Here is a 57,671-nt window from a genome sequence, read left to right on the forward strand (position 1 = left end):
CGGGGTTGGCTGCGCGCTCGTCTCCGCGCTCGTCTCCGCGTCAGTTGGTCGGTCGGTCACGGGAGGCAGCGTAGGCGGTTCGCTTTTCGTCACGCCTCGCGCCGCCTCACGCCTCGCGCCGCCTCATACCCTCCGCCACCGGGCCATCGCGAAAGAGAAGAGGCCGAACAGCGCCAGCCCCACCGCGACCGCCACCAGCAGCCACGGCCCCGCCGCCGTCCGCGAGAACGTACGCAGCGTGTCGTCGATCCCCTTCGCTTTGTCGGGGTCGTAGCGCACCGCGGCCGCCACCGCGAAGCCACCCGCCACCGCGAACACCGCGCCGCGGGCCACTCCACCGCCCACTCCCAGCACATCCACGGCCTTCCTGATGCGCGGGGACATCTCCGAGAGCTTCAGATGCTTGTGGTACTTGCGCTGGATGGCCCGGAACGCGATCCACACACCTGCGCAGGCGATGACGATGCCACCGATCCCGACCAGCCACCGGCCGGCGGGCAGATCCATGACGCGCGACGTCACGTCCTGCGACTGCTTGTCGCTGGAACCGCTGCCCTTCTCACCCGCCGCGAAGGACAGCACCGAATAGGCGACCACGGTGTAGAAGACGAAGCGTCCGGCCGACGCCAGCCGCTTGGAGGTCTTGCGCCCGTCCGGACCGGCGGCCCCGAAGACCGCCTCGGACAGCCGCCACAGCGCCATCCCGGCAAGCCCGACGCCGACCGCCCAGACCAGCGCCGAGCCGAACGGCTGCTTGGCCAGCGCGTGGAGCGCTCCACCGCGGTCGGCCTGTTCCCCGTTGTCGCCGAAGGCGATCCTCAGGGCCAGGACACCGACGAGCAGGTAGATCACACCGCGTGCGGCCAGCCCCCAACGAGCGGCCACCTCAAGGCCTCGGCTGCCCGCCTTCCCCCGGCCCGTCCGGCGAGCCGAATGCATTCCCCGTGCGATCGACGATGCGTTCACCGTTGCCTCCCCTTGCGTCAGGCTGCGCTTGCCCCGGGAAGGGAGAGGGAAACGGGGCGCGCGATCAGCTGTCGCGCGCGACCTCCTTCACCGCCTTGCGTGCCGCCACCAGCACGGGGTCCCACACGGGGGAGAACGGCGGGGCGTAACCGAGGTCGAGAGCGGTCATCTGCTCCACCGTCATCCGGTTGGTCAGCGCCACCGCTCCCACGTCCACGCGCTTGCCCGCCCCCTCCTTGCCGACGATCTGCATACCCAGCAGCCGCCCCGTGCGCCGCTCCGCCAAGATCTTGACCGTCATCTTCTCGGAATCCGGGTAGTAGCCGGCCCTGCTGGTCGAATCGATCACCGCCGTCACGAACTGCAACCCGAGCGCCAGGGCGTCCTCCTCCAACAGCCCCGTCCGCGCGATCTCGAGGTCGCAGACCTTGCTCACGGCCGTGCCCACTACACCGGGGAACATCGCGTAGCCGCCGCCGATGTTCGTCCCGATGACCTGGCCGTGCTTGTTGGCGTGCGTGCCGAGCGGGATGTGCTGGGTGCGGCCCGAGACGAGGTTCAGCACCTCGACGCAGTCGCCGCCCGCCCAGATCCCCTCCAGGCCCCGCACCCGCATGGCCAGATCGGTGAGAAGGCCGCCGGACTCGCCCAGCGGCAGCCCCGCCTCCCGCGCGAGAGCGGTGTTCGGCCGCACCCCGAGGCCGAGGACGACGACATCGGCCGCGAACTCCTGCCCGTCGTCGGTGACCACCGCCCGCGCCCGGCCGCCGTCGTCGGTGCGGATCTCGCTCACCGTCGCCCCGGTCACCACGTCGATGCCCATGGCCTCGATGGCCTTGTGCACGAGCGAGCCCATGTCCGGGTCGAGAGTCGACATCGGCTGCTCGCGGCGCTCCAGCAGGGTGACCCGCAAGCCTCGGCGGATCAGCGCTTCGGCCATCTCGACACCGATGTAGCCCGCTCCGACCACGACCGCTTCATGGGCCTGTTCATGGGCTTCGCCGTCCGCCTCCTCCAGCGTGCGCAGGAGTGCTTCGCCGTCGTCGAGGGTCTGCACACCGTGGACGTTGGGCGCGTCGATCCCGGGCAGGTGGGGCCGCAGCGGCTCGGCGCCCGTGGCGATGACGAGGTGGTCGAACTCCGTCCATGACTCGGCCCCGTCGCCGGATCCGAAATCCCGTGAGTCCCAGTCCGGTGAGTCCGAGTCCGGTGAGTTCGAGTCCGGTGAGTCCGAGTCCGGTGAGTCCGAGTCACGTGAGTCCGAGTCACGTGAGTCCGAGTCACGTGAGTCACGTGAGTCACGTGAGCCGGGGTGCTGTGGCCCGAGGTCGCGGGAGCGTACACGCCGACGTTCCAGGTCGATGCGGGTGACCTCGGTCCGCATCCGCAGATCGATGTCGCGCTTGCGGTGCTCCTCGGGGCTGCGCGCCACCAGCCGTTCCGGCCCGTCCACCACATTGCCCACCCAGTACGGGATCCCGCAGGCGGAGTACGAGGTGTAGTTGCCTCGTTCGAACGCGATGATCTCCAGGGCCGCCCGGTCCTTGTACCGACGGGCCTGGGAGGCCGCCGACATGCCCGTGGCGTCGCCCCCGACGACGACCAGTCGCTCCGCCATGGTCCGCTCACTCCCTCTGGATGAAGCTCCGCACAGCCGGGATCATGTATCGATGTATCGCGAGTTCAAGCATGCCCCCTGGCGGGATTTTCAGCGGCTCGCCGTCGTGTCGGCCGCCGCGACGGCGTCGGGGCGAACGCCTGTCGCGACGAGGGCGGCCACGGGGAGTTCCACCGTCGCTCCGTCCCGGTCGTCGCCCACGCCGTTGTCACCCACGCCGTTGTCACCCACGCCCATGTCACCCACGCCGTTGTCACCCACGGCGTACTCGCTCACGCCGTCGTCGCTCACGGCGTACTGGGCGACGAGGCGGTCGTAGGCGGCGCGGATGCGTCGAACGGTCGCCGGGTCCTGCCCCCGCACCAGGGCGGAGGTCAGCACGGTCCCGGCGAGGATGTCGTGCCACCACTGGTCCGGCGCCACCCGGTGGGTCCAGGACACCGGCTCCACCGCGACGTCCTCCAGCCCCGCGTCGCGCAGCAACCGGGCGAAGCCCTCCGCCCCGGCATGGGCCTGGAACGGAGATCCGGCGGGCAGTTCCACGGGCGTGGCGGCCCCGGCCTCGGCGGCAGCGTCGAAGAAGACACTCTGCGCCCGGTTGAGCTCGGCCGAATCCCAGCAGGACAGCACGACCCGCCCACCCGGACGGGTCACCCGGACGAGTTCGGCAACGGCGGCCGGGGGCTCCGGGACATGGTTGATCACGAACGCGCCGACGACCGCGTCGAACTCCCCGTCCACGAACGGCAGATCGGGGAGGGCGGCAAGGCGGACCTCCGCGTGGGGCAGGGCGTTCACGGCGACTTCGACCATGCCGGGGACGGCGTCCGTGGCCACCACCTCGGCCCCTCGGGCGAGCGCGGCGGCGGACAGGCGTCCGGACCCGCAGCCGACCTCGAGTGTCCGCGTGCCCGCGACGACCCCGGCGCGGTCCAGGAGGACCGGGTGGACTCCGGCCGTGAGCCGGGCGAAACCGCTGTCGTAGGTGGCACTGCGGGCGGCCCAGCCTTCACGGTCGAAGCGCTCGAACTTCTCGAGCCGGGTGCGGTTCCAGGTGGGTTCGGTGGTCCCGGCGGTGGTCGCGGTGGCGGTTTCTGCGGTGGTCATGGCGGCCCTTTCTGTCGGGGGCGACGGTAGCGGAGGCGATTCGCGTGGGCGCGGGTGTGGGGCGCGGGGTCCAAGCCCGGGCGTAATGGTATTCATATTCATATGGGGGGGGTGCTCCGGGCCGCGTCGATCCCACCGCCCCGAGCAGGAAGCGCACCCACCCACCCACCCACTCACCCACTCACTCCCGGACGGGAAACCGAGGCGCCGTCCAGGTCCACTGTCAGTGCCGCCTGGCAGGATCGTCAGAGCATGCCCGTGGGCGGCCTACGACGAGAGGGGCCACAGGTGCCGGAGGAGAGTCCGAAGGCGTTTCCCCAGGCGGCGGGGGACGCGTCGACCGACGCGCCCGCGGCCGCCTCGGCACCCGTGTCCCCCGAGCCCCCCGAGTCCTCCGAGCCCCCCGTGTCCCCTGAGTCCCCCGAGCCACCGGAAGTCGCCGGCACGGACCCACTCGGCTCCCCGGAGCTGCCAGGCCCTCCTGACCCACTCGGTTCCCCGGAGCTGCCAGGCCCTCCTGACCCACTCGGTTCCCCGGAGCTGCCAGGCCCTCCTGACCCACTCGGTTCCCCGGAGCTGCCAGGCCCTCCTGACCCACTCGGTTCCCCGGAGCTGCCAGGCCNCCGGCTCCCCGGAGCCTCCCGACTTTCCGGAGCCTCCCGACTGCTCGGACTTCCCCGACTTCCCCGAGGAGTTCGACCGCTCGGGCAGCCGCAGCATCAAATGGGCCGTCGCCGGGACCGAGCAGGATCCCCACCGCATCCCGCTCGGCGTCGCGGATATGGACCTGCCCGGCTTCCCGGCCCTCTTCGCCGCCCTGCGCGAGCGGTCCCTGCATCCCGCCCTCGGCTACACCCTCCCCGGTCCGCGCAGCCGTGAACTGGCGGTGGCGTGGTATCGCGAGCGGTTCGGCGCGCGCATCGACCCGGACTGGCTGGTGCAGCTCCCGTTCGGCCCCCGCAGCGCCATCCGCTTCCTCCTCGACGCCCTCACCGCGGGCGGCGCCCGCCGACCCCCCGGTCCCGTACTCGCCCCCGCCCCCGAGTACGGCGGGTTCGCCCAGGTCACCCGCGCCGCCGGCCTGTTCTACGACGCCATCGCCCTCGAGCGCGGCGGCCCCGACGGCTACCGGCTGCCCGTCGAGGAGTTCGAGGCGCGCGCCGCCCGTCGCGGAGCGACCGCCATCGTGCTCAGCAACCCTCACAACCCCACCGGGCGCGTCTGGCAGGCCGACGACATCCGCCGCCTCGCCGCGGCCGCCGCCGAGCAGGGCGCCGTCCTCATCAGCGACGAGGTCCACAGCGACCTGGTCCACCCGGGAGGCGCGCACCCCGTCGCCGTCCACGCGGTGGGGGAGGAGCTGGCGGCCCGCACGGTCACCGTTCACTCGGTCGGCAAGACGTTCAACGTCAGCGGGCTGGCCGACGCCCTGCTCGTCGTACCTTCGTCCGAGTTGCGCGCCCGCCTGGTCACGGCCGTGGAGAGTTATGGCTTCTTCGAAGGGGCCAGGGTCCTCGGCGCGCTCGCCCAGGACGTCGCCTACGAGCACGGCGGTCCCTGGGTGGACCGGCTCGTCGCCCATCTGCGGGACAACCGCGATCTGGCCGTGGACGCCCTCGGGTCCATTCCCGGCCTGGTCACCTGCGTCCCCCAGGCGTCCTACCTCCTCTGGCTCGACGCTTCAGCCCTCCCCGTGCCGCCCGAAGGGTCCACCCCGGCTGCCGCCCTTCTCGATTCCTGCGGCCTCGCCCTTCAGGACGGGTCGGTTTTCGGCCCCGAGGGAGAGGGCTTCCTACGGCTGAATTTCGCCCTTCCTCGGCCCCGGCTGAGGGAAGCTGTGCTCCGTCTGAGTGGTTGTGCCAGTGGCCGTATGAGACCCGGGGCCGACCGCTCGTAGCCATTTCGAGGAGTGGTCGGCGTCGATTTGGGCACGCAGGATCGAGAAAGCGGCAGGAGCAATCGGGCGGGCGGACGCCCGGGAACCGGGGGAGACTAACAGGACACGCCGCGCCCGCGCAGAGAAACAGCAGGCACGGACCACAACCACGTACAGAGCCCCCAAGCCCCCACCTGCGGGAGATCCCCGCGATGACTGGAGGAACCTGGACATGCGCGATGTACAACCGATGCGCTCAGCGGTGGCGCACCCGGCCTCGCGACCCGCGGCCGGCCCGCCACGCACGCCTCCCGCGGCGGGCGCCCTCACCATCGACGATGCCGAGGCCTATGTCCGAGGCATCTGTTTCAAGACAGGCCCGCCTCGACGTATCGGCGTCGAACTGGAATGGATAGTCCAGGACGTCAACGATCCCGCACTCCCCGTCGACCAGCACCACCTCGCGGAGGCCCTGGCCACACTGACCGTCAACGGCAGTGATGGCAGCGCCACCAGCGGACTCCCCACCGGAGCCGCCATCACCCGCGAACCCGGCGGGCAGGTCGAGCTCAGCTCCCTTCCCGCCGATTCCCTGCCGCAGTGCGTCGAAGGCGTACATGCCGATCTCGCGACCCTCAGGGCCGCACTGCGCACCCGCGGCTACACACTCGTCGGCTTCGGCCACGACCCCTGGCGACCCCCCGTGCGCGTCCTCGACCTCCCTCGCTACGCGGCGATGGAGGAGTTTTTCGACCGCACCGGTTCCGCCGGGCGGAACATGATGGGCGCGTCCGCCTCCGTCCAGGTCTGCCTCGACGCGGGCACCGAGGACAGCGGCCCCACCGGCTACGCCAGACGGTGGAGGCTCGCCCACCTGCTCGGCCCCGTGTTCGTCGCGGCGTTCGCCAACTCCCCGCTGTGGCACGGGCGCCCCAGTGGATGGCGGTCGACCAGACAGGCGGTCTGGTCGAGGATGGACCCGAGTCGCACCCTGGCCCCCCAGGGCGCGGATGGCTTTGCGGGACCCGAGTCGCTCGGGGGAGCGCACCCCTTCGACGGACCCGGGGGAGCCGCGACCGGACCCGTCCCCGGTACCGAACCCGTCTCCCGGGGCCCCGCCGGTACCGAACCCGCCTCCGGCGGCCCCGCCGGTATCGAACCCGTCCCCGGCATCGACCCACGTGAGGCATGGGCGCGCTACGCCCTCGACGCGGCCCTGCTCTGCCTGCGTCGCGAGGACGGACAGCCATGGACGGCTCCCGCCCGCGTCTCGTTCCGCCAGTGGATCGACGGGGGAGCGGGCTGCGCGCCCGAAGTCGACCGCCCTCCCACCGTGGAGGACCTGGCGTACCACCTGACCACGCTGTTCCCACCCGTTCGGCCCCAGGGACACCTGGAGCTGCGCATGATCGACGCCCAGCCGGGCGATGACGGGTGGATCGTTCCGCTGGCCGTGGTCACCGCCCTGTTCGACGACGAGGAGGCCGCCCTCACCGCCGAGACGGTGGCCGGCAGCCTCATAACCCCCGGCGCCCGCGCGCCGCGCAACCCGCTGTGGATACGTGCGGCCCGGGACGGTCTCACCGATCCGCAGTTGCGCCAGGCCGCCGAAGCCTGCTTCACCGCGGCCGCCGCGGCACTGCCGCGACTCGGTGCCACCGACGAGATACGAGCCGCCGTCGCCGACTTCGCGCAGCGGCATGTCGCGCGGGGTCGATGTCCCGCCGACGACCTGCTCGACGCCGTTCGCGGCAGCCGAGCCCGCACCCTGCCCGCACCTGGAAGGGAGACCCCACGGTGCTGACCCCTCAAGCCCCCGCAGGACCCTCGGGACCGTCAGGACCCGCCGGAGCCGCAACCCCTTCCGGAGTCCCCGGAGCCCCCGGAGCCCCCGGAGCCGCAACCCCTTCCGGAGCCCCCGGGGCCGCGCGCCCTTCGGGACCGTCCGGAGCCGACGGACCGACCGCGGCCGGAGACGGCGAACGGCTGCGCGAACGCATAGCCGACGCCCTCACCGCCTCCCGCGCCCGCACCGCGGCTCTCACGGACTGCGTCGAGGAGCCCGACCTCACCGCCCAGCACTCCCCGCTGATGTCGCCCCTGGTCTGGGACCTGGCGCACATCGGCAACCAGGAGGAGCTGTGGCTCCTGCGCAACGTCGCCGGCCGTGACCCCATGCACCCGGAGATCGACCCGCTCTACGACGCGTTCGAGCACCCCCGGGCCACGCGCCCCAGCCTGCCCCTGCTCCCGCCCGCCCAGGCCCGCTCCTACAGCGCCGAGGTCCGCGGACGCGTGCTCGACCTCATCGAGAAGGCACCCCTCGAGGGCAACCGCCTCCTCTCCGACGGCTTCGCCTTCGGCATGATCGCCCAGCATGAGCAGCAGCACGACGAGACCATGCTCATCACGCACCAGCTCCGCAAGGGCCCGGCCGTGCTGACCGCACCGCCGCCCCCCGAGGCGCCGAGCACCCCGTTGCCCAAGGAGATCCTCGTCCCCGCCGGGCAGTTCACCATGGGCACCTCCACCGAGCCCTGGGCGCTGGACAATGAACGCCCCGCGCACGCCGTGGACGTGGCCGCCTTCCACATCGACACGGTGCCGGTCACCAACGCGGCCTACATCGAGTTCATCGACGACGGCGGCTACGACGAGCCCCGATGGTGGACCGAGGAGGGCTGGGCGCACCGCAACCACGCCAAGCTGTCCGCCCCGCTGTTCTGGAAGCGCGAGGCGGGCCAGTGGCTGCGCCGCCGCTTCGGTGTGACCGAGCCCGTCCCCCCGGCCGAGCCCGTCGTGCACGTCAGCTGGTACGAGGCCGACGCCTACGCCCGCTGGGCCGGGCGGCGCCTGCCCACCGAGGCCGAGTGGGAGAAGGCCGCGCGGCACGACCCCGCCACCGGGCGCTCGTTGCGCTACCCGTGGGGCGACGAGGACCCGCAGCCCCACCACGCCAACCTCGCCCAGCGCCACCTCCAGCCCGCCCCCGTCGGCGCGTACCCGGCCGGGGTCTCCCCGCTCGGCGTCCACCAGCTCATCGGCGATGTGTGGGAGTGGACCTCCAGCGGCTTCCACCCCTACCCGGGCTTCTCGGCGTGGCCGTACCGCGAGTACTCCGAGGTGTTCTTCGGCGGCGACTACAAGATGCTGCGCGGCGGTTCGTTCGCCGTGGACCCCGTCGCCTGCCGGGGCACTTTCCGCAACTGGGACCACCCGGTGCGGCGCCAGATCTTCTCCGGCTTCCGTACCGCTCGCGATGACCGTCCCACCTCCGCGGAGAGTGTCTGATGTGCCGCCACCTGGCCTATCTCGGCCCGCCCACATCGCTGCGTGAGCTGCTGATCACCCCCGAGCGGAGCCTGTACCGGCAGTCCTGGGAGCCGCGCCTGCAGAAGTACGGCACGGTCAACGCCGACGGCTTCGGCGCCGGGTGGTACGCCGAGGGCGACCCCGAGCCGGCCCGCTACCGGCGCGCCGTGCCCATCTGGGCGGACCCGTCGTTCGCCGACGTCGCCCGCGTGGTGCGCAGCGGCGCCGTACTCGCCGCCGTCCGGTCGGCCACCGAGGGCACGGAGGCGGGGGAGGCCTCCGCGGCCCCGTACAAGGCCGACCAGTGGCTGTTCAGCCACAACGGAGCCCTGCCGGGCTGGCCGGCGTCCCTCGCGGCCGCCGCGGCCGCCCTGCCTGCGCAGGAGTTGCTGACTCTGGAGTCCCGCTGCGACTCCGCCCTCGTGTGGGCGCTCGTGCTGAATCGTTTGCGCACAGGCGCCCCACCGGGTGAGGCCCTGGCAGACGTCGTCCGCCGGGTCGCCATCGGCCGCCTCAACCTCCTGCTGACCGACGGCGCCGCCATCGCCGCCACCACCTGGGGCGACACCCTCTTCCACCTCCACACCCCCGGCCGATCCGTCGTCGTGGCCTCCGAACCCACCGACGACGACCCGCGCTGGGAACCCGTACCGGACCGCACCGTCCTCGTCGCGACCCCGGACGCCGTCCACCTCACCTCACTGGACCCACCGCCCACATCCGTACCGTCCCCCGTCGTCGCCGAGAGGACCCCCTGCTCGTGAGCACGTTCAACGTCACCCGCCACCTCCCCGCCGACGACTCCGCGGCCGCCCTGCGCCACGACGTCCTCAGCGGACTCACCGACAGCCCCAAGTGGCTGCCTCCCAAGTGGTTCTACGACGCCCGCGGGAGCGAGCTGTTCGAGGAGATCACCCGTCTGCCGGAGTACTACCCGACCCGCGCGGAACGCGAGATCCTGGCCGTCCGCGCCAAGGACATCGCCGCCCTCACCGGCGCCCGCACGCTGGTCGAACTCGGCTCCGGCTCCTCCGAGAAGACCCGCCTGCTGATCGACGCCCTGCGCGCCCACGGCACTCTGCGCCAGTACACCCCCGTGGACGTCAGCGAGAGCGCCCTGCGCCAGGCCGGCGAGGCCCTGCTCGCCGACTACCCGGACCTGACCGTCCACGCCCTGGCCGCCGACTTCAACCAGCCCATCGGCCTGGACGAGGCCGACGCCCCGGTCCTGCTGGCCTTCCTCGGCGGCACCCTGGGCAACCTCCTCCCGCAGGAACGCGCAGCCTTCCTCCCCACCCTGCGCGGCGACCTCCGTCCCGGGGACGCCCTCCTGCTCGGCACCGACCTGGTCAAGGACGAGGCCACCCTGGTCGCGGCCTACGACGACAGCGCGGGCGTGACGGCGGCCTTCAACAAGAACGTCCTCACCGTGATCAACCGCGAACTGGGCGCCGACTTCGACCCCGACGCCTTCGACCACGTCGCGCTGTGGAACGCCGAGCAGGAGTGGATCGAAATGCGCCTGCGCGCCCGCCACACCCACACGGTCAAGATCCGGGCCCTGGACCTGGCCGTCTCCTTCGAGCGGGGCGAGGACCTGCGCACGGAGATCTCCGCGAAGTTCCGCGAGGAAACCATCCGCGCCGAACTCGCCGCGGCGGGCTTCACCCTCTCCCACTGCTGGACCGACCCCGCCCACCGCTTCGCCCTCTCCCTGGCGGTCCCCGCCTGACCTGCGGCGGCGCTCATGGGGTGCTCGCTCGATCACTCTCCGCGCACGAGAGGACAGGTGGAAGCGAGCACCCCACGAAGTGCGATATGGTTCTCATGCCCGGCCAGCCGGAGAAACCACCGGCGAGGACGGGCACCGGGACGTGGCGCAGTTTGGTAGCGCACTTGACTGGGGGTCAAGGGGTCGTGGGTTCAAATCCCGCCGTCCCGACAGAGAACGAGCAGGTCAAAGGCCGCTCTCGCTTAGCGAGGGCGGCCTTTGTCGTACGGGTGTTTGCTCCCATGTGGGAGCGGGCTGGGAGCCCTCGTGCTCCCATGCTCCCCAGGTGTCAATCATGCCCGATTCGTCCATCCCCCGATCCGGTCGACATGGGGCGCGGTACGGGGACGCTGGGCGCAGCCGTCAGCCGTAGCGTGCCAAAGTCACCCCACCGGTATGGATGCACCACCCATCGAGAGGCATAAGAACCCCTTGACGACTCCCGACCCCCTTCCGGAGTGGGAGCACGCCGTCGTGCTCCCCATGCGACGGGGGGAGAGGTCTTCGCCTGGCCCCCTCGGCCAACTGGTGTGCGCAGGTAGCCGCCCTCCTGGCGCCAGCCCCGCCGAACGCGCGCCGCGCCAAGAGGAGGCAAAGCCCCTTGGCGTTCCCCCCGCAGACGGGTCACTCCCAATCCGAGACCGCCATACCCAGCCGTACGGCGCGGTATGGGCCTCTTCGTGGAGGGCCACCGTATGGCAAACTGGACGGGCCGCCGGGCGGGTTGATCGTACGTTCGCTGGGCGCTGCGGTTGCGTATGGTGTCGATCGGTCCGACGATCACCGGTCGAGGTGGTTCGCGATTTCCTGCGTCTCTGAGGCCGACTGCGTGGGTGGCCGGGAATCCGGAAGAAGCAGATGCTGCCCCGTTCGCGAACCAGTGCTATCGGCTCGGTCAAAAGGGGCGGCAAGCCGCAGGTTGGAGTCTTCGGCAGGGTCCACAGAACATGGCTGGTCGTGCCCATGGCGCTGATGTGGTCATTGCGCGAGTCGGTAGTCGCGACCTGGCTGCTTGAAACCGGTGTCCGCGCATGGGGTGGTGAACCCTCCGGTGTGACCGAGAATCGTAGTCGCCGAGGGCGACGATCCGCGCGCCCTGGTCCTTGGTTGGGGGTGGCCCTCAGGAGCGGCCGGAGACTACTCCCGGTGGTTGACTGCCATCCGTTCGACTTTCATCGGTCTCCGGGGCAGCACACGGGTAACGCAGCAATACGGCAGCTGGCTCTCGCCTAGTGGTGGCAAGCCGCCACCACAGGTGCCGGAACCTGCCTCTTCCATGGAGCGCTGCCGCCAGGCTTGTAGCAGGCCAGTGCGGCGATCGAGATCCGGTGCCAATTGGATTGTCCAGCGCGGGCTGACCGGCGTGCTGCCGATCGTCGGCGGCGATGACCAGTCCAAGGCCCTGGCGCCCGACCTGATGGGCCGCCTGGGCTTCGGCACGGTGGACGCCGGAAGACTCGCGGAGTCCTGGCGCTTCGAGCGGGACACGATCGTCTGCCTCGCCTTCTACGCGGCCACGACACTCACTTCACTGGAGATGGCCCGGCTGCGGATTGCTACCCCTCGTAGGGGCGATGAGGACCCGACGTGTACGACATTCCCGCCGAGGACTACCACGCGTTGCTACCCCTCGTAGGGGCGATGAGGACCCCACGGTAAAGCCGCAGGCCGGAGGGCGGTGGGATGGTGGGGAAGTGGCCAGGATTTCAGCAGACCTCCGGTTGTGCGGTTGGACCCGGTGTGGTGCTGAAATTGGGTGTTGAACCGCCGCTTCAGAGGATGTCGGTAGGAGTGGGTTCAGCGGCGCCCCAGGCGTGGCGTACGGGTGCGGTGCCGGGCGGGAAACTGTAGACGGTGACGCTGTCGTAGCTTAGGTCGAGAACGGCTTCGACTGCAGCCCGGAAGCGGCGCAGTTGTGCGGCGCTGAGCTGGCCTTCGAAGACGCTGCGTTGCACGTGGTGTAGGTATTTCCGGCAGGTTCGGAGTATTCGGGGGTTGCGTTCGGCGGCTGTATCGTAGACCACGATGACATGCACTATGGGTTACCACCAGATGCGGAAGGGCTTGTAAGGGGTGCCTTCCAGGCAGCGTCGCGTCAGTGCCAGGGCATCGTGGTAGAGGAGCTCATCGTAGGCGACGGGGCGGCCCAGGGAACGGTGGGTGATGGTGACCGCGAACGCGTCCCGAACCACCTGGACGGCAAGCTTGCGTCCGGCTTCACTGAGCATGGCTTGATTGGTGTCGCGGTCGAAGTGGTGCTCCTTGAGTTGCTTGCGGGCGGCCAGGCGCAGCAGCAGTCGCCCGGCGAGCAGGGGCTTGAACATCTCGGACAAGTCCAGGACGAGGGAGTGTCGCTGGCGCTCCATGCTGCTGTGAAGGAACGCGATGCCGCTGTGCAGTGGGGAAGCTGAACGGAAAATCGACCTTCGGGAGGGCAGGCGGCAGCATCCGGGCCGCGTACGGACCGGATGTCGGTGGGGCGAGTGGTCAGGCCGCTGTCGGGGTGAGGGCGACCTGGTGGCCGAGGGCCTGGAGCTGGCGGACGAGGTCGCGGGTCTTGCGGGCGGGATCGAGATGGCGCCGGTGCCGGTCGGCACCCAGCTCTTGGTAGGAGGCGTCCGGGTCGTTGATCAGGTGCCAGGCGATGACGAGTATCGAGCGGGCGGCAGCCACGAGGGCTTTGGCGTGGCCGCGGCGTTTGACGATGCGGCGATAGCGGGCGCCGAAGAAGGTGTCGGTGCGGGCGGCGGCGTTGGCGGCTTCACCGAGGGCGCCCTTGAGCCAGGGGTTGCCCCGTCCGGCCGGGCCCGCGGTGTTCTTCGCGCCGGACTGGATGGTGCGCGGACATAACTTCGCCCACGAGAGGAGATGTTCGGGGGTGGGAAAGCGGCTCATGTCCGCACCGATCTCGGCGAGGATGATCTGCGCGGTGGTCGGCCCGATACCGGGGACGGCGTCCAGCCGTTCGGCCAGGGCCCGTGCACTCACCGGGGCGGTCGGCCCGTCCCCGGCGCCCGGGCCGTCGTGCGGGGTGGTGATCTCCTTCAGGGTCTGGGCGATGAGCCGGTCGAGTTCGTGGATCTGGCCGGTCAGATGGTCGACGGTGGACAGCAGCACCCCGAGCAGTCGTGCATGGTGGTCCTCGAACTGCCCCGTGAGAGCCTCGGCCAGAGCCGTCTTCTTCCTGACGAGACTGCCCCGGGCGAGCTCGGCAAGGGCACGGGGGTCGCGTTCGCCGGCGACCATGGCGTTCATCATGGCCCGCCCCGACAGGCCGAACAGGTCGGAGACGGCCCCGGACAGCTTGATCTGCGCGTCCTGCAGGGCCTTGTCCACGCGGTGCTTGCGGCGGGTGCGTTCCTGGACGAACACGGTGCGGGTGCGGGTGAAGTCCCGCAGTTGCCGGACCGGCTTGGGCGGGACGAACGAGGCGCGGACCATGCCGCGTTCGGCGAGCTTGGCCAGCCAGACCGCGTCCAGCTTGTCGGTCTTGGGACGGCCGGGGACATTCTTCACGTCCCGCGCGTTCACGAGCCAGCAGTCGAGGCCGCGGGCTTCCAGCAGGTAGAAGAACGGTCGCCAGTACGAGCCTGTCGCTTCCATCACTACCCGCTCAACGCCCTGGCAGATGAGCCGGTCGCCGAGTTCCAGGATCGCGTTGGTGGTCGAGGCAACCGTCCAGACCTGCTGGATCCGCCGGCCTTCGACGGTGTCGTGCGGGAGGCGCAGGCGGACCATCCCGGACGCCTTGGCGATATCGATCGCCGCGACCCTGGCGACCGTTCCGTCGTCGTGGTCTTCTCTCAACTCCTCCATGACGTACTCCCTGTTGCACCGGTGCGGGCGGGGCTGCCCGGGGAGCCTGAGGGGAACTGGAGAAGCTGATCGGCGTGCTCAAGGCGGCAGTGTGCGGCCCCTCGGACGGCTCCCTCACCAGACTCCTATGCGGGCTCACAGCCCAAACATCGATCGGCGTCGGCGGACAGCCCACGTACCGATTTTCACGCCCGCGAGGCGTCATCCGCAGTGAACGGCTGACTCCTATGAAGTCACGGAAGCCCGACCGGCCACGCGCCGGACGGCATCGCCCGGCAGGCCGACGATTCCCCAAGAGGACAACGGAAGCGTCAGTCAGGCGGAGAGTCAGACCTCCGGGCGATGCCATCGCCAATCCTCACTGTCAGGCGTACGGCGGTGAGTGTCCGGGCGTGGGTGATGCCGTTCACGTAGCTGATGAAGGCGTTGCTGGCGTTTTTGGGCGGGCGGCGGCTGCGACCGCCGAGCTGGAGCTACGAGGGCAGCTTGCTGTCCAGGACGTCCCACGCCGATCTGCGGAAAGTGCCCTCGGCACCCATGAGCTCGGCTCTGCCTGGCGTCGGCGACAGCGTTCTGGAGGACGGTGTGGGGGCGGGCGAGGAGCTTGCGGTCCAGGACTCGGCGGACGTTGAAGGCGGCGGCCTGAACTATGTCACGCGCGATGGTGAGCGCGGTCTCGCCGTCCTGGGCCAGGCGGGCCTGGGCCAGGACGGTACTGCCGGAGGTGCTGGTGTCGGAGGTCAGTAGTGAGCCGGCATAGTCGCCGTAGTAGCTCAGGAGGTGGATGCTGACGCGGTGGCGGTTGAGCAGGGAGACGACGGAGGTGTTGATGTCGACCTCGGCGCAGGCGACGATGTCGCGTACGTCGGTGATCGGGATGTGGACGTTCGGAGCAGTGGCCCGTTCGATGACGAGTGACTGGTCCTTGCGGCGGATTCGGCTGGGGCTGGTCAGCCAGTAGGTACGGGTGGCGGTGGGCACTGGGTCACTCCGTCCAGCAGTAGTCGGTGTAGCTGCATCCGCGGCACTGGGGGCGCGGCAGCCGGTCGGGTGAGGTGGATGCTGCGGCCACGGCCAGGACGGCGGCGATGTCGGCCGCGGCCTGTCGCGCCTCATCGTCGGTGTAGGGGTGGCGTTGTGTGCGGCGGGTCGCGGGATAGTGGAGGACAGTGCCTTCGACCGGGATGCCAAGGGTGTGCAGCCGGTGGCAGTAGTGGCGTCCCTGAGCGTGATCGGCCTCGGTCGGGCGGGTGGAGGACTTGACCTCGTGTACCCAGCACTGTCCGTCGAGGAAGTCGATGCGTGCCGCGCCCAGGTCCACCGGGCTGTCGCGGGTCTAGGTGGTGCTGTGGACCGCCTCGCCCAGTTGCACCCGGTGTGTTCAGGTGCTCCGGCCGTAGGCCGTGCAGGTAGAGCCACAACTGCCGGGGACAGTGGAAGAGGTACTTGATGTGGACGCCCCCGACGTCTGCTTCGTTGATCACAGGACCTCTCCGGGCCGGTATGTCTGTCTCGGTTCGCGGCGGATGGCCAGCAGGCCGAAATGAGGGTCGTAGTCGGCGTCGATGATCCGGACCTGGAGCGAGGTGTCGTAGTGGCTTTGTGCTTTGCTCCAGGCCGGCAGCGGGATCAGGTACTGATCGGCGTCCAGACGGCCTGTCGCCCTGTCGGGGCCGTGCTGGAGAGTCTGCTGGTACTGGTCGCGGTCGGTGGCCAGGATGGCTTCGGTGCCGTTGAAGTGCTCGTCGAAGCGCCGGGTGAGGTCGGAGCGGTCGTCAAAGGGCAGGGTGAAGTTCAGGAAGGCGTCCTCGAAGCTCGCGCCGTGGTGGGCGACCTGCTGTTCCCAGTGTTGGCCCCAGGGGCTGCGGTAGATCTCGTCGAGCCATTCGGTGACGGTGGATTCGCTGATGGTCTGTCCGTCGTGGCGGGTGAGGATGTCCCAGGCCAGCTGGGTCGGTTCGGCTTCGTAGACACCGTCGGCCCACAAGGTGCCGCCGCTGCTGCGCCTGGTCACGTATGCGGGCTGGTGGACGGCGACCGGGGCCGGCGGAAGCGCGGCGAGTCGGTTGATGCGGCCGAACCGCTGGATGAGCGGTTCCAGGTCCGCGGCGGAGGTGTGGCAGACGTCGAGGTCGAGGTCAAGGGAGACCTCCAGGGCCTGGGTGCCGACCAGCAGCCCGGGGCGGCGGGGTTTACCGGCGGCGAACCGGTCGACGATGCCGGTCTCGATGGCGGTGCGGTCCATTCTCCGGTACCGCGAGTGGAGCAGGTACGCGGAGTCCTCACCGTGGGCTCGGCCGCAGAACGGCCGCAGGTCCTCGTAGAGGCTGATCGCGTCCCGGACGTTGTTGGCGACCACGAGGACGGACCTGCCGGAGCCGAGGTGGTCGCGGATCTCGGCACGCGAGGGGTCGTCGGTGAGGTGGGAACGGCGGATGTGGAGGCGGTGCCGCACCGGTGCCCATGTTCCAGGGGGTGCTTCCACCAGCGTGACCTGTCCCTCCAGGGCTTGACTGACCAGCTTCTCCAGGGCGCGGGGCATGGTGGCGGACGTCACCGCGACGCGTCCACCGATACGGTGCCAGAACCGCGTCATGGCCAGGATCATGCCGAGGCGGCGGGGGTCGTAGGCGTGCAGTTCGTCCAGGACGAGGACCGAGTTGGCAGTGTCGGTCAGGATGCTGGAGTGCACGGGCCCGGCGAGTGCGCCCCGCAGTAGCTGGTAGGGGGTGCCGATGCGCAGCAGTTCCTTGAAGTTCTTGGTCGCCTCTGCACGGGCACGGGCACGGGCCTTGCCGGCCGCCGCGGCCCGGTTCTGCGTGCCGGTTGCGTCGACCGTGCCGTCGCCGGGGCAGCCGTCGGCGAGGGACCGGGCCAGGTGGTACGAGGCGGCCTTGGAGTGGGCGACGCCGATGCCGTCGGTGGTGCCGAGTGCTTCGTCGAGGCGATCGGTCATGGCGTTGATGCTGGCCAGGTAGGGCAGGAGGTAGAACACTCGGGCGTTGCCCCCCGTGCGCTCCTTCAGGTCCTGGATCTGCCTGAGGGCCCACAGCAGGGCGGCCTCGGTCTTGCCGCTTCCGGTCCACGACCGCAGGAGAAGGTTGCCGGTGGTCTCGGCGGCTTGCTGCTGCTGGGGGCGCAGGACGCTGCCTTTGGTGGCCAGAGCGCTGGTCAGACGGGAGGGATAGTCGGCGGTCAGGGGGTTTGTGGTGGCCAGGGGAGAGTGTGCCGAGGACAGGTGATCGGCCATGGTGACGGCCCCGAGCAGCAGGACGGCGGTTGTTCCGTCTGGATCGTCCGGGGGCAGCGAGGTCTCCCACCGGTCCATCAGCGCGGTGAACAACCGGTGGGCAGCCTCGGCCAGCTCCGCAACCGTGATTGGCCGTCGGGGAGGGTGAAGGAGCAGGTGCAGGCGCCGGGCGGTGGCCCGCAGCCATTTCACCAGGTCGTTCAGGCGGGTCTGGTCGGCGGGGCTGAATTTGGCGGTGAAGTCCTCGGCCTGGTCCTGTCCGTACTGGTTGAACAGGGGTGGTCGGCGCGGCAGTTCCAGGCCGCAGGTGAAGGCGCGATGGTGACCGGCAACGGCGGCGGCCACCCACAGCCGCTCCTGTGGAGGTACCCCGGTCAGGAGCAGGTCCACGAAGCCGAGTGAGAGTACCTCGTGGCGTTCTCCCCACACGATGGCGCGCTGGTTGGTGTTGCCGATCATGCGCTGAAAGCCGTCGGACAGCTTCCCGGTGTCGTGGAGCAGGGCGGCCAGTGTCGCCCAGGTCCAGAACTGGGAGGGCGTGCCGGGGATGTCGCCGATGCGGTCCCGGATGTCTTCAATGCCTCGGCGGTCTTCAGTAAGTGGCTGGTCAGCAGCTCACCGGGTTGGCCGGCAGTGGTGGGGCTCTTGGCCCGCAGAGGGTTCACGGCGGTTGCTCCGGATGTAGCGTCAGGCTGCGGTGGTCAGCTGCGCGGGGTGGACTTCGGGAAGCATGGCTACGGCCTGCCCGTCCGCAGTGGCCAGGCCGCTGTCGACGCGGACATCGGTGCCGGCGGGTGCGTAGCGGTAGCTGTCCCAGCTGAAGCGGTCCCGGTCCACAGCGATGACCGTCGTCAGGCGCATGGCACGTCCGGTAGCACCGGGCAGGCCGTCCGGGACGACGGCGTGGCCCTGTCGGCCCGGTCCCGCCAGCAGCTCGACATCGCGGGCGGTGGCGGCAACCAGGTCCTGGCTGCGGCCCAGCCGCAGGGGCCACACGGGGCGGCGCAGCGCCCGCCGCCACAGGTCGATGTCCTCGGTCAGCCACACGGTCAGTGTGGTGCGCGCCAGGAAATCACGGTCCTTGATGGTGGTGTTGGTGGCGGTCCCGGGCGCTCCCAGGGGATGGTAGGTCTCCAGGTCGGTGCCGGTGCCCGCGGCACGAAAGGCCATGGCGAAACGGGTCCGCGCCGGTACGCGATCCCAGCCCCCCGCCGCCGCGGCGAGCATGCCCGCGACCGTGGAGGGCGGCGGGCAGGGCAGCGTGACCTGTACTCCGGCGTACAACGGGTTGCGAAAGCTCACGATCGCGGCGTTGACGGTCACTTCCAGGGACTGGGGCATGGCGTGTTTCCTTGGGACGGCAGGGAGTCTGGAGAAGGCGCGTGTCCCTCGCAGGGGCGATGAGCGTGCGCGTCGGACGTCAGTTGAGAGGGTCGTCGAACCAGCCGTCGTGCTGGCCCGTCTCGATTTCGTCGGCGAACGTGTTCAGGACGACGCGCGGGTGGTCCAGGATCACCTGCTCGTTCTTGATCAGGGCTGCCAGGTCCGCTCGGGCCCTGTCCCGTTGGCCGCCCAGGAACCCCGGTGCCCAGCCGATCCTCACCGGTCCGTCCAGCTCGTCGGACCACGCCTCGATTTCCTCGGTCAGGATGTCCGTGGCGAAGTACGTCCCTCGTTCCCGTTCGCGCACCACGCGGGTGAACGGGTTGGTGCCGCCCTTGAGCGGAGCAAGGATCAGCAGGCCGGGTGTGCGGTCACCGTAGTGCGCGGACCGCTTGGCCCCGCCCTTGACGACTGCCATGGTGCGCAGCAGCACCGCGACCCGGCGGCGGCGCTCGCCGATGGACAGCCGCACGCACTCCACCGCGCGCAGCGTCACCCGGCTACCGCCGGCCTCGACCACGGCGGCGGCCACCGCCGCGGGCAGGGCGGTCTTGGTGGTCCTGCCCCCGGTCTCGAACGTGCCCACGCGCGGCAGGTCCAGCAGCAGGTCGCCCGCCAGGTCAGCCGTGTACATCTCGTGCTCGTGGATCACCGGGTTGGTACCGGGCTCGAAGTCGCGGCTCATCGTGCCGAAGTCCGTGACCGGCTTGTTCGGTGCGACCGCGACCAGGGTGCCGGAGGCCAGCACCGTGTCCCGCATGAACGTCTTGGGCTCGCTCTTCCTGCCCTTGCCCTCCGTCTCCGCCTTGACGGCGATCATGTAGCCGAAGAGGTCGTCGTCCAGGTACTGGTCGGGGCGGCCATGGGTGTACGCCTGTTGCTTCTTGCCTTCCCCGGAGCGCACCACCGGCGAGGTCTGCTCACCCGCGGGCAGGCTCTCACGCAGCCACCGCCGGGCCGCCTGTGCGGATACGTAGGGGAAGACCTGCTGCCCGATCTTGAACTGCTTCACCATGCCGCGGTTGTCCTCACCGCGCCCGTTGTTCGGAGCACCCGCCTTGACCTGGATGATGCTCTGCCCCACCAGGAACGTCATTCCTCTCCCTCTTCCTCTTCGTCGCTTTCGTCATCCGTGCCCGTGGCACCGGCCACATCTGTGATCTCCTCCAGTTCCTCCCGCGATCCCGCGGGCTCCCAGCCCGCGTTGGCCAGTGCCTCCAGGACGGCGAAGACCAGCAGCCGCCGCCAAGCCCAGGAGCGCTCGTCCTCGAACAGCAGCCGATAGTCCTCCACCGGCAACAGCACCCGCGCCGTTCCCTGCGGCCGGGGGTGCAACAGCCAGTCCACGCCCTTGGAACGGAACCAGCCGTAGAGGTTGCCTCCCTTGGCATTGGCGCGGATGAAGTCCCTGAACGGCCCCGGGCGCGAGTCCTGCCCGAGCAGCGCGGCGAGCCGCCCCGCCAGTTCCCTGATCCGTCCGATGTCCTTGTCTTCCATGGTCAGCACCTCACGGCAGAAGGAGTACACAAGCGGAGCGAGCCGACACGTCCGGCTGGGAACCCGCTTGGTCCGGGAAACCTCGCCCAGCAGGTAGCCGACGGCGAACTCGACCACCTGCGACGGCCGGGTGAACGCCCGCCTGGCCAAGAACGCCTCACCCGGCACCTGCTCGGTGCCCTGCGTCGCCACCAGCAGTCGATATCCTGCACGGCGTTCTTGGCGCCGACTGGTGGATCGCAGCCACTCGGCAACCGGCTGATCAAGCTCCGACTCGGCCAGAAGCTGTTCCTTGTTGGAGTTGGACAGCACGATCAACTCCACACCGCAGGTGATCCGCCGGCCGTAGGCGCGGACCGCGGACAGCACCCACAATTCTCGCGCGTACGGACCGGGCTTGGCGGCCTTGGCCGCTTCCCCCGCGGCGGCCGCACGCAAGGTGCGCTGGACAGCGTCCCGCGTCGCGGCGGCCAGGAAGTCCTCGTCCCAGGTATGGATCACCGCCGCCCTGCCGCCGGCCAGGCTCGCTCCGTATGGGAACGCCCACAGACAGGCCACGCACGGGTAGCACAGCGGTGTGCCTTCGTGGGCAGGTGCGGTGGTGTTGCGGAGCGCGATGCTCGCGCCGAGCGGCATGTCCACCTTCCCGAACCAACCGCAGGCGGCACGGCCGCAGTACGCACACGGCGCCCCGGGCCACTGAGATGCGTCGGGCCGAGACCGCCACTGCTCGATCAAACGGGTGCGCTCGGCGGGGGACTGCTTGGCCCTGGCCGTGGGGTTGATCTTGGAGTTGGGCCAGAGCATGTAGCTGGCCCCGAGCCAGAAGCCACCCGGATCGGCGGCTTTGGCGACCCCGGTCGTGGCCACCAGGTCGCGGGTCATCCGCTCAAGCACACCCTCGAACACCTCACCCGCCAGTTGCCGCGGATGCGGGACGTTGGCGAGAGTGGACAGCGCGAACGCTCCGATCCGCTGGAGCGGACTCGCCGTCAGCACGACTATGTCCACCTCAGGTGCGGCAGGCATGACGTATGCCCCTCCTCGAGCAGCGGCCACGCACAACCGGTGCTGAGCCGCAGGACTGGATACGTTGACGCTCAGGCACTGATCCATCCCATGCCCGTGCTGTTCGCCTGGCCCAGACCCCATGAGTGCAGCGCGGACAGGGTCTGCGGAGCGCCGCTTAGCGCCACCTCGACGCAGGCCCCCGGCTTCTTGCCCCTCGCGCCGCCGGAGCCGGCCACGGCGAAGGACCGTTTGGGACCGACCCAGCTGACGCCCTCCAGTGTCACGTCGGGGTCCACCCCCAGCGTCTCCGCCTTGCGGCGCAGGTTGGCCTGTATGTACGCGTCCCACTCCGGCTCCCCGGGAAGGCACCAGGCCTGCCGCCGGGTGCGCACCCACGATTCGTCCCGGCCGGAGGACTTCATCACCACCGGAGTCGCAGTGCGGAACACCGCCTGGCCGGCTGGGAACGGGGGCGCCTTAACAGCCTCGACCTTGTCGAGGATGAACGCAGTCGCCCCCCAAGCGAGTACGGGAACCGCTGCCAACGCCGCCGCCCAGCCCTCCACGACCTCCAGCAGGGGATTGCCCAGCTCCACAACCCCGGGCCCATCGGCCACGTACACCCCGCGCCGCCTCCTGGCCGCCGGGAACACCGGCGCCCCGTAGCCGAATGGAACCATCCCGTGCGGCCCCCACCCCGCCGCATGCAGGCGGGCCCCGAGAACAGGGACCCCTCGCTCCAGCAGGCCGTAGCACAAAGCCCGCCCAGGGGCCAGCACCTCGTCCCAGCCGAGTTCCCGGGCCCCCGTGTGGAAGGCCACTCGTAACCGCACGCTCCATCCCCCCTCTGCACCTCGGCCCCACCACGGGAGGGCCCGTACTCCCTTGGGCCTGATGTCAGTGGCCGCTGCGAGGCTTCGCATCAGCGGGCACTGTCAGCCCGCGTGGACGCAGACACTAGCCACCGCGGAGGACATGGGCGGAATATCACCAGAAACTCAGACACGACGAGATCGCACGGTGCACAATGTCCGGTGGCTGCCTCACGAGGCGCGCCGATGGCCACCGGCTCGTCTGTGCAGTTCAGGAACAGTGTGGACGGGGTTGCAACTGGCTGAGTTTGTGGTGCTCCAGTCCTGCGAACGCGGCGTTATCGCCCCTGGGAGGGGCCCGTGACACGGGGTAAAGGCGGGCAGTCATGGACCAGCCCCGGGAATACCAGACGTCTCTGGTGCGATGAGGGCCGGCATCCGCGCACGCCACGTCCAGCGCCTGGTCGCGGCGGGCTCAAGGCAACAGCGCAGAGGGGGCTGGGGCCGCCACGGCGGGCTGTGCAGCATCCTGAGGCGCTCGGTTCGCCGTCTTGCGGCCCCCGTCACCCCGCCCACCGTCGCCCCCGGCGGACGCCAAAGGGGCCCCAGCCACCGGGCGGCAGCGTGCCGGTCGGAGCGGGGTGGGTGCGCTCTTGCGGCACCTGGTTGCCGGTGGCGCGGATGGGGCCGAGGATTGCGTCGCGGGCTGCCCGGGCGAGCGCGGACTGCATCCGGGGTGGGATGTTGATCCGGTTCCAGTGGAAGATCACGTGGTAACTGAGGACGTCGCGTAGGCCGCGCTGCAGCATGCCCGCGCGGGCGGCGTTCCCGACGCTGCGTCCTGCCTGGCGGAAGCCGTCGGCCCACGGGGCACAGGCGGCGATCGGGCGGCCGGGGCCGAACAATGGGCCGCCGGAGTCCGTGTCGGCGAGGAGGAGCGGTTTGAGGTCTTCGCTCATCGAGGCCAGGCGTTCGGCGGCGACATCGTCGGGCAGGGGCCGTTCATGGCAGACGCGGTCCCATACCTCACCCTGTTCGTACCACTCGAGTCCGGCTGCGCGCAGCAACGTGGTGAGTAGCAGGACGGAGAGTTCGGGGCGGCCCAGCGCGGCTTCGTCGCCGGAGGCGAGGCCGAGTACGGCGCGGCTGTCGGCGTGGAAGAGTCGGTGGGCGGCGTCCATCGCGGGGCGGCCGCCGAAGGCCACCAGCTCGGGCTCGTAGATGCCGGGCCACCACCGGGTCAGGTGCCGCTCGGCGGCCATCTTGTCGAAGGCGTCGCCGAGGCGGGTCTTGACCCCGACGTCGGACTGGAGGGGCAGGCGGAGCCGCCAGCACGGGTGCTTGCGGATGAACCACCAGCCGGTGAGGAGGCCGTCGGCTTCGGCCTGCTGAAGCAGGGGCAGTAGGTGGCGGGCGGCGGTGGTCTCGGCCATCGTCCAGTCGGCGAACTCCAGATAGATCTGCCACCAGTGGTGGACGGCCGCCTGCTCGGCGAGGGCGCGGAGGCCGGCTTGCAGGAACACCTCGACGGCATCCGCAAGGACGGTCGGCTCCAGTCCGCCTCGGGCAGCCGCCTCAGTGAGCGGGGTCCCGGCCAGGACGCTCAGGACGGTGTTCGCTGCCTGGTCCAGCCGCCTGGGGCCCCCGGCGTGGGCGCGAGTCAGTCGATCAGCAGGCATGAGTCCCATCCCGAGTTCGGCGTAGTTCCGTACGCGGTGGTTATCAGGGCGAGCGCGGTGCCGACGTCGCCTTCGAGGAAGCCGTCCCCGGCACAAGCGCCGGGGCGGGCGTGGCGGGCCAGGGTGGCGGCGAGGTGCGGTAGGTGCGCGGCGATGGCCGGGGTGGCGGCGTCGCGGGCGGCGCGCCAGGCGGTCTGGAACAGGCCCGCCCAGCCGTGGCACAGGCCGGGGTCGGTGATTCGTGCGAGCTGGACGGGGTCGGTCAGGCAGCGGGCGAAGGCGTCCTCGAAGGCGAGTTGCCACGCGGTGTTGCCGGTGGCGAGGGCGGCGAGCTGCCCGGCGCGGGCGATGCCGGGGGTGCCGTAGCACCAACTGGGCCGCGCTGGCCTGGGGTGCTCTTGCGGGAGATGACAGCAGGATCCGGCGCCTGCGAGCTCTCCCCGGTTGGGGTTGCAGTCGTGGTCATTGTCGCCGCCTCGACGATCTACCATACCGAGCCCGCCCCCGTGCTGGATTGTCTGCCGTCCGGCGATGCGCGGGCGCGGCCGGTCCCGTTGCACCGACACGTGCGTGCGGCCAGCCGGGCGGTGCGTGGGCGGGCAGGTGGGGGCGGACGCGCGCGTGGAGAATGCATCGGATTCGGCCCGGCCCGGAGGCTGCGTAGCCCGTGAACTGGGCGTATTCCTAGAGGAATTATTCTGTCCCGGGTGCCGATACCATCTACTGTCATGACGACCGCATCTCCTCGCCCAGGAACACCAGACAAGCCCACGCTCGATGGCCTCGAGGCAAAGTGGGCGGGAAGCTGGGACGAGCAGGGCGTATACAGGTTCGACCGTACTGCCACGCGTGAGCAGGTCTATTCGATCGACACCCCGCCACCCACGGTGAGCGGTAGCCTGCACGTGGGACACGTCTTCTCCTACACCCAGACTGACACGATCGCTCGCTTCCAGCGGATGCGGGGCAAGAGCGTCTTCTATCCCATGGGATGGGACGACAACGGTCTGCCGACCGAGCGCCGCGTCCAGAACTACTTCGGCGTCCGATGTGAGCCGTCCCTGCCGTACGACCCTGACTTCAGCCCGCCAGAGTCCCCCGGCAAGCAGCAGATCCCCGTCTCCCGGCAGAACTTCATCGAGCTGTGTGAGCGCCTGACCGTCGAGGATGAGAAGGTCTTCGAAAGCCTGTGGCGCAGGCTCGGCCTCTCGGTCGATTGGCGGCACACTTATCAGACTATCGATCGCAGATCAAGGGCGGTCTCGCAGCTGGCCTTCCTGCGTAATCTGGCCCGTGGGGAGGCGTACCAGGCCGAAGCTCCCACGCTCTGGGACATCACCTTCCGCACCGCCGTTGCCCAGGCAGAACTCGAAGACCGTGAGCGACCGAGCGCCTACTACCACTTGCTCTTCGAGGCGCCTGATGGGCAGACTGCGGAGGTCGCGACCACCCGGCCCGAACTGCTGTCGGCCTGCGTGGCGCTGGTCGCGCATCCCGAGGACGAGCGCTTCCAGAAGCTCTTCGGCACAACGGTGCGCACACCGGTCTTCGGGGTCGAAGTTCCGGTGCTCGCCCACCGCCTCGCCGACCCGGAGAAGGGCACCGGCCTCGTCATGGTCTGCACCTTCGGCGACACCACCGACGTGGTGTGGTGGCGCGAACTCAAACTTACGACTCGCTCGGTCCTCAGCCGTGATGGCCGCTTCCTTCCGGACCCGCCAGTCGGCCTCGACATGCCGCAAGCCAAGGCGGCCTACGCACAGCTCGCCGGAGCGACGCCGCACACCGCCCGGGAGCGCATGGTGGAGATGCTCCGCGCCAGTGGCGCAATGGTCGGAGAGCCCCGCCACTTCAACCATATGGTGAAGTTCTACGAGAAGGGCGACAAGCCGCTCGAGATTGTGACCAGCCGCCAGTGGTACCTCCGCAACGGAGGCCGCGACGACGCTCGTCGCGAAAAGCTATTGGGCCGGGGCAGGGAACTGAGCTGGCACCCGGATCACATGCAGAACCGGTACCAGTCCTGGGTGGAGGGCCTCAACGGCGACTGGCTGATCAGTCGGCAGCGGTTCTTCGGCGTCCCGGTGCCGGTGTGGTACGGCCTCGATTCCTTCGGCAACCCCACCAAGGATCTGCTCCTGCCGATGGAGAACTCGCTGCCTGTCGACCCGACCAGTCAGGTTCCACCCGGCTTCACGGAGGAGCAGCGCGATGCTCCTGGCGGATTCACGGGAGACCCCGATGTGATGGACACCTGGGCGACGTCCTCCCTCACCCCGCAAATTGCTGGCGGCTGGATCCACGATGACGACCTGTTCGCCAGGGTGTTCCCGATGGATCTGCGTCCGCAGGCCCACGAGATCATCCGTACTTGGCTGTTCTCCACCGTGGTCCGCGCAGATCTTGAGCATGACGAACTGCCCTGGCACCATGCGGCCATCAGCGGCTGGATCCTCGATCCGGACCGCAAGAAGATGTCTAAGTCGAAGGGGAACGTCGTCACTCCGCTCGACCTCCTGGATCAGCACGGCTCGGACGCGGTGCGCTATTGGGCGGCCAGCGCCAGGCCCGGCACTGACACGGCCTTCGAGATCGCCCAGATGAAAATCGGTCGGCGCCTAGCCATCAAGATCCTCAACGCATCCAAGTTCGTCATCGGTCTTGGTGCCGGCCAGCCGGGCGCCCCGGTGATCAGGCCCCTCGACCAGGCGCTCCTCGCGCACCTGGCCGAGGTTGTCGACGGGGCCACGGAGCAGCTTGAGGGATACGACTACGCCCGCGCGCTGGAGATCGTCGAGAGGTGTTTCTGGGCCTTCTGCGACGACTACGTCGAGCTGGTCAAGAACCGCGCCTACGGCGAGAGCGGAGAGGGACCCGCAGCCTCGGCCCGTGCCACGCTCACCCAGGCGCTGTCGGTACTGCTGCGCCTCATGGCGCCATTCCTGCCCTTCGCGACCGAAGAGGCTTGGAGTTGGTGGCAGACCGGCTCGATCCACCGAGCGCAATGGCCTACAGCGCTTGAGCTGCGGGAGCGGGCGCCGATTGGCGAGCCCCAGTTGCTCGGTGTAGCGGGTGACGCGATCACGGCCATCCGCCAGGCCAAGAGTGCCGCCCGGCTGTCGATGCGGGCGGACGTGGCCAAGTTTATTGTCCGCGGGCCGGAGCCGATGTTGGCGGCTCTCCGCCAGGTTCTCCCTGACATCCAGTCGGCAGGACATGTCTTTGACGTGGTTTTCGAGACGCTTGCCTCGGAAAGCATGACGTACGAAATCGTTTTGTAGCCATGACAGTTCGCGCGCCCCGCAGACTCGGAGGTCTTGATGACGTAGTTGATCTTTGATCGTCAGCTCGGTGTCGCCTGCTTGGCGAGGTCGCCGGGCGGATGGTTGCCTTCCTGCCCGGTCGGCCGCAGTTACCGGCAGCCGACGCGTCGGATCAACTGCCGGGCCAATTCCTTGGGCGCTGCTGCACTCGCTTGGCTGCCGCCAGATCCTCGGGCCCCGTGCGGCCGGTTGGCTGCGCCCCAAGGATGGGCCAGGCACGCCGCTTGTCTCCGACCAGTTCGCCGACTGCCCAGGCCGGGCGCAGACCTTCTTCGGCTGCCGATGCCTGGCGGCTCGTTTACCAAGGCATTGCACGTCTTGATGGTAGACCGTTACTGCCACGACGGTCGCGCCGAGCACTCGCCGTCGCTGGTGACTGCGCCTGGGAGCCCGTCGACGGCGGCACCATGGCAATGATCGAGGGCCCGCAGTTTCTCCACCTGCGGCGAAATCCCGCTGGTTCACCGCCAGCGGCTGATCGATGGTCGGCATGACCGGTCACCTCCAGGTCGACCCGGGCGCGAACTCGGCCTCTGCTACACCCTCTTGGCGCTTGCCACTGACCTCGACGCGGGCCTGAAGGTCTCTCAGCCGTCACCCGCTCACACACGCTCGACGGCCTGAGAGCGGTCTCAAGGGTCTGCGCGTGGGGATGAGCGCGGCACCCGTCCGTCAACGAGGCCACGCGCCGCTGTGATACCCCTCAGCCGGGCAGTGGCTCGCAGGTGAACTGGGCGGCGCACAACCGCGCGTAGTGGCCGCCCGCAGCGATCAGGGTGTCATGGGTGCCCTGCTCGGTGATCCGGCCGGACTCCATCACCAGAATCGCGTCGGCGTTGCGGATGGTCGACAGCCGGTGCGCGATGACGAAGCATGTGCGGCCCTCGCGCAGTGAGGCCGTACCCTGCTGGATCAGCATCTCGGTGCGGGTGTCCAAGGAACTGGTGGCCTCGTCCAGGATCAGCAGCGCAGGGTTGGACAGGAACGCTCGGGCGATCGTCACGAGCTGCCTCTCACCTGTACTGATGTTCGAGCCTTCTTCTTCCAGTATGGTGTCGTATCCGTTGGGCAGGGTGCGGATGAACCGGTCGGCGTGCGCGGCCCTCGCCGCGGCGACGACCTCGGCCCGGGTGGCTCCCTCCACACCGTACGCGATGTTGTCGGCAATCGTACCAGCAAACAGCCAGGTATCTTGCAGCACCATCCCGACTGCGGACCGCAGTTCGTCGCGGCTCATCAGGCCGATGTCGTCGCCGTCCATGGTGATCCGGCCGCCACTGATCTCGTAGAACCGCATGAGGAGGTTGACGAGCGTGGTCTTGCCAGCACCCGTGGGGCCGACGATGGCAATGGTTTGTCCGGGCGCGACCACCAGCGAGAGGTCCTCGATCAGGGGTTCGTCCGGCCGATAGCGGAACGAAACCTGCTCGAACTCCACCCGGCCCGTGACCTGGTGGGGCCGTGCGGGCGTGTCCGAGTCCGCTCGTTGCTCCTCGGCATCCAGCAGTTGGAAGACTCGCTCGGCCGAGACGACTCCGGACTGTACCAGGCCGGTTAGCGAGGCCATTTGTCCGATCAGATTGTTGAACTGGAGCGTGTAGCTGATGAATGCCTGGAGCAGGCCGATCGTCATCGCACCGGAAGAAACCTGCAGGGCACCGAGGACTGCTGTCAGCACGAAGACGAGATAGCCGACGAAGTCCATCGCCGGCCCGATGATTCCGGACAGGAACTGGGCCCGGTAGCCGGCCTGGTAGAGGGCTTCGTTGCGCTCGGCGAAGACCGCGACCGTCTCCCTCGCGCTGCCATGGGTCAGCACCAGCTCGTGCCCGCTGTACATTTCCTCGACATGGGAGTTGAGCTCGCCGGTCGCGTTCCACTGCCGGACGGCTTGAGGCTGGGCACGCCGCGCGAAACTCTTGGTCAGCTTGGCGGCCACTGGTAGCGCGCCCAGCGCACAGAGGGTGAGCAGCGGGGAGATCCACAGCATCATCGTCAGCACGCCGACGGCGGTCAGCAGGGAGTTGATCAGCCTGGTGAGCGCCTGCCAGAGAGTAAGGGCGATGTTGTCGACGTCCGTCGTGATCCGGGAGAGCACCTCGCCGCTGGGTTGGCCGTCTAGGTAACTCAGCGGTAGACGGGCGAGTTTGGCTTGGCAGTCGGTACGCAGCCGGTAAGCCGCGCGCTGTGACACACATTGGGCGAGTCGGCCGCGGGCGAGTGCGAAGAGCGAGGCGGCCAGCACCACGGCGGCAACGAGCAGCAGCAGTCGGCTGATTCGGTCGACGTCGGCTCCGGACGCCGTCACGACGAGGTCGGTTGCCGCGCCGAGCAGTTGCGGGATGCTCACCGCCAGCGCGGCGCTGGCACCGGCGGCCAGCAGCGCGAGAGTGACCAGACCGCGGTCGGGTCCCATCGTCCCGAGCAGACGGAGAGCCGACCGACGAAGGGCAAGTGGCTTACCTCCCGGCTTCTTCGTCACCCTCGTGGCAGTGTTGGCGGTGCTCACGCAGCTTCCCCCTCGGTCAGCTGGGAGGAGACGATCTCCCGGTATGTCGGGTTGTCCCGGAGTAGTTCGGTGTGGGTGCCGACGCCAACCACGCGACCGGCGTCCAGCACGACGATCCGGTCGGCGTCGCGAATGGTGGACACCCGCTGTGCCACGATGACGACCGTCGCATCCTTGGCATCGCGTATCAGCGCCCTGCGCAGAGCGGCGTCGGTGACGGCGTCGAGGGCGGAGAAGCAGTCATCGAGGAGGTAGATGTCCGGGCGAGCGGCCAGCGCGCGGGCGATCGTTAGACGCTGCCGTTGGCCGCCGGAGAGGTTCCGGCCACCCTGGGTTATCGGATGGTCGAGGCCGCCGGGCAGAGCCTCGACGAACTCGCGTGCCTGCGCGGTCTCCAGGGCACGCCAGAGATGCTCGTGGTCGGCGTCCGGAGCACCATGGCGGAGGTTGGAGGCCACCGTTCCGGAAAACAGGTACGGTTTCTGCGGCACGAGCCGGACGCTGCTCACGAGGGTGGCCGGGTCGATACGGCGTACGTCCACGCCGCCAACTCGGGCACTGCCGGAATCGGCGTCGAACAACCGGGGCACTAGGTTGAGCAGCGTCGATTTGCCGCTGCCGGTGGAGCCGATGATGGCCGTGGTCTGGCCGGGCCGTGCGACCAGGTCGACGCCGCGCAGCACCGGGACCTCGGCCCCGGGATAGCTGAAGATGACGTTCCGGAGCTCCAACAGGCCGCGCGGGCCCAACTCGGTAACCGGGCTGTCGGCTGGCCGCATGCTGGACTCGGCGGTCAATACCTCGTGGATGCGCTCGGCGCAGGCTCTTGCACGCGGCGTCAGTTGGAAGGCCATCGTGGCCAGTAGCACGGCCTGCAGGATCTGTACGAGGTAGTTGAGCAGCGCGATCAGTGAACCGGCCTGCATCGAGCCGTCGTGAACTCGGTGGCCGCCAAACCACAGCACGGCGATGTTCGAGCACTCGATGATGAGCAGGACACTTGGGTTCATGAAGGCCTGGACCCGGCCTAGGCGAAATCCGATGTCCCGCAGGTCCGCGTTGGCAGCATCGAATCGCTCGCCCTCCCGCCGGTCGCGGACAAAAGCCCGGACCACCCGCACCCCGGTGATCTGCTCGCGCACGATCCGATTGACTCGGTCGATCAGCTCCTGCTGTGACGCGGACAGCGGGCCCATCTGGCGGAGGATCAGGACGAAGGCGAGCGTTAGCGCCGTCAACGTCACCAAGACGAGCACGCACATGGGCGCGTCCTGGAACAGGGCCATCAACACTCCGCCGAAGCCCACAATCGGCGCGGTCACCATCATGGTAAGGACCATCAGCACCAGCACTTGGACCTGCTGGACGTCATTGGTGGTCCGGGTAAGGAGAGACGGTGCGCCGAAGTGCTGCACCTCCCGCACCGACAGCTCCTGGACCCGCTGGAAGACGGCAGCCCGCACGTCGCGCCCCAGGGCGGCGGAGGTCCGCGCTGCGGCGTAGAAGGCCGTTGCCGCACTCAGGATCTGGACGAGGGTACAGCCGAGCATCACGACGCCGACCCGCAGGACGTAGCCACCGTCCCCCTTCACCACCCCGTTGTTGACGATGTCGGCGTTGAGCGTCGGAAGTGAGAGCGCCGCGGCGGACTGAACGAGTTGGAATGCGACCACCACCACGATGTAACCGCCGTAGGGGCGGAGGAAGGCACTCAGGAATCGGCCCAGCAAGGAACTCTCCTGCTTCTGGGGTTTGATCGGTGGACGGCGTTGTGACCGCCGCTGCGCTCGCTCACCTGACGAGCCCCATCTTGAGCGCTGTCACTACTGCGCTGGTGCGGTTCTCTGCCCCGAGTTTGAGCAGGACTTTCCCTACCAGCCGCTTGGCACCATGCTCGGAGATGCTGAGGTGACGTGCGATCTGTCGGTTGCTCATCCCGGCCACCATCTGCGCCAGAGCTTCGTGCTCGCGCGTGGTGAGCTTGACGTTGCGCGCTCGCGCGGCGTGGTTCGGGCTCGCCGCGACGTCGAGTAACTGTCGCCCGAGCCGCCTCGGCATCGGCATCTCGCCCCTTGACATCTGGGCGAGCGCCCGGTCGAGTGCCAGGGCGGTGAGATCCTCGCGGAGGATGTAACCGTCGGCCGGTACTATCGTCAGGTCGCCGTCTTGGCCGGCCTGGAACGCGTCCAGCAGAACCAGAACGCGAGGTAGCGAGCTTCGCCGGACCGTCAGGTCCATGCTTCGGAGCGAGCGGTTGGAGCTGGCGACCAGCACCACGCCGATACGCTCGTCGGTGATGACCTCGGCCAAGTCAGTCGGACTGGCACACAGCCGGACGAACTTTGTCGACCGCAGGCTCAGGAGCATGCCCTGCAGCCCCAGCCGAAGCAGCTCGTTCTCGACGAATACCGCCACCCCCAGACGTTCTTCAGCAGGACTGACAACTCCGGTGTCCGCCGCAATCTCGGCCACGATTGACCCACCCCCTGTATCTGCGTCGGCGGCTGCCGCCTGTCACCCACTCGCGAGCTTGCTCAACTGCCGGTGCTGCGGATTGACAGCGGCCTCATGTCCGTCCAGTTCTGCTCGATCCAGCTCAGGCAGTCCTCGCGCGGCCCGGACACGCCGGCGTCCCGCCAACCGGGCGGATTCGGACGGTCCGCGAGCCAGATGGAGTACTGCTTCTCGTCGTTGAGTACGACCTTGTACGGCGTGCCGGACTGTTCCGAGCTCACAGCGACGTCCTTTCCCCGTAACGAAATGTGATCTTCGACGGGCGACGCTACTTGGATCGACTGAAGCTGCCATGAAGTCCTGCTGCCGACGGATGAAGCCGGACTGTTGAGCGTCAGGTGCCGGTCAGCCCAGGCGCGGGCCCATCCGATCGACAGCGGCCGCGAACCTGCTGCCGGGCGCCTGCCCGGCCACCAGCACGGCGTCGTGTGCCGTGTCGATGTCGCGCAGCCGCGGAAGGTCGCGCACGGTGAGGCCAGCGTCCGCGAGCCGCCCCCGCTGGATCGCTCCGGTCTCGGCGGTGGACATCGGGACGCCGAGCAGCAGCTTGGGGTCGGGGGCGGCGAGCCCCATTGCCCAGAAGCCGCCGTCCTCCGCAGGACCGAACCAGGCGTCGCAGCTGTGCCAGGCGTCCGGAGCGAGCGCCGGGGCAAGCAGGGCGGGAGTGATCTGAGGGGTGTCCATGCCTACGACGACCGCGGGTCCGTCACATCCGTCGAACGCGGCGGCGAGGCGCTGGTCGAGGCCAGTACCGCGCTGGGGCACCACCTCGAATCCGGTCGGGACCCAGTGGCCCGGACTTCCGTCCAGCACGAGCACGCGCCGCCGGGCCGGCATGGCCGACACCGCTTCAAGGGTGTCGTAGAGCGCGGCCAGAGCCAGGTCGGCCGCCTCGGCCACGGTGTACGCCGGCGTGAGCCGGGTCTTCACCCGGCCAGGTTGAGGTTCCTTGGCGATCACCATCAGGGTGGTCGGCTCCAGCATTTTCCCCGTTCCCGTACGCGCGTGGCCCGCCTGGTCGGCCCCGGCGATCCTGTCGCGGCGGCGCGGCATGCGGAAGCCACGCTCGAGCGCGCACCCGGGGGTAGCCGGATGACTAGGTCAACGTGTGCGCACGATGGGGGCTTTCGGTGGTCGTTGGGGCTTCGGATGATGGGGATCTCCTGGGCAGAAAGGACCACCGATGAGCTGGACAGACCCATCCCCCCGGATCTTGGCGGAGGTCGTGGTCAGCAGTCTCGTGATCGCGGCCGACCCGTTCGCCCAGTCCACCGCGCCGGGCTTCTGGACCTGGTCGCGGGACGCCCATCAGTCCGTGGTGGACGAGGTGGCGGCGTCGCCGCACGCCCGCGTCAGGGAGCTGGCTGCGGCGATCCGCGCGAATCCCTCCGACTTCGCCGCCTGCTCCGAGCTGGGCACGCTGCTGGAGGCCGGGCTGCGCGAGCCCGGCCTGTCGGCGGAGCGGCTCGCGGAGCTGACCTGGAACGTGGAGACGCTCTCCCGGCTGCGGCTTCAGCTGGGCGAGGAGCGCACTCCGAGTGCCGACACCGCTCCGGGGCCGCAGAAGATCCTGGCGAACCTGCGGCATGCGCCTGCCAGGAGCACCGGAAGGATTGACGCGGCAATCGTCGTCCCGTTCCGGGCAACCGAGGTCGACAGCGACCGGATCCGCAATGTGTGCGCCGTGCTCAGCGCGCTCAACGACCAGACCCACCCTCGGGACCGCTACCGCGTCGTGGTCGTGGAGTCGGACAGCTGTCCCCGCTGGGAGCCGCTCCTCGCTCCGGCCTGCGACACGTACCTGTTCGCCTCGAACGACGGCCCGTTCAACTACTCGTGGACGATCAACACCGGTGTGGTTCACGGTGCCCGCCCGGCGGAGCTGATCTGCGTGCTGGAGGCCGACATCCTGGTCGACGAGGGCTTCGTCGAGCGGGCGGTGACACGCTTCCGCGCTCCCGGCACCCAGGCCCACTGGCCGTTCCAGGACATGCTCTACCTGGACGCGGCGTCCAGCCACGAGGCCGTGATCACCCGCTGCATTGAGGACGGCCGGGGCCTGAGCCACAGTCGGCTGCGAGGCGTTTTCCTGCGCAGGACCCCAGGCGCCTGCATGTGGCTGCGGGAGAGCCTCTTCACGCGGATCGGCGGGCTGGACGAGAGGTTCTCGGCCGGCTGGGGCGGGGCCGACAACGACTTCGCTTGGCGAGCCGACATGTATGGCGTCCTCGACCGCCACCAGGACCCGATGGTGCACCTGTACCACTCGCGGACGTCGGACTGGTTCGACGACAACGTCGGCCGCTACAACGACTTCCCGTGGTGCACCTGGCCGAGTGATTCCGTGATCGGCGAGCTTTCCAAGTACCAGAACGCTCAGTAGGACCTGACACACAGCCAGGAATAGGTAACCCTGTGGAGAAGCACAGCCCAGTCAAGCCCAGCGATCCCTTCCTCGGCGTCGGGGTGGTGTCCCGCAACTCCGTCGACGCCGCCATCACGGTGGCCTACCGCCGGCGCACGCGGCTCATGTTGATTCCGAGCCGCCGCCAGATCGACTCGGCGCAGTTCGGCGCCGGCTACCTGGGGTGGACGACGTCCGAGTTCGCCGAGTACGTCCGGGCGCGGGATCCCGAGCGGAGGATCGAGCTCTGTCGGGACCACGGCGGCCCGTGGATGAACAGCAGGGAAGCGGAGATCGCGTCACCGTCCGAAGCCCTGGACTCGTGCATGCGGTCCTTCTCGGAGGACATCGCCGCCGGATTCGACCTGCTGCACATCGACACGTCCGAGGAGGGCTCCGGCGCTGCACGCCTCCAGGTCGCGATCGATCGGCTGACTGAGCTGTATCGGCGGTGTTGGATGGAGTCCTGCAGACAGGCTGCCGACGTCGCGTACGAGATCGGGTTCGAGCCCCAGGGCGTCAGCACGAACGATCCGGACGAGTTCAAGGCAGCTCTGCGGCAGGTGCTGGACGGTATTGACGGGATCGGCGCGCCCCGGCCCCGGTTCGTGGTGGCGCAGACCGGTACCAAGGTTGCGGAGATCGGCAATGTCGGCCGGTTCCACCAGCCCGAGGCACGGGCAGAAACCCTGCGCGCGATAGGCACTCTCGCGGCCATCTCTCACGAGCAGGGGCTCCGGCTCAAGGCGCACAACTGCGACTACCTGTCACCGGAGGAGGCCGCACTTCTGATTGACGCCGGCGTCGATGCCTTCAACGTGGCACCGGAGTTCGGCGTGGTGGAGACCCGGTCGCTGCTCCGGGTGATGGACGAGCTGGAGCTGGACAAGGCCAAGGAGGAGTTCCTCGCGCTCGCGTTCGACAGCCTGAAGTGGCAGAAGTGGATGCTCGATCCGACGACCGCCGGCGACGTCGAGCGGGCGGTAATCGCCGGCCACTACGTGTTCCGAGCCGAGGCGGGACTGCGGATCCGCGAGGAGGTCGAGCACGAGCTCGCGCGGCGCGGCTGCCCGGCCCTCGACCGAATTCTGCGCGAGCCCGTCGTCCGACGGATCGAGTCTCACCTGTCCAGCCTCTCCCTCTCGCGACGAGCGGCGCGATGAACACGGTGCCGACCACCGGCCGCACGGTCGCCGGGTACGGCGAGGGTGAGTTGCGCGCGGTGCTGGAGACGGTGTTCAGAGTCCCCGACGCCCACCGCAACTACCGGGACGGTAGTGCGAGGGCACGTGAGGTATACGGGATCGATGCTGCCCTGCTGGAGACCTTGCTGAGCCTTGGGCTGCCGCACCGCGTCATGGGCGGCGAGTTGCTGTTCGAGCGCACGGACCTCCACAACATCAGCATGGCGCTCAGGATCCCGTCCCCGTACTTCATCTCGCTGCAGACCAAGGCCAGGTCCCTGAAGCGGGCGGCCGATCGGGGAATGCTGGAGTACGGCCTGAGGGTGTCCGCCAGCTGCCCCGACCGGGGCCACCCGGGCCCCTGCGAGTACGTTCCCGCCCCCGAGCTCGAGCAGGCGGCGACGCCCGACGGCGTCAGCCCCGAGTCGCCGACCAGCTTCACGGCGCGGGTCCGGCTGCCCGGCCACTTCACGATCTTCGATGGTCAGCACGCTGAGTTGCTGCGACTGGTCTCCTCCTGGCGCCTGCACATCCTGCCGAAGGGGCTCTCTGATGACCTCGGATTCGCCCAGCAGACCGGTCTGTCGAATTGCGTGCTGGCGACCCGACTGCTCCTGGCGGCAGCCGAGGAGCACTGTATCGAGGCGCGCCAGGCGGCCGGACTGCTGGTCTCGCCTCCCTTCGCCACTGTCCACTGGTGGCTGGAGTTCCGGATCGACGGAGCGTGGCTCCCGGCGGACCCGCTGCTGCTGAAGGCGTTCGCGGACTGGCGGATGCTCGACGCCGCGGAGTGGCCGCAGCACCGCTCACCGTCCGGCGTTCTGATGCGATTCCACTCCACTCCGCGGTTGGCGGTGCCCATCGTCCGGCACCACGGAGTGGAAGCCACAACCCAGGTGACCGCGCGCGACCTGCTGTGACAGGCGCGACGCGGAGCGAAACCAGGAAAGGACCAACCATGCAGACCGGACCGCAGCACAACGTCTTCACATCGATCTCCGAGCCGCTCGGCGACGGAGCACACGACACCGGAGAGGCACGCCTCCTGGCGCCCGGGGTGCGCATGCTGGAGTTCGGCGACACGAAGAAGGTCGTGAAGAAGTGGGGCCAGGAGCGCTGGCTCCACGAGAAGGACGGCCCGTACGGCTTCAAGGTCATCCGGATCAAGGGCGGCCACCGCACCAGCCTCCAGTACCACGAGCACAAGCGGGAGAGCTACTTCATCCTCGAAGGGGCCGCGGTCATGCACTACCGCGAGAGGCTCGACTCCGAGACGCTGCAGATCGTGATCCCCGCCGGGACGCTGGTGCATGTCGACCCCGGAGCCGTCCACCGGGTGGAGGCGGTCACCGACATCGTGCTGGTGGAGGTGTCGACCTACGACGACGGGTCGGACAACATCCGGTTGGAGGACGACTACGCGCGCGGGAACGGCCGGATCTCCGAGGAACATTGATGCTACGTCGGATTCCTAAGTACAACTACGCCGCCCAGTTCGACGGACTGTCCGAATCCCTGATGCCGGCGATCGAGGCACTGCTCTCGGGCGGCGACTACATCCTGGGTGAGGCTGTGTCCGACTTCGAGGCGGGGCTCGCCGACTACCTCGGAGTGGAGCACTGCGTCGGGGTCAACTCGGGTACGGACGCGCTCATCCTGACCCTGGAGGCGCTGGGCGTCGGCCCTGGCTACGAGGTCGTCACGGTGGTCAATAGCTTCCACGCCTCCGCGCTCGCCATCGCGAGAGTCGGAGCAAAGCCGGTCTTCGTCGACTGCCGACCCGAGGACTTCCTGATGGACCTGGACCAGCTGGAGGCGGCGATTTCCGCCCGCACTCGAGCCGTCATCCTGGTGCACCTGTTCGGCAGGGCGGCGGACGTCACCCGAGCGGCGCGCATCTGCGCCGAGGCCGGGATCGCGCTGGTCGAGGACTGCGCGCAGGCAATCGGCGCTCGCTGGGACGGGAAGCGGGTCGGTTCGGTCTCCGCCGCCGGCTGCTGGAGCTTCGCGCCGTCGAAAAACCTGGCGGCGGCAGGAGACGCCGGCGCGGTGAGCACCTCGTACCGTGAGATCGCCGAACGGCTCGGACTGCTACGCCACTTCGGGCAGCGCGTGCAGAACGAGCACTCCGTTAAGGGACACAACTCGCGCCTCGACTCCATCCAGGCCCTGGTGCTGCGGCACAAGCTGGGACGGTTGGAGGCCTGGAACGAACGGCGTGTCGCGCTCGCCGGGGAGTACCAGGAGCGGTTGGCGGGCCTGCCGCTCGGCTTCCAGGACCCGGGCGGCCCTGGGGGGCACGTCTACCACCTCTTCCAGGTCAGGACGGAGTCGTCCGAGGTGCGGGACGCCCTTCTCAGTCATCTGCTCGGCGATGGGATCGACGCGGTGGTGCGGTACCCATTCCCGCTCCACCAGCAGCCGGCGCTGCCGCACCGGCCGGCCGTCGGCGCATTCCCTGTGGCCGAGGCGCTGGCCCGGGAAACCCTCGCCCTGCCGATCCGCCCGGACCTGGCCCCGAGCGAGCTGCAGTACGTCTGCGATTCTATGGCGACGTTCTTCAAGTAGCCGGGCGGGAAGATGTGGGGCCTGACATGACTGTGGGATTCGAATTTCGGTCGGCTGCAGATGACCAGGAGTTCGCGGCCTACCTCTCCCGGGCGCGCGAAGCGTTCGGGAAGGACCCATACGAACCCGGCACGCTGCGCGGGCACGGCCTGGCGTCAGTGGCGGTGGGTCGCGCAGGTGTGGTCGGGGGAGGTCTGGCGTTCCCTTTCGAGCAGTACTTCGGAGGGCGGGCCGTACCATCGGGCGGACTGGCCTGGCTGACAGTAGCCCCCGAAGCCCGGGGCGTCGGACTGGGCGGCAGGATCACCGAGTTCGAGCTGGGCTGGCTTCGCGACGAGTGCGGTGCTGTTGTGGCCAGCGCGTGGACCCCGGCGGTCGGAATGTACAGGGCTTGGGGCTGGGAGGCCGCGACCGTGGCGTCGAGCTACGGGCTCAACCCGCGCGAGCTGGCGCGCCCAACGGGCGGCCACACCGTTACGCAGCCGACAGCAGAGGAGTGCTCCGCGCTCCGTGACACCCTGGCGGCCGAGGCCAACGGGCCGGTGAACCGACCCGGTTGGTGGATCGACTGGAAGCGCCGGGTCACGCCGGACGCCTGCACCCTAGGAGTGGTTCGCGGGGGCGACCTGGTGGGCTATGCATCTTTCACCCACGACCAGGTGCAGCCTTGGGGTTTCGACATCGTGGTGCACGACTTCTGGTACGACGGACTGGACACGGCTCCGGCGCTGATTGAAGCGCTGGCGGGCCGGTCACCGCAAGTGCGGCAGATCCGCTTCCGCAGGTCGGTACTGCCCAGATCGGCACCCCTTCAGTGGTCGCTCCTACAATACGCGGTGGAGGAACAGGGCTGGTATCCCTGGATGCTGAGGATCCTGGACGTCAAGGGGGCTCTAGAAGCGCGGGGTTGGGCGGCCTCCATGCAGGGAAGGGTCGACGTCGAGGTGGTGGAGCCCAGTGGGACGGCCCGGCCCTACCGGCTGTCCTTTGCCGACGGGCATCTGCGAGTCGAGCCCGGAGGGGCAGGGCATGTCCGATTGCCCGCCACGACCCTGGCTGCCTGGTACGCGGGTGGCCTGCCTCTGCGCCGCGCCCGTGCGTTGGGTATGGCAACCGGGAGCCCTGACGAGGTCGGCCGACTGGATTCGCTTCTCGGAGGCTTCGAAGCGTGGCTTCCCGAGACCTTCTGAACGGTTCCACCAGTCTGTTCGAGGGCCAATGGTCAAGTCTCTCCAATGTCTCTTGAACTACCTCGGAGCAGCGGCCTATCATATTACGGGAGTATGAACAGCAGGCTTGGTCATCGGTCATAGTGCCTGCTCGAGGGCCCATTCTGCGGCCCCTCGACACCGGTGCGGTGAGCACTCCCCCGCGCATTCCTGCCGCATGGCGGACGTGTAGAGAACTTGGCGGGCATTCATGGGTAGAGGCGCAATATTACCGTCCGCGCTGCGCTAGAGGTCTATACCATGCTGAGGTTGGGTTCGGTCTTGCTTCTGCGCTTGTCAAGCGGGGGCTGTGCAAAGGAAGTGGCAGCGTGATCTCATCTCAATTGACGACGACCTCCCTGCGATTCGAAATCCTGGGGCCGGTCCGCGCCTGGCGTGACGGCGAGGAAGTCGACCTTGGGCCGGCACGGCAGCGAGCGGTGCTGGCACGGCTGCTGCTGTCTACGGGGCAACCCCAGACCATCCCAGACATCATTGCCGCGGTATGGGGAGACGAACTGCCAGGCAATCCGCGCAATCTCGTCCACAAGTACGTCGGTGGTCTCCGCCGGGCGCTCGAACCGGCCACCACGACCTCTCGCACCAGCCAGCTGCTGCCGCTGAACGCCAACGGTTATATGCTCCGGGCCGATCGTCGGCAGGTGGACCTCGACAACTTCACCCGCACCGTCTCCGAAGGGATCACGCTTGCCGACATCGACCTGGCGACCGCCCGCGACCGCTACAACACCGCGATCGGTCTTTGGCAGGGCGAGGCTTTCGGGCAGCTCTCCGGGGAGTTCTTCGCTGCGGAACGCCACCGCCTCGCCGAGCGGCTGCTCACTGCGCACGAGGACCGCATTGCGATCGACCTCGCTCTCGGCGGCCATGCCGAAGCGGCAATCGAAGTGACCGCCCTTCTCACCGGGAACCCGCTCCGCGAACACCTCTCCGTACTTCTGATGACTGCCCTGTACCTGTCTGGCCGTCAAGCCGACGCGCTCCGAGTCTTCCACGACTATCGCCGCAACTTGGTCTCCGAGCTCGGCATCGAACCGGCGCAGGAGTTGCAGCGCGTCCACCGTCAGATCCTGGCCGGGCAGCCTGTCCGACAGATCACGTTGTCTACCGGCAAGACGATCGAACCCGCTGGGCGTTCTTCGGCCAGGGCCGACATCGGGGGCGCAGGGAGAGCGTCGAAACGCCACAACCCGCTCTGTCACCTAGGGCCGGACATCAGCGACTTCACCGGCCGGGAACGGCAGGTCACCGAGATATGCTCCATCCTGGCTGAACCTGGCGATACACCGCCGGTCGTTGTCATCACAGGGATGGCCGGCGTGGGCAAGAGCGCCCTCGCGATCCGTGCCGCCCACCTGATGAAATCCCGCTTTCCCGGCGGTCAGTTCTACCTCAATCTTCGCGGAATGACCTCCGATCCGGTCCAGCCCGCCCAGGCGTTCCAGCGCCTACTGCGGCTGCTGGGCTCCGATGGCTCCGAGCAGGTGTATACCGACGACGAACTCGGCGAGCTCTATCGCACGGCGGTCCGCGGGCGCATGCTCACCGTGCTCGACGATGCGGCGGACGAACGGCAGGTCCGTCCGCTCCTCTCCGGCGCACCCACGCTCATCACGAGCCGTCGCAGGCTCGCTGGCCTGCATGGCGCGCGCATCATCGAACTCGACACGATGGCTGCGGAAGATGCTCTTCGGATGCTCAGCCAGATCATCGGCAGCGACCGGACTGGCGCCGACCCCAGGGCGGCCGCGCGGATCCTGGACCACACTGAGGGGCTTCCTCTCGCCTTGCGCATAGCGGGCGCCCGACTCGTGGCGCGGCCGCACTGGACCCTTGGGCAGTTCGCTGACCGCCTCGGCGACCGGGAACGACGCCTGGCCGAACTCGCCCACAGCGACCTTGAGGTCCGGATGGCACTCGCGGCAACCCTGCACCACCTCTCCCAGGAGAGCACGCAGGCCTTCCTCAACTTGGCCGCGCACGGCGCGCACACCTTCACTGCTGCTGACGCCGCCGGAATCCTCGGCACGGACGAGCTGGAAGCCGCGGACATCATCGAGGAGTTGGTCGACCTGCGCCTGGTCCACGTCGAGCACGGTCAGGGTACCGGTCGGCTAGCCTACCGCCTGCGTGATCTCGTCCGGTTGTTCGCATGCGGTCAGGCCGCCGCCCACCAGCGGCACCCGCAACAGCCCAGCTCCAGGAGTGGCCCGACCTTCCGCCGCCAGGGTGTCCTGCAGAGTCTCCAGATCTCGTAGCCCGATTGCGGATGTCCCCGGGCGGCAGTAAGGGATCAGGGCTCCCCGCCGGGGACGCCTCTATCGTCCGGCCGGAACGAGGTCGGCGACCTCGGCGGCCACCTTTCCCAGCGAGATGACCGCGTTCTCGTTGTGCACGGCCGGCAGCGAGACGATGACGTGGTCAATGCCCAGTGCGGCCAACCGCTCAAGGTGCGCGACGGAGGCGGCCGGATCAGTGCGAGGGTCGTCCTTGAGCTTGAACTGGCTGAGCACGGTCTTCTCGATCTCCTCGTACGGACGCCCGAGGCGGTCGCAGTGCTCGCGCAGGACCGCGAGCTTGTGCGGTAGGTCCGGGGCGTCATAGAGGTTGCAGGCGTCGGCGTACTGCGCGACCAGCCGCAGCGTCTTCCGCTCACCGGTGCCGCCGACGAGGATCGGCGGGTGCGGCCGCGCCGTGTCCACCCTTCCGAGCGGCGGTGGGGAATTGAGCGGGCGGGCCAGTCGGTAGTGCGTCCCGATGTAGGGGGAGTCGTCGTTGGCGAACATCCGGCCGGTGATCTGCAGGGTCTCCTCGAGACGCTCAAACCGCTCCGCCATCGGGGGGAATGTCACCCCGAGCCCGTCGTGCTCCTCCCGGTACCAGGCGGCGCCGATTCCCAGGTAGGCCCGCCCGCCTGACAGCACGTCGAGCGTTGTGACCAGCTTGCCCAGCAGGCCCGGATGGCGGTAGGTCACGCCGGTGCACAGGGTGCCGAGGCTGATGTCGGACGTTAGTGCGGCGGCGAAGGAGAGCGCCGCGTACCCGTCCAGCATCGGGTCCTCGGCCCGGCCGTTGATCGTGACCTGGAAGTAGTGGTCCATCAGCCAGAGGCTGGCCAGGCCGTGCGTATCGGCGTCGCGGGCGATCCGGCCGAGAATCGGGCCGATCCGGGCAGGCCCACCGGGCCACCGGAAGGCGGGAACAGTCAGTCCAAGACGCATGGCGAGACCCCTTTGCGGCGGCTGGCTTGTTGGTTATTCATCAAACTAGCCGAAATCGATGCCTTCAAGGTGCGCGGACGCGGGCTCGCAGTGGGGCTTCACTGTGCCGCAGCCGGAGTTCACGGGGGCTTCAGTCGGCGCTTGTAGCGTTACGGGACACGAAAGCTGATTGTGAGAAGGGTAGTCCAGGGTTGTTGGCGGAGACAGATCTCAACGGGGTGCTGAGGTGGCGTGCCGAGAACGATCCTGACGGCGTTCCCTACACTTTCCTCAAGGGATTCCAGGGAAGCGAATTCACATCCGGTCAATCGCTAACCAACCATGAACTCTTGGTCCGTTCCAAGGCGTTGGCAGCTCGCATTCAGGAGGGCGCGAAGCCGGGGGACCGGACCCTGATCCTCAACCAGCCCGGGCTGGACTACATCGTCGGAGTCTTCGCGAGCATGCTCGCTGGGACGGTCGCCGTGCCGGCGTATCCGCCGGAGCAGACCCGGCTGAACCGGGGCCTGGAGCGCATCCGGGGCGTCGCCGACGATGCCCGTCCCAGCTGCGTCCTGGTGGACGACGCGACGGCGGCCGCGGTCGGTGACGCTCTGCGGGCCGCGCTCCCCGAGGCGCGGTGGATCGACTCGACCGCCGCCGACCCAGAGCTCGAGGACGCCTGGCGGGAGCCGGGGACCGGATCGGCCGATCTTGCGGTGCTGCAGTACACCTCCGGCTCGACCGGGCACCCCAAGGGGGTAATGCTTTCGCACGGGAACTTGATGCGGAATCTGCGCGCAGGGCGCGACGCCTACGGCATCGAAGGCCGGATGGACGGGGTTTTCTGGATTCCTCCCTACCATGACATGGGCCTCATCGGCGGAATCCTAATGACGCTTTTCTGTGGCGGGCGGGCCCGCCTCTTCGCGCCGTTCGCCTTTCTCCGGTATCCGCTGCGCTGGGTCCGGGCCATGTCCGAATTTGGCTCCTATGTCAGCGCGGCCCCGAACTTCGCGTACGAGATGGCGGCCCGTGCCGGTCGGGACGCCCCCGAAGAGGTCGCCCGACTGGATCTGAGCGGCTGGCAGGTCGCCATATCCGGCGCCGAACCGGTGCACTGGAAAACGCTCGAGGAATTCTCCTCAATATTCGCCCCGGCTGGATTCCGACGCGACGCGTTCCACCCGTCCTACGGGTTGGCGGAGAACACGCTGGTCGTGACCGGCCGGCCCTGCGGCCGGTCCGTGGTGAGGCTGGATGCGGGCGAGCTGGAACGGCATCGGGTCCGGGAGACGGCTCCGGGGCCGACCGCGCGCACGGTGGTCGGGTGCGGCACCGGAGCCGATCCCGAGCAGCGGGTCGAGATCGTCGACCCGTGGACTGGACTCCGCTGCGCCGAGGACACTATCGGCGAGATCTGGGTGAGCGGCGGAAGCGTGGCACTGGGCTACTGGAACCGCCCGGAGGAGACGGAGTCGACTTTCCGCGCGTCCATCGGTGGTGTCGACGGGCCGTTCCTGCGGACCGGCGACCTCGGCTTCCTGCGGGACGGCGAGCTGTTCGTCACCGGCCGGTCGAAGGACCTGGTCATCGTTCGTGGACGCAACCACTACCCACAGGACCTGGAGCGGACCGCGGAGGCGGCGCACCCTGGCGTGCGCTCCGGTCGGTGCGTGGCGCTCTCGGCCGACCACGAGGGCGCCGACGAACTGGTGGTCGCCGTCGAGGGGCCGCCAGCGGCTGACGAGAGAGTTCGCGCGGAGATCGCCGAGGCGATCAGGGCTGCGATCGGCGAGCAGCATGGGATCGCCGTGCACGCGGTTGCGTTCGTGCCGCGGGGCGGGATCCGCCGGACATCGAGCGGGAAGCTCCGGCGCTCCGCTGTCCGGGCTTCATATCTGGCCCACGAGTACGTCTCGCATACCCCTAGCCGGGCCCCCTACACTGCCCCGCGCGACGCGATCGAGCGGACCGTCGCCGCGATCTGGAGCAGCGTCCTGGCCGTGGAACGGGTCGGAATCCACGACCAGTTCTTCGAACTGGGCGGGGATTCACTCAAGGCGGTCCGGCTGCTGGCCCGGCTGAACGCCAGCGAGGGCTACACGCTGACGCTGTCCGACGTGGCGAGCGCGCACACGGTGGAGGAGTTCGCGGATGTGGTCCGCAGGCGCGGCGGGCGCTCGGCGATCGCCGCACAGGACATCCAGATCGATCTCGGCTGACAGCCGGCGGGGGAAGGGGCGGGATGGTTCCCGAGAGCATCGCAGAGCTGGTGGGCTCGCTGGCCGCACAGGGTGTGGGGGTCTTCCTGGAGGAGGGTCGGCTGCAGTGCCGCGGCCCGCGGGGCGTCCTCTCGGCCGAGCTCCTGGAGACCATACGCGGCCACCGGGACGAGATCGTGCGGTTCCTGGAGCGCGAACACGATCCCTCGCGGCCGCACCCCCTGACCGCAGGTCAGCAGAGCCTCCTGCTGCACCAGCGACTGACGCCGAACAGCGTCGCCTACAACCTCGCGTTTGCGGCGAACGCCGACAACGCGCTGGACGCGGAGTCCCTGGACGCTGCCCTCCGCGAAGTGGTCACCCGCCACTCGATCCTGCGGACCACGTACGCGTGGCAGGACGGCGAGCCGACCCAGCGCACCCAGCCGGTTCCTGCGCGGATTCTCGACACCCAAACGGTAGCGGCCGAGCTGGTGGAAAGCACGGTCGAGGCGTTCATGGACCGCCCGTTCGACCTCGAGCGCGAGGCGCCGATCCGTGCCGCGATCATCTGTACCGGCCTCGAGGATCAGCGGCCGGTGATCGTCCTGGTGGTCCATCACATCGCGGCGGACCTCTGGTCCATCGACGTAATCGTCGAGCAGTGGCTCGGCGGGTACCGGAACCGCGTGGACAATGGCGGCCCGCGGTCGGCGCCGATTGGCAGCAACTTCATCGACCAGGTACGCAGCGAGGCGGCCTGGCTGGCCAGCTCAGCGGCCGACGTGGAACGCAGTCTCGCATTCTGGCGCGACCGGCTCGGCGATGAACCGGCCGTGCTGAACCTGCCGTTCGACCGGCCGCACCCGGCCGTGCAGAGCTTCGGCGGCGGCCGGATTTCCCTTGAGCTGGACGCGGCTCTGTCCACGCGTATCGACGCGCTCGCGCGCAAAGCCGATGTTACGCCTAATATGCTCTTTCTGTCGGCCTTCCAGGTGCTGCTCCAGAAGTACAGCGGTTCGGACGACGTCGTGGTCGGCACACCGGTCGCGGGGCGCCGAACCCCCCCGGTACAGAACGCGGTGGGCTTTTTCGCCGACCCCGTAGTGGTTCGCGCCGATCTCCGCGGCGACCCCCCCTTTGCCCACGTTCTCGACGCCACGCGGGCGAACCTGCTGAACGCCCTTGATCACCCCTATCCCTTCCCGCTGCTCGTCGAACAGCTCAACCCCGTCCGCGATCCGAGACGGTCACCGCTCTTCCAGGTCATGTACGTCTGGCAGCAGACGCGCCAGCGTCATGACCAGGTGCGGCTGACCCCGCTCTCCTCGTCGGGCCAGCGCGGTGCCGCGTACGACCTGGTCCTGTCGGTCGGACAGTCCGGCGGGCGCTTCAGCTGCTCCTGGAGCTACAACCTCGGCCTCTTTAATCGGTCGACGGTTGAGCGCATGGCGCACGCTTTCCTCGAGATCCTCGGCGGGATAGTGGCGCGCCCCTCGGACCCAATCTCGCTGCTCCCCTCGATGTCCGCCGACGAGCTGGGCGCCGTCCGTCGTGTGTCGGCCGGGCCGGTCACGGAACTGTGCGAGCCACCGTGGCCCGAGCAGTTCGACTCCCAGGCGCGGCGGACGCCGACGGCGACGGCGCTGGTCTGCGGGGACGAGACACTGACCTACCAGCAACTCGCCGACCGCGTGGGCCGATGCTCCGCTGCACTTCGGGCACGGGGCGTGGCCGAGGAGGTGCGTGTCGGCCTATGTATCGAGCGATCGGCCGCCCTGGTAGTGGCGATGCTGGCGATCGCCCGGGCTGGCGGGGTCTATGTCCCCCTCGATCCGGACTACCCGGCGGACCGCCTCGCCCACATGGCGTCGGACTCGGGGATTGCCCTGTGCGTTGCTGACGAGCGAGGCAGGCTGGCCCTCCGGTCCCACCGCGGCGAAGTTCTCGACCTCGATGTGCTGATTGGCGAAGCGGCGGCCCTGGAGCCATCGCCAGCCGCTGCGGTCTCGGGCGACGCGCTCGCGTACTTGATCTACACGTCGGGATCGACCGGCCGCCCCAAGGGAGTGATGGTCACACGGCGCAACGTCGCCAACCTCTTCGCAGGCCTCGACGGTTCCGTGGGGGAGGGGCCGGGAACGGCGCAGGCCCAGCCGGTCTGGCTCGCCGTGACGAGCGTCTGCTTCGACATCTCGGTACTTGAACTGCTCTGGACCCTCTGCCGGGGCCACCAGGTAGTGATCGAGCCCGAGTTGTGGACCGCGCGTGCCCGGCCCGTTCCGTCCCGGGACAGGCGGAAGGTCGACTTCAGCTTGTTCTACTTCGCCGCCGAACCGGGCCCGCGACGCGGCAGCGAGGTCTACCGACTGCTCCTCGACGGGGCCCGGTTCGCGGACACCCACGGTCTGCACGCGGTCTGGCTGCCTGAGCGGCACTTCCACGCCTTCGGCGGCGCCTACCCGAATCCGTCCGTTCTGGCGGCCGCCGTCGCGGCGGTGACGGAGCGGGTCGGGATCCGGGCCGGGAGCGTCGTCCTGCCGCTGCAGGACCAGCTGCGGGTCGCCGAGGAATGGGCCGCGGTCGACAACCTGGCGGACGGACGCGTCGGTCTGTCGTTCGCCTCCGGCTGGCAACCCGACGACTTCGTGCTGGCGCCCACGCGCTACGCCGACCGTCGCGAGACGATGTGGCAGGACATCGAGACCGTCCGCAGGCTCTGGCGCGGCGAGTCCGCACCCCGAACCAACGGCGTCGGGGCTGAGGTCCAGGTCACCACGCTGCCCCGGCCGGTCCAGCTCGAGCTCCCGGCCTGGGCGACTGCGGCAGGAAGTGACGAAACCTTCCGCCAGGCCGGCGAACGCGGCCTGAACATCCTTACCCACCTGCTGGGCCAGAACATCCACGAGCTGGCGCGGAGGATCCGTGTCTACCGGGAGTCGAGGGCCGCCGCCGGGCACGACGAAGGCGTCGTGACTCTGATGCTGCACACCTTCGTCCACCCGGACGAGGAACTCGTGCGCGAGGCCGTCACCGAACCCTTCAAGAACTACCTCCGGAGTTCCATCGACCTGATGCGCGGCCTAGCCAAGGGGCTCGGCCTCGACCCGGTCCAGCACCAGGACCTGATCGTCAACCATGCGTTCGACCGGTATTTCCGGACCAGCGCCCTGTTCGGCACCCCCGAGTCCTGCGCCGACTTCGCCCGCGAGCTGGCGAACATCGGCGTCGACGAGATCGCCTGCCTCATCGACTTCGGAGTCGGCGACAAGCAGGCGCTCGACGCGCTGCGCAACATCGTGGCCGTGCAGCACGCAGTCAGCAGTGGCCCGGGTGGCCGCACGCCCACCGTGTCGGAGGCGATTGCGCGGCACGGCGTCACCCACCTGCAGTGCACCCCGGCCTTCGCGGGGCTTCTGCTGCTTGAACGAAAGGGCGCGCCGACGGAAAAGGGCCCGCTGCGCCGGCTCCTGGTCGGAGGGGACGCCGCGCCCCCCGAGCTCGCGGGGCGCCTGCGAGACACGGGCGTGACGGAGGTCTTCAACATGTACGGACCGACTGAGACCTGCGTCTGGTCGGCGGTCCAGCAGCTCGAAACCGACCGGCTGGGCCGGGTGACCGTTGGCGGACCGATCGCCAACACGACCCTCCAGGTTCTCGACGCCCGCCTGCAGCCGGTCCCGGCCGGAGTGCCCGGCGAACTCCACATTGGCGGCGCGGGCGTCGCACGAGGGTACTGGAATAGGCCCGGGCTGACGGCGGACCGGTTCATACCCGATCCGTTCGCCACCCGGACCGGCGCGCGGATGTACCGGACCGGCGACATCGTCCGCTCGCTCGGCGACGGTCGTCTGGAGTTCCTCGGTCGCGCCGACCACCAGGTGAAGGTGCGGGGATACCGCATCGAGCCAGGCGAGATCGAGAATGTGCTCGGTACGCACCCCGGGATCGACAGCTGCGCCGTGGTCGCCCGGCGGGACCGCGGCGGCGACGCCGCCCTGGTCGCGTTCGTCGTCCCCCGTGCGGGCACGGAGTGGGCAGAGTGGAGCGTCCGGGCGCACGCGAGGCGGCTGCTGCCCGAGCACATGGTGCCGTCGCAGATCGTCGACGTGGAAGGGCTGCCGTTGACGCTCAACGGGAAGGTCGACCGGGCAGCCCTGGTGGCACAGGCTAACGAGGTGGACGGGTCGCGCCGCGCCGCCTATGTGGCGCCGCGCAACCGGATCGAGGACTCCCTCCAGCAGATCTGGCAGGAACTGCTCGAACGGCCCGGCGTCGGTGTGCACGAGAACTTCTTCGAGATCGGTGGCCACTCGCTTCTCGCGGCGAAGCTGCACGCGCGGATCGTCGCGGCGGAGCTGGGCGACATCGAACTCGTCGATCTCTTCAGTCACCCGACCATCGCAGGCCTCGGGGCACGGCTCGGCGATGGCGGCGACGCCGCGAACGTGCGGGTCCGGAGTATTGACAGCAGGGTGAGCAGGCAGCAGGCCGCCGCGCGTCGGCAGCAGCGCAGGAGGCAGGGCTCATGAACAATCAGCCCGCGGGCGACGACGGCGTTCAGCCCATCGCGGTCATCGGCATGGCTGGCCGCTTCCCGGGGGCGGCCGACCCGGAGGCGTTCTGGCGGAACATCGCAGCCGGAGTCGAGTCACTCGTCCGCCTCTCGGAGGACGACCTGATCGCGGCCCGCGTCCCGGAGGAGCGGTACCGCGACCCACACTACGTGCGGGCCGCCACTGTGCTAGACGGCATGGACCGGTTCGACGCTGGGTACTTCGGCTTCACCCCGATGGAGGCGTCGATCCTCGACCCGCAGCACCGGCTGCTCCTCGAGTGCACTCAGGAGTTGTTCGACACAGCCGGGTACGACTCGTGCCGCCTGGATAAGACCACCGGTGTCTACGTCGGTGTCGGGTTCCCCTCGTACCTTGTCAACAACCTGTTGGCCCGCCCCGAGATCATCGAACAGGTCGGGATGCAGCGGATCTTCTTCGCCACCGATAAAGGGTTTGCGCCCACCAGGATCTCGCACAAGTTCGATCTGACCGGTCCGAGCATCGGTGTCGACACGGCGTGTTCAACCTCGCTCGTCGCGGTCCACCAGGCTTGCAGGGCGCTGCTGGCCTACGACTGCGACCTCGCGATCGCCGGTGGCGCCAGCTCGGTCTTGCCCAACGGCGTCGGTTACCAGTACCACGAGGGCGGCATCAGTTCTCTAGACGGGCACTGCCGGGCGTTTGACGCCCGTGCCGGGGGCACCCGGTTCGGCAGTGGCGTGGGGCTCGTCCTGCTCAAGCGGCTGGAGGACGCACTGGCCGACGGCGATCAGGTGCTCGCCGTGATCCGGGGTTCTGCGGTCAACAACGACGGGGCGTCGAAGGCGGGATTCACCGCGCCGAGCGCGACCGGCCAGGCCCTCGTCGTGGCGGAGGCCCTGGCCTTCGCCGAGGTGTCGCCGGATTCGGTCGGCTACGTCGAGGCCCACGGAACGGGGACCGTCATCGGTGACCCGATCGAGATCTCCGGTCTGACCCGGGCCTTCCGCAAGGGGACAGACCGACGGCAGTACTGCGCCATCGGGTCGGTCAAGACGAACGTCGGCCACCTCGATGTCGCGGCCGGCGTGAGCGGACTGATCAAGACCGTCCAGGCTCTGCGGCACGCGGAGCTGCCGCCCAGCCTGCATTGCGAGCAGCCCAACCCGGCGATCGACTTCGCGAGCAGCCCGTTCTACGTGAACACCGAGCTGCGCCCCTGGACGTCCTCCAGCGGTCCCCGGCGGGCCGGAGTGAGTTCGTTCGGGATCGGCGGCACGAACGCCCACGTGGTGCTGGAGGAGGCTCCCCCCCGGGGGGCTTCGGGGCCATCGCGCGCGGAGCATCTGGTGGTGGTCTCCGCCCGCTCGGCCGAGGCACTCGACCGCGCCCGGGCCGACCTCGCCGCCGCGTTCCGGAACGCAGTCGATGAGGCTCTGCCCGATCTGGCCTTCACGCTCAGCGTCGGGCGGCGGGCGCACGCCCACCGTCAGGCCTTCGTCTGCCGCACCCGCGCGGAGGCGGTCGACCTGCTCGAAGGGGCCAGACCCTCAGCCGTCCGGTCGGGGATGCACACGGGGGATGCGCCGCGGATCGCGTTCCTCTTCCCCGGGCAGGGCGCCCAGCAAGTGCGGATGCTGGCCGACCTCCAACGCGGGGAGGAGGTCTTCCGGCGGGAGGTCGAGCGGTGCGCCATGCACGTCGAGAAACGTCTCGGCCTCGACATGTGCGAGGTGATCTACCCCGTTGGTCAGGGCGGCGACGCCCGTCTCGATGAGACATGGCTCACCCAACCCGCCCTGTTCGCGGTCTCATTGGCGACGGCCCGGCTCTGGCAGTCCTGGGGCGTCCAGCCGGACGTGCTGCTCGGACACAGTCTCGGTGAGTATGTCGCTGCGACGGTCGCTGAGGTCTTCGGCCCGGAGGACGCCCTGGACCTGGTGATCGACCGGGCGCGCTTGATGAACGGTCTGCCCGCCGGGGCGATGACCGCGGTGTCGCTCGACGCGGCAGCGCTCGAACCGCTCCTCGGGCAGTGCTCTCTGGCGGCCGTCAATGCCCCTGGGCAGTGCGTCGCCTCGGGGCCGCTCGCGGCCGTCGAGGAGCTCGAGGCCCGGATGGCGGCCGCCGGCGTCGTGCACCGCAGGCTCCGCACCTCCCACGCGTTCCACTCGGCCATGCTGGACGAGGTCGCCGGAGCGTACCGGGAACGTGTGGCGCAGGCCCGGCCGGGTGTGCCGCGCACACCGATCGTGTCGTGTCTGACGGGCCGCGTCCTGGAGCCCGGCGAGAGCTCCGATCCCGCGTACTGGGCCCGGCAGATGCGGGGCACGGTCAGGTTCGCCGAAGCGGTGCGGACCATCGCCGAGGACCCGCACCGCCTTTTCCTGGAAGTGGGGCCCGGCCGAACCCTGACCTCGATGGTGCGGAGGTCCGGCATCGCACCCGAGCGCGCCCTCGCCTCGGCCCGGGGCGACGGCGACTCCCGGACAGACGGTGAGGCCCTGTTGGACGCGCTCGGCGCCCTCCACTGCGCCGGGGCTCCGGTTGCCTGGGAGCGGTTCTGGGCGGGCGAGCGGCGGCACCGCCTGCCGCTGCCGAGCTACCCCTTCGAGCGGCAGCGTCACTGGATCGACCCGAACCCGGCGGAGCGGCCCGCCCTCGAAATCCCGGCGGCGAGTCGGGACGGCGAGACTCTGTCCGCCCGTACCTGGCGCCCGGCCCCGCTCGATCCGGGTCCGTCCAAGCGGCCGGCCGGGGGCGACTGGCTGCTGCTGGTGGCGGACGACGCGCTCGGATGTGCGCTGGAGGCCCGCCTCGCCCAGCGCGGGGCGTCGGTGGTGCGGATCCGGCCGGGTGTCGAACTCGCCGAGACCGCTGAAGAGTTCGTCGTAGACCCGGCACGCCCGGACCTCGTCGAGCGCCTGCTCGAGGCACTTGAGGAGCGCGGTCGGACGCCGAGCGACGTCGTGCTGGCCTGCGACCGCGGGGCGGCCGAGAACGTCGATGCCGCCCAGCGCGCAGGGCTGGAGACCGCGGCGGTCTGGATCCGGGCCCTGGCCTCGCGGGCGACAGGTGAGCCCGTCCGGCTCGCTGTGGTGGCCGACCGGCTGGCCCGAGTCCTGCCGAGTGACGAACCGGCGACCGCCATGGGGTCGCTGGTCGGCTTCTGCCGCGCGGCCGCCGAACACCCCGAGCTGGCGGTCGCCTGCATCGACATCGACGAGCCCAGCGCCGCGGAAGCCGCCGACGCCGTCCTCGCGGAGCTGACGGCTGGCCCGGCCGACGCCCTTGTCGCGTATCGGTCGGGCCGGCGCCACATCGAGTCGTACGAGCCGGTCGCTCGGGCCGAGGGCGGTGCGCGCGCGAGTGGGAGCTATCTCGTCACCGGCGGGTACGACGGCCTGTCCGCGATCCTCGCCCGCCGCCTCGCCGAACGGCACGGCGCACGGCTCACCCTGGCCGGGCCGGAGCCGGTGCCGCCCAGGACCGAGTGGCCGGGCTGGTTCGGCGAAGACACCGGAGTGGAGTTGGCGCGCGGCGCGGCCGAGGCCGAGGCCGGCGTCGTCACGGGCGCCCTGCGCCACGATGTCGAGGCACTGTCGGACGTTGAGCGGGAGCTCGCCGCCGAGGCGGGCCCGGGGTTGCCGCTCGAGCTGGTCGGGGCGACCCTGAACCGGCTGTGCGGCAGCTACGTGCACGGCACGCTTCTCCGGGCAGGCGTCGACCTGACCGAGGGGCAGGTGTACAAGCGATCCGAGATCGCCCGGCGGATGCGAATCCTGCCGATCTTCGAGAAATTCCTCGACTTCTTCCTTGAGGTGCTCCACGAGGATGGGGTCATCCGTCGGGAGGGCGACCGGATCGAGGTCCTGATCGGTCCGGAGGCCGTGCCCCCCGCTGACTCCGTCGCCGCCAGGGCGCTACTGCCGGGATTCGAAGCGACTATCGACTTCCTGGAACACTGCGTCGCCCACTACCCGGCGGCCCTCAGCGGCGACATCGACGCGATCGGGGTGCTCTTCCCAGAGGGAGACCCCAAGCCGCTGGAGGCAGCGTTCCGCCGGCTGTTGGACGGGAGCAACTTCGACGTCTACGCGGGGCTGCTGGGCCGCCTGCTCGCCCGGCTGCCCGAGGGCCGACCGGGGCGGCCCCTCCGAATCCTCGAAGTCGGCGGTGGAAATGGACAGTTGACCCGGCTCATCGCCCCGATGCTGAGCGAGCGGGAGGTGGAGTACCGGTTCACCGATCTCGGCGGCTCGTTTGTCCGCCGGGCGCGGGAGGAACTGGCCGACCTGGGCTTCGGCGACCTGCGCTGCCAAATTTTGGACATCACGAAGGACCCGGTCGCCCAAGGCTTCGAACCGTACTCGTTCGACGCAGTGATCGGCTTTGACGTCGTCCACGCCACCCGGCGGATCGACCGGACGTCGGAGAACCTGCGCGGGCTGCTCGCGCCCGGCGGACTGCTCTGCCTCGTCGAGGCGGTGGCCTCGCTGCGCTGGGTCGAGATGCTGTGGGGTCTGGCCGAGGGATGGTGGCTGTTCGAGGACCATGAGGTCAGGACAGGGTCGCCGCTGGTACCGCTGGACACCTGGGACCGAGTCCTCGGCGAACTGCCGTTCGCGGACACCGTGTCGTTCCCACGTGATCGGGCGGCCCGGGAAAGCACGTACTACGGACTGGTCCTCGCCCAGCAGCCCGAGGTATTCGACACCCCTGACCGTTCCGCAAAGCTGGCACGCCGGGCCGAGGAGATCCTCCAGATCAACCGCACGCGTATCCAGGCCGTCCGCGATCTCGAGGCGGCCGGAGCGGAAGTCCTGCTGGTCCGGGTGGACCTGACCTCCCCCGTACAGGTGGCCGAGGCCGTCGCGACCGCCCGGACGCGCTTCGGCGCGCTGGACGGAGTCGTCCACGCTCCGGAGACGGTGGGCGGGGAGCCGGGCCAGGACTGGACCCCGGCGAGCCTGCGGGCCCTGGCTGCTGCCCACGGCCGGATGGCGCGGGCGGTCGAGGCGGCTGCCGCTGACACGGGCGTGGAGAGCGTCACGTATGTCTCGCTAGACGCCGCTCCCGGCGGCGGGGATGCTCTACGGGCCGCGACCGTGGCCGGACTGCTTGACGCGTTCGCCGCTTCCGGCGGTGCCGGCAGCCGGTCGGGGTCGATCCACTGGAACGGCGACGAGGAGCTCAACCAGCTGGACGACGCCATCGGCAGCTCGGGTGTGATCCACGTGTCGGCACAGAGCCCTGCGGCGGCACGAGCGGCGGGCACCGACCGGCAGCGAGCCTGGCTCGAGGCCCGTGGCACCCGCGGCGACCCGGCGGAGGACGTCGAGCGGGAGCTCCTGGTGATCTTCCAGCAGCTCTTCGGAATGGACGCGATCGGCCTCGATGACGACTTCTACCAACTCGGCGGCGACTCGCTGCTGGCCGTTCAGGTGGTGGCACGGGTGCGGCGGCGCTTCGGCGTGGACATCGCGGTCAAGGCGGTCCTCCAGGCTCCCACGGTCGCGAGGCTCGCTCAGCGGGTGCGCGCGACGGGTCAGGGCGGCCAGCACACGGACACGCCCCTGCTGCGCGTTCCGCGGCACGATCTGATGCCGCTGTCGTTCGGTCAGGAGTCGCTGTGGCTCGCCGAGGAGCTCCACGGGCCGAGCGCGACGTACAACATCCCCGGCGCGGTGCGTCTGATCGGGAGGTTGGAGACCGGGGCGCTGCGGCGGTCCCTGCGCCAGGTCATCCAGCGGCACGAGGTGCTGCGCACCACCATCCACGCCGTGGACGGACTGCCGGGGCAGCGGGTGCACGACGAGCTGAACGTCGAGTTGCCCGTGCGAGACGTGCGCGAGGAGCAGATCAGCGACCTGGCCCAGGAGCACGCGCGGACGGTGTTCGATCTCACGTCCGGGCCGCTGATCCGGGTGACCCTGCTCCGGGTCGGCCCCGAGGACCACGTGCTTCTGGTGAACATCCACCACATCGTGTCCGACGGCTGGTCACTCGGCGTGCTGGTGGAGGAACTCGTCACCTTGTACTCGGCATTCGTCCGCGGCGGACCGTCGCCGCTCGAACGACTGGATCACCAGTACGTGGACTTCGCGCAGTGGCAGCGCCGCTGGCTGGAGGGCGAGGTCTTCGACCGGCAACTCGCCTTCTGGCGGCGCAAGCTCGCCGGAGCGCCGTCGCTACTGGAGCTGCCGACCGATCGGCCGCGCCCCGAGATCCAACGGATCCACAACGCGGTCCGGAAGTTCGTGGTCCCTCCTGAGGTCTCGGCGGACCTCGTGGCGCTCGGCAGGGCCGAGGGGGCGACCCTCTTCATGGTGCTGCTCGCCGCGTTCAAGGTCTTGCTCGCCCGCTACTCCGAGCGGACCGACATCATCGTCGGAACGACGAGCGCCAACAGGACCCGCGCCGTCTTCGAGCAGATGATCGGCATGTTCGTGAACAACCTGGCACTGCGGACCGACCTGTCCGGGAACCCGACGTTCCGTGAACTCCTGGCCCGGGTCCGTGACACGGCAGTGGACGCCTACGCACACCAGGACCTGCCGTTCCGGACTCTCGTGGACGAGCTGCGTCAGGATCGGAGTACGGCCGTCACACCGGTGTTTCAGGTTCTCTTCCTGCTGCAGAAGCTGAACATCACCCTGGAACTGCCGGGGATCACCGCGCACACGCTCGAAGTTGACGCGCTCCACACCAAGTTCGACCTGACCCTGTTCATGGAGGAGCAAGAGAACGGGATCGAAGGCACCTTCATCTACAACGCGGAGCTCTTCGACGAGCCGACCGTCGAGCGCATGGCGGCACACCTCCGGCGGCTCCTGGTGAGCGCGGTGGCCGCGCCGGACATCCGAATCGAATCACTGCGGATGGCGACCGATGACGAGGAGAGAGTGCGTCACATGGCCGAGGCGAGCGCGAAGACGTCGATGCTCCAGTCGCTGCATAGCGCGAAGCGGCGCTCGGTGGAGATCGCCGGGATCAACCCAGTCACCACCGGATTCCTGCCGGGACTGCCCGATACGCCGCTCGTCGTGGAGCCGGCCGTCGTGCGCGCCGACCTGCCAGGCTGGCTGCGGTCACACCGCGGGGTCGTCGATTCCCAATTGCACCGGCACGGTGCGCTGCTGTTTCGCGGCTTCCACGGCGGCTCGGTCGAGAAGTTCGAGGAAGTGGCGCACGCGATCTGCGCGACACTCTACCGGGAGTACGGGGACCTGCCGAGGGAGGGCGACTCGGTACAGGTCTACAAGTCGACTCCGTACCCCAGCGACCGATCGATTCTCTTCCACAACGAGAGTTCCCACCTCAGCAGCTGGCCGATGCGGCAGCTGTTCTCCTGCATCGTCGCACCGCAGGACGGCGGGGAGACCCCGGTCGTCGACTGCCGGAAGGTCTACGCTGGCCTCCGGCCCGAGCTGATCGAGATGTTCCGGCGTAGGAGGCTGCGTTACGTCCGCAACTTCATCGAGTCGGTCGATGTGAGCTGGTCCCAGTTCTACGGGACGGATGATCGCGCGTTCGTGGAGCGTAAGTGCCGCGAGGAGGGCACCGGTTTCGAGTGGGCCCTGGACGGGACGCTGAGGACCTGGCGGGTCGCCGACGCGGTCGTCCGGCACCCGCGAACCGGGGAGATGGTGTTCTTCAACCAACTGGCTCTCCATCACGCCTCGTGTCTCGACCCCGACACCCGTCGGTCCCTGGGCGCCCTCTACGGCGAGCAGGGCATGCCGCGCAACGTCTACTGGGGTGACGGCTCCCTCATCGAGGACGAGGTGGTCGCCGAGGTCCGGGAGTTGATGGATCGTGAGGCGATCACCTTCCGCTGGCAGGAGGGCGACGTGCTGGTCATCGACAACATGCTCGTCGCGCATTCGCGGCTGCCCTT

Annotated in this window: 37 protein-coding genes, 1 tRNA gene and 3 pseudogenes (1 of these 41 cut by a window edge); 18 read left to right on the plus strand and 23 right to left on the minus strand. The window is 69.2% G+C overall.

Annotated features, from left to right (window positions below; genetic code table 11):
* Nucleotides 1-123: 123 nt before the first annotated feature.
* The 3 genes from IEY86_RS26820 to IEY86_RS26830 all read right to left on the minus strand — a co-directional run bounded on the left by IEY86_RS26820 (nucleotide 124) and on the right by IEY86_RS26830 (nucleotide 3,691).
* Entirely contained in the window at nucleotides 124-939 is an 816-nt protein-coding gene (locus tag IEY86_RS26820) for a DUF1206 domain-containing protein (RefSeq protein WP_189134482.1), read from the minus strand.
* A 91-nt stretch (nucleotides 940-1,030) separates the two neighbouring features.
* Nucleotides 1,031-2,584 (minus strand): FAD-dependent oxidoreductase, encoded by a 1,554-nt coding sequence (locus IEY86_RS26825; RefSeq protein WP_189134443.1) that lies wholly within the window; start codon nucleotides 2,582-2,584, stop codon nucleotides 1,031-1,033.
* Between the two features lie 90 nt (nucleotides 2,585-2,674).
* Nucleotides 2,675-3,691, minus strand: a complete 1,017-nt coding sequence (locus IEY86_RS26830) for a class I SAM-dependent methyltransferase (protein WP_189134444.1) — start codon at nucleotides 3,689-3,691, stop codon at nucleotides 2,675-2,677.
* Nucleotides 3,692-4,472: 781 nt separating this feature from the next.
* Between IEY86_RS26830 and IEY86_RS26835 the strand changes: the two genes are divergently transcribed.
* From IEY86_RS26835 to IEY86_RS26865, 7 genes are all read left to right on the plus strand, one after another.
* On the plus strand, nucleotides 4,473-5,588 hold the full coding sequence (locus IEY86_RS26835) for an aminotransferase class I/II-fold pyridoxal phosphate-dependent enzyme (protein WP_189134445.1): 1,116 nt from the start codon (nucleotides 4,473-4,475) through the stop codon (nucleotides 5,586-5,588).
* A 211-nt stretch (nucleotides 5,589-5,799) separates the two neighbouring features.
* On the plus strand, nucleotides 5,800-7,371 hold the full coding sequence (gene egtA / locus IEY86_RS26840) for an ergothioneine biosynthesis glutamate--cysteine ligase EgtA (RefSeq protein WP_189134446.1): 1,572 nt from the start codon (nucleotides 5,800-5,802) through the stop codon (nucleotides 7,369-7,371).
* Between the two features lie 182 nt (nucleotides 7,372-7,553).
* On the plus strand, nucleotides 7,554-8,858 hold the full coding sequence (gene egtB, locus IEY86_RS26845; protein ID WP_189134483.1) for an ergothioneine biosynthesis protein EgtB: 1,305 nt from the start codon (nucleotides 7,554-7,556) through the stop codon (nucleotides 8,856-8,858).
* Nucleotides 8,858-9,643: an ergothioneine biosynthesis protein EgtC gene (gene egtC / locus IEY86_RS26850; protein WP_189134447.1), complete on the plus strand. Its 786-nt coding sequence runs from the start codon at nucleotides 8,858-8,860 to the stop codon at nucleotides 9,641-9,643. Before egtB ends, egtC begins: the two co-directional genes overlap by 1 nt.
* Nucleotides 9,640-10,611, plus strand: coding sequence for an L-histidine N(alpha)-methyltransferase (egtD, locus tag IEY86_RS26855; RefSeq protein ID WP_189134448.1), 972 nt, complete (start codon nucleotides 9,640-9,642; stop codon nucleotides 10,609-10,611). Before egtC ends, egtD begins: the two co-directional genes overlap by 4 nt.
* Before the next feature lie 136 nt (nucleotides 10,612-10,747).
* Nucleotides 10,748-10,821, plus strand: a tRNA-Pro gene (locus IEY86_RS26860).
* Nucleotides 10,822-12,013: 1,192 nt separating this feature from the next.
* The gene (locus tag IEY86_RS26865; RefSeq protein ID WP_189134449.1) at nucleotides 12,014-12,286 is read left to right on the plus strand and encodes an NAD(P)-binding domain-containing protein; all 273 of its coding nucleotides are present in this window, start codon (nucleotides 12,014-12,016) and stop codon (nucleotides 12,284-12,286) included.
* 136 nt (nucleotides 12,287-12,422) lie between these two features.
* Here the strand turns inward: IEY86_RS26865 and IEY86_RS26870 are convergent, their stop codons facing one another.
* From IEY86_RS26870 to IEY86_RS26925, 14 genes and pseudogenes are all read right to left on the minus strand, one after another.
* Complete coding sequence (locus tag IEY86_RS26870; RefSeq protein ID WP_229698781.1) at nucleotides 12,423-12,674, minus strand: CRISPR-associated endonuclease Cas2; 252 nt, start codon at nucleotides 12,672-12,674, stop codon at nucleotides 12,423-12,425.
* 18 nt (nucleotides 12,675-12,692) lie between these two features.
* Nucleotides 12,693-13,247, minus strand: a complete 555-nt coding sequence (cas1, locus tag IEY86_RS37630; RefSeq protein ID WP_265805618.1) for a CRISPR-associated endonuclease Cas1 — start codon at nucleotides 13,245-13,247, stop codon at nucleotides 12,693-12,695.
* Entirely contained in the window at nucleotides 13,138-14,466 is a 1,329-nt protein-coding gene (locus IEY86_RS26880) for an IS110 family RNA-guided transposase (RefSeq protein WP_189134452.1), read from the minus strand. The genes cas1 and IEY86_RS26880 overlap by 110 nt, the downstream gene beginning before the upstream one ends.
* Before the next feature lie 311 nt (nucleotides 14,467-14,777).
* Nucleotides 14,778-14,888 (minus strand): annotated as a pseudogene (locus IEY86_RS38215) (hypothetical protein); the annotation flags it as partial.
* Nucleotides 14,889-15,027: 139 nt separating this feature from the next.
* Nucleotides 15,028-15,447, minus strand: a pseudogene (locus tag IEY86_RS38220) (CRISPR-associated endonuclease Cas1); the annotation flags it as partial.
* Between the two features lie 4 nt (nucleotides 15,448-15,451).
* A complete protein-coding gene (locus tag IEY86_RS26890; protein ID WP_229698783.1) occupies nucleotides 15,452-15,787 on the minus strand; it encodes a Dna2/Cas4 domain-containing protein in 336 nt (111 codons plus the stop codon).
* A gap of 91 nt (nucleotides 15,788-15,878) precedes the next feature.
* A pseudogene (locus IEY86_RS38225) lies at nucleotides 15,879-15,950 on the minus strand (CRISPR-associated protein Cas4); the annotation flags it as partial.
* Nucleotides 15,947-18,295 (minus strand): CRISPR-associated helicase Cas3', encoded by a 2,349-nt coding sequence (cas3, locus tag IEY86_RS26895; RefSeq protein WP_308425180.1) that lies wholly within the window; start codon nucleotides 18,293-18,295, stop codon nucleotides 15,947-15,949. The pseudogene IEY86_RS38225 and the gene cas3, both read right to left, overlap by 4 nt.
* Nucleotides 18,296-18,403: 108 nt before the next feature.
* Nucleotides 18,404-19,057: a CRISPR-associated protein Cas5 gene (gene cas5 / locus IEY86_RS26900; RefSeq protein ID WP_189134454.1), complete on the minus strand. Its 654-nt coding sequence runs from the start codon at nucleotides 19,055-19,057 to the stop codon at nucleotides 18,404-18,406.
* Between the two features lie 79 nt (nucleotides 19,058-19,136).
* Nucleotides 19,137-20,195, minus strand: a complete 1,059-nt coding sequence (cas7i, locus tag IEY86_RS26905) for a type I-B CRISPR-associated protein Cas7/Cst2/DevR (protein ID WP_189134455.1) — start codon at nucleotides 20,193-20,195, stop codon at nucleotides 19,137-19,139.
* A complete protein-coding gene (locus tag IEY86_RS26910) occupies nucleotides 20,192-21,625 on the minus strand; it encodes a hypothetical protein (protein ID WP_189134456.1) in 1,434 nt (477 codons plus the stop codon). The genes cas7i and IEY86_RS26910 overlap by 4 nt, the downstream gene beginning before the upstream one ends.
* 71 nt (nucleotides 21,626-21,696) lie before the next feature.
* Nucleotides 21,697-22,428: a CRISPR-associated endoribonuclease Cas6 gene (locus IEY86_RS26915; RefSeq protein ID WP_229698784.1), complete on the minus strand. Its 732-nt coding sequence runs from the start codon at nucleotides 22,426-22,428 to the stop codon at nucleotides 21,697-21,699.
* 554 nt (nucleotides 22,429-22,982) lie between these two features.
* Complete coding sequence (locus tag IEY86_RS26920) at nucleotides 22,983-24,098, minus strand: thiopeptide-type bacteriocin biosynthesis protein (protein WP_189134458.1); 1,116 nt, start codon at nucleotides 24,096-24,098, stop codon at nucleotides 22,983-22,985.
* The gene (locus IEY86_RS26925) at nucleotides 24,080-24,589 is read right to left on the minus strand and encodes a lanthionine synthetase LanC family protein (protein ID WP_189134459.1); all 510 of its coding nucleotides are present in this window, start codon (nucleotides 24,587-24,589) and stop codon (nucleotides 24,080-24,082) included. The genes IEY86_RS26920 and IEY86_RS26925 overlap by 19 nt, the downstream gene beginning before the upstream one ends.
* A gap of 237 nt (nucleotides 24,590-24,826) precedes the next feature.
* On the opposite strand from IEY86_RS26925, the gene valS reads away from it, so the two are divergent.
* Nucleotides 24,827-27,379: a valine--tRNA ligase gene (valS, locus tag IEY86_RS26930; RefSeq protein ID WP_189134460.1), complete on the plus strand. Its 2,553-nt coding sequence runs from the start codon at nucleotides 24,827-24,829 to the stop codon at nucleotides 27,377-27,379.
* Nucleotides 27,380-28,124: 745 nt separating this feature from the next.
* Here the strand turns inward: valS and IEY86_RS26935 are convergent.
* The 5 genes from IEY86_RS26935 to IEY86_RS26955 all read right to left on the minus strand — a co-directional run bounded on the left by IEY86_RS26935 (nucleotide 28,125) and on the right by IEY86_RS26955 (nucleotide 33,428).
* Entirely contained in the window at nucleotides 28,125-29,837 is a 1,713-nt protein-coding gene (locus IEY86_RS26935; protein WP_189134461.1) for an ABC transporter ATP-binding protein, read from the minus strand.
* A gap of 89 nt (nucleotides 29,838-29,926) precedes the next feature.
* Nucleotides 29,927-31,660: an ABC transporter ATP-binding protein gene (locus IEY86_RS26940; RefSeq protein ID WP_189134462.1), complete on the minus strand. Its 1,734-nt coding sequence runs from the start codon at nucleotides 31,658-31,660 to the stop codon at nucleotides 29,927-29,929.
* Nucleotides 31,661-31,721: 61 nt separating this feature from the next.
* Complete coding sequence (locus IEY86_RS26945; protein WP_229698785.1) at nucleotides 31,722-32,402, minus strand: helix-turn-helix transcriptional regulator; 681 nt, start codon at nucleotides 32,400-32,402, stop codon at nucleotides 31,722-31,724.
* Between the two features lie 62 nt (nucleotides 32,403-32,464).
* On the minus strand, nucleotides 32,465-32,665 hold the full coding sequence (locus IEY86_RS26950; protein WP_189134463.1) for an MbtH family protein: 201 nt from the start codon (nucleotides 32,663-32,665) through the stop codon (nucleotides 32,465-32,467).
* 124 nt (nucleotides 32,666-32,789) lie between these two features.
* Nucleotides 32,790-33,428 (minus strand): TIGR04282 family arsenosugar biosynthesis glycosyltransferase, encoded by a 639-nt coding sequence (locus tag IEY86_RS26955; RefSeq protein ID WP_229698786.1) that lies wholly within the window; start codon nucleotides 33,426-33,428, stop codon nucleotides 32,790-32,792.
* Nucleotides 33,429-33,627: 199 nt separating this feature from the next.
* On the opposite strand from IEY86_RS26955, the gene IEY86_RS26960 reads away from it, so the two are divergent.
* The 7 genes from IEY86_RS26960 to IEY86_RS26990 all read left to right on the plus strand — a co-directional run bounded on the left by IEY86_RS26960 (nucleotide 33,628) and on the right by IEY86_RS26990 (nucleotide 42,087).
* Nucleotides 33,628-34,827 (plus strand): glycosyltransferase family 2 protein, encoded by a 1,200-nt coding sequence (locus tag IEY86_RS26960; protein ID WP_189134464.1) that lies wholly within the window; start codon nucleotides 33,628-33,630, stop codon nucleotides 34,825-34,827.
* Between the two features lie 119 nt (nucleotides 34,828-34,946).
* Nucleotides 34,947-36,011: a class II D-tagatose-bisphosphate aldolase, non-catalytic subunit gene (locus IEY86_RS26965; protein ID WP_229698787.1), complete on the plus strand. Its 1,065-nt coding sequence runs from the start codon at nucleotides 34,947-34,949 to the stop codon at nucleotides 36,009-36,011.
* Nucleotides 36,008-36,952, plus strand: coding sequence for a transglutaminase domain-containing protein (locus tag IEY86_RS26970; protein WP_189134466.1), 945 nt, complete (start codon nucleotides 36,008-36,010; stop codon nucleotides 36,950-36,952). The genes IEY86_RS26965 and IEY86_RS26970 overlap by 4 nt, the downstream gene beginning before the upstream one ends.
* A gap of 38 nt (nucleotides 36,953-36,990) precedes the next feature.
* The gene (locus IEY86_RS26975; RefSeq protein WP_189134467.1) at nucleotides 36,991-37,488 is read left to right on the plus strand and encodes a cupin domain-containing protein; all 498 of its coding nucleotides are present in this window, start codon (nucleotides 36,991-36,993) and stop codon (nucleotides 37,486-37,488) included.
* Nucleotides 37,488-38,600, plus strand: coding sequence for a DegT/DnrJ/EryC1/StrS family aminotransferase (locus IEY86_RS26980; protein ID WP_189134468.1), 1,113 nt, complete (start codon nucleotides 37,488-37,490; stop codon nucleotides 38,598-38,600). The genes IEY86_RS26975 and IEY86_RS26980 overlap by 1 nt, the downstream gene beginning before the upstream one ends.
* Before the next feature lie 26 nt (nucleotides 38,601-38,626).
* Complete coding sequence (locus tag IEY86_RS26985; protein ID WP_189134469.1) at nucleotides 38,627-39,790, plus strand: GNAT family N-acetyltransferase; 1,164 nt, start codon at nucleotides 38,627-38,629, stop codon at nucleotides 39,788-39,790.
* Between the two features lie 347 nt (nucleotides 39,791-40,137).
* On the plus strand, nucleotides 40,138-42,087 hold the full coding sequence (locus IEY86_RS26990; protein WP_189134470.1) for an AfsR/SARP family transcriptional regulator: 1,950 nt from the start codon (nucleotides 40,138-40,140) through the stop codon (nucleotides 42,085-42,087).
* Between the two features lie 60 nt (nucleotides 42,088-42,147).
* Here the strand turns inward: IEY86_RS26990 and IEY86_RS26995 are convergent, their stop codons facing one another.
* Nucleotides 42,148-43,050: an LLM class F420-dependent oxidoreductase gene (locus tag IEY86_RS26995; protein ID WP_189134471.1), complete on the minus strand. Its 903-nt coding sequence runs from the start codon at nucleotides 43,048-43,050 to the stop codon at nucleotides 42,148-42,150.
* A 218-nt stretch (nucleotides 43,051-43,268) separates the two neighbouring features.
* Here IEY86_RS26995 and IEY86_RS27000 point away from each other — a divergent pair, with 218 nt between their 5' ends.
* The 3 genes in view from IEY86_RS27000 to IEY86_RS27010 are tightly spaced (at most 23 nt apart) and all read left to right on the plus strand, a layout consistent with a single transcriptional unit that may run on beyond the window.
* The gene (locus tag IEY86_RS27000; RefSeq protein ID WP_229698794.1) at nucleotides 43,269-45,254 is read left to right on the plus strand and encodes an AMP-binding protein; all 1,986 of its coding nucleotides are present in this window, start codon (nucleotides 43,269-43,271) and stop codon (nucleotides 45,252-45,254) included.
* 23 nt (nucleotides 45,255-45,277) lie between these two features.
* On the plus strand, nucleotides 45,278-49,765 hold the full coding sequence (locus tag IEY86_RS37895) for a MupA/Atu3671 family FMN-dependent luciferase-like monooxygenase (protein WP_189134472.1): 4,488 nt from the start codon (nucleotides 45,278-45,280) through the stop codon (nucleotides 49,763-49,765).
* A protein-coding gene (locus tag IEY86_RS27010; RefSeq protein ID WP_189134473.1) for a type I polyketide synthase crosses the window boundary here: on the plus strand, nucleotides 49,762-57,671 show its 5' portion. Its footprint extends 61 nt past the window's final position; only the first 7,910 of its 7,971 coding nucleotides appear in the window; the start codon lies at nucleotides 49,762-49,764; its stop codon lies beyond the right edge, outside the window. The genes IEY86_RS37895 and IEY86_RS27010 overlap by 4 nt, the downstream gene beginning before the upstream one ends.

Origin of the sequence: Wenjunlia tyrosinilytica (assembly GCF_014646055.1) — a bacterium.
Classification (GTDB): Bacteria; Actinomycetota; Actinomycetes; order Streptomycetales; family Streptomycetaceae; genus Wenjunlia; species Wenjunlia tyrosinilytica.

Coding starts and splice junctions, on each gene's coding strand:
- IEY86_RS26910 (WP_189134456.1), bottom strand. CDS start 21,625: ATGCCTGCCGCACCTGAGGTGGACATAGTCGTGCTGACGGCGAGTCCG.
- egtC (WP_189134447.1), top strand. CDS start 8,858: ATGTGCCGCCACCTGGCCTATCTCGGCCCGCCCACATCGCTGCGTGAG.
- IEY86_RS26970 (WP_189134466.1), top strand. CDS start 36,008: ATGAACACGGTGCCGACCACCGGCCGCACGGTCGCCGGGTACGGCGAG.
- IEY86_RS26835 (WP_189134445.1), top strand. CDS start 4,473: ATGGACCTGCCCGGCTTCCCGGCCCTCTTCGCCGCCCTGCGCGAGCGG.
- IEY86_RS26825 (WP_189134443.1), bottom strand. CDS start 2,584: ATGGCGGAGCGACTGGTCGTCGTCGGGGGCGACGCCACGGGCATGTCG.
- cas7i (WP_189134455.1), bottom strand. CDS start 20,195: ATGACGTTCCTGGTGGGGCAGAGCATCATCCAGGTCAAGGCGGGTGCT.
- IEY86_RS26925 (WP_189134459.1), bottom strand. CDS start 24,589: ATGGTAGATCGTCGAGGCGGCGACAATGACCACGACTGCAACCCCAAC.
- IEY86_RS26975 (WP_189134467.1), top strand. CDS start 36,991: ATGCAGACCGGACCGCAGCACAACGTCTTCACATCGATCTCCGAGCCG.
- valS (WP_189134460.1), top strand. CDS start 24,827: ATGACGACCGCATCTCCTCGCCCAGGAACACCAGACAAGCCCACGCTC.
- IEY86_RS26960 (WP_189134464.1), top strand. CDS start 33,628: ATGAGCTGGACAGACCCATCCCCCCGGATCTTGGCGGAGGTCGTGGTC.
- IEY86_RS26830 (WP_189134444.1), bottom strand. CDS start 3,691: ATGACCACCGCAGAAACCGCCACCGCGACCACCGCCGGGACCACCGAA.
- IEY86_RS26820 (WP_189134482.1), bottom strand. CDS start 939: ATGCATTCGGCTCGCCGGACGGGCCGGGGGAAGGCGGGCAGCCGAGGC.
- IEY86_RS26995 (WP_189134471.1), bottom strand. CDS start 43,050: ATGCGTCTTGGACTGACTGTTCCCGCCTTCCGGTGGCCCGGTGGGCCT.
- cas5 (WP_189134454.1), bottom strand. CDS start 19,057: ATGCCCCAGTCCCTGGAAGTGACCGTCAACGCCGCGATCGTGAGCTTT.
- IEY86_RS26985 (WP_189134469.1), top strand. CDS start 38,627: ATGACTGTGGGATTCGAATTTCGGTCGGCTGCAGATGACCAGGAGTTC.
- IEY86_RS26980 (WP_189134468.1), top strand. CDS start 37,488: ATGCTACGTCGGATTCCTAAGTACAACTACGCCGCCCAGTTCGACGGA.
- egtA (WP_189134446.1), top strand. CDS start 5,800: ATGCGCGATGTACAACCGATGCGCTCAGCGGTGGCGCACCCGGCCTCG.
- IEY86_RS26920 (WP_189134458.1), bottom strand. CDS start 24,098: ATGCCTGCTGATCGACTGACTCGCGCCCACGCCGGGGGCCCCAGGCGG.
- IEY86_RS37895 (WP_189134472.1), top strand. CDS start 45,278: ATGGTTCCCGAGAGCATCGCAGAGCTGGTGGGCTCGCTGGCCGCACAG.
- IEY86_RS26935 (WP_189134461.1), bottom strand. CDS start 29,837: ATGGGACCCGACCGCGGTCTGGTCACTCTCGCGCTGCTGGCCGCCGGT.
- IEY86_RS26880 (WP_189134452.1), bottom strand. CDS start 14,466: ATGGAGGAGTTGAGAGAAGACCACGACGACGGAACGGTCGCCAGGGTC.
- IEY86_RS26955 (WP_229698786.1), bottom strand. CDS start 33,428: ATGCTGGAGCCGACCACCCTGATGGTGATCGCCAAGGAACCTCAACCT.